Annotated in this window: 57 protein-coding genes (1 of these 57 only partly in view); 37 read left to right on the forward strand and 20 right to left on the reverse strand. The window is 74.7% G+C overall.

The window, feature by feature from the left end; genetic code table 11:
- Positions 1-182: 182 nt before the first annotated feature.
- The gene (locus tag ACFU0Y_RS01265; RefSeq protein ID WP_380212625.1) at positions 183-512 is read right to left on the reverse strand and encodes a biopolymer transporter Tol; all 330 of its coding nucleotides are present in this window, start codon (positions 510-512) and stop codon (positions 183-185) included.
- Positions 513-561: 49 nt separating this feature from the next.
- Here ACFU0Y_RS01265 and glp point away from each other — a divergent pair, with 49 nt between their 5' ends.
- On the forward strand, positions 562-1,794 hold the full coding sequence (gene glp, locus ACFU0Y_RS01270) for a gephyrin-like molybdotransferase Glp (protein ID WP_380212626.1): 1,233 nt from the start codon (positions 562-564) through the stop codon (positions 1,792-1,794).
- Positions 1,795-1,928: 134 nt separating this feature from the next.
- Positions 1,929-2,315 carry a hypothetical protein gene (locus ACFU0Y_RS01275; protein ID WP_380212627.1) on the forward strand — a complete coding sequence of 129 codons (387 nt, stop codon included), beginning with the start codon at positions 1,929-1,931 and terminating at the stop codon, positions 2,313-2,315.
- 4 nt (positions 2,316-2,319) lie between these two features.
- Here ACFU0Y_RS01275 and ACFU0Y_RS01280 read toward each other — a convergent pair whose 3' ends face one another.
- Together ACFU0Y_RS01280 and ACFU0Y_RS01285 are read right to left on the reverse strand one after the other, a co-directional pair.
- The gene (locus ACFU0Y_RS01280; RefSeq protein ID WP_380212628.1) at positions 2,320-3,153 is read right to left on the reverse strand and encodes an alpha/beta fold hydrolase; all 834 of its coding nucleotides are present in this window, start codon (positions 3,151-3,153) and stop codon (positions 2,320-2,322) included.
- Between the two features lie 65 nt (positions 3,154-3,218).
- A complete protein-coding gene (locus ACFU0Y_RS01285) occupies positions 3,219-3,686 on the reverse strand; it encodes a pyridoxamine 5'-phosphate oxidase family protein (RefSeq protein ID WP_380212629.1) in 468 nt (155 codons plus the stop codon).
- A gap of 170 nt (positions 3,687-3,856) precedes the next feature.
- Between ACFU0Y_RS01285 and moaC the strand changes: the two genes are divergently transcribed.
- From moaC to ACFU0Y_RS01325, 8 genes are all read left to right on the forward strand, one after another.
- Entirely contained in the window at positions 3,857-4,354 is a 498-nt protein-coding gene (moaC, locus tag ACFU0Y_RS01290) for a cyclic pyranopterin monophosphate synthase MoaC (protein WP_380212630.1), read from the forward strand.
- Positions 4,351-4,917 (forward strand): MogA/MoaB family molybdenum cofactor biosynthesis protein, encoded by a 567-nt coding sequence (locus ACFU0Y_RS01295; protein WP_380212631.1) that lies wholly within the window; start codon positions 4,351-4,353, stop codon positions 4,915-4,917. Before moaC ends, ACFU0Y_RS01295 begins: the two co-directional genes overlap by 4 nt.
- The gene (locus ACFU0Y_RS01300) at positions 4,914-5,366 is read left to right on the forward strand and encodes a molybdenum cofactor biosynthesis protein MoaE (RefSeq protein ID WP_380212632.1); all 453 of its coding nucleotides are present in this window, start codon (positions 4,914-4,916) and stop codon (positions 5,364-5,366) included. Before ACFU0Y_RS01295 ends, ACFU0Y_RS01300 begins: the two co-directional genes overlap by 4 nt.
- A 5-nt stretch (positions 5,367-5,371) precedes the next feature.
- Positions 5,372-6,559, forward strand: coding sequence for a molybdopterin-synthase adenylyltransferase MoeB (gene moeB, locus ACFU0Y_RS01305; protein ID WP_380212633.1), 1,188 nt, complete (start codon positions 5,372-5,374; stop codon positions 6,557-6,559).
- A 116-nt stretch (positions 6,560-6,675) separates the two neighbouring features.
- Complete coding sequence (locus ACFU0Y_RS01310; RefSeq protein WP_380212634.1) at positions 6,676-7,737, forward strand: acyl-CoA dehydrogenase; 1,062 nt, start codon at positions 6,676-6,678, stop codon at positions 7,735-7,737.
- Positions 7,734-9,092 (forward strand): PIG-L family deacetylase, encoded by a 1,359-nt coding sequence (locus tag ACFU0Y_RS01315; protein WP_380212635.1) that lies wholly within the window; start codon positions 7,734-7,736, stop codon positions 9,090-9,092. Before ACFU0Y_RS01310 ends, ACFU0Y_RS01315 begins: the two co-directional genes overlap by 4 nt.
- Positions 9,086-9,799: a glycosyltransferase gene (locus ACFU0Y_RS01320; RefSeq protein ID WP_380212636.1), complete on the forward strand. Its 714-nt coding sequence runs from the start codon at positions 9,086-9,088 to the stop codon at positions 9,797-9,799. The genes ACFU0Y_RS01315 and ACFU0Y_RS01320 overlap by 7 nt, the downstream gene beginning before the upstream one ends.
- Positions 9,800-9,907: 108 nt before the next feature.
- Positions 9,908-10,366 carry an SRPBCC family protein gene (locus tag ACFU0Y_RS01325; RefSeq protein WP_380212637.1) on the forward strand — a complete coding sequence of 153 codons (459 nt, stop codon included), beginning with the start codon at positions 9,908-9,910 and terminating at the stop codon, positions 10,364-10,366.
- Positions 10,367-10,501: 135 nt separating this feature from the next.
- Here the strand turns inward: ACFU0Y_RS01325 and ACFU0Y_RS01330 are convergent, their stop codons facing one another.
- Positions 10,502-10,924, reverse strand: coding sequence for a VOC family protein (locus ACFU0Y_RS01330; protein WP_380212638.1), 423 nt, complete (start codon positions 10,922-10,924; stop codon positions 10,502-10,504).
- A gap of 173 nt (positions 10,925-11,097) precedes the next feature.
- Here ACFU0Y_RS01330 and ACFU0Y_RS01335 point away from each other — a divergent pair, with 173 nt between their 5' ends.
- Positions 11,098-12,027: an NADP-dependent oxidoreductase gene (locus tag ACFU0Y_RS01335; protein WP_380212639.1), complete on the forward strand. Its 930-nt coding sequence runs from the start codon at positions 11,098-11,100 to the stop codon at positions 12,025-12,027.
- Between the two features lie 12 nt (positions 12,028-12,039).
- On the opposite strand, the gene ACFU0Y_RS01340 is transcribed toward ACFU0Y_RS01335, so the two are convergent.
- On the reverse strand, positions 12,040-12,711 hold the full coding sequence (locus ACFU0Y_RS01340; RefSeq protein WP_380212640.1) for a hypothetical protein: 672 nt from the start codon (positions 12,709-12,711) through the stop codon (positions 12,040-12,042).
- Positions 12,712-12,888: 177 nt separating this feature from the next.
- Here ACFU0Y_RS01340 and ACFU0Y_RS01345 point away from each other — a divergent pair, with 177 nt between their 5' ends.
- Positions 12,889-13,698 carry an SDR family oxidoreductase gene (locus ACFU0Y_RS01345; protein ID WP_380212641.1) on the forward strand — a complete coding sequence of 270 codons (810 nt, stop codon included), beginning with the start codon at positions 12,889-12,891 and terminating at the stop codon, positions 13,696-13,698.
- Positions 13,699-13,762: 64 nt separating this feature from the next.
- On the opposite strand, the gene ACFU0Y_RS01350 is transcribed toward ACFU0Y_RS01345, so the two are convergent.
- Positions 13,763-14,497, reverse strand: coding sequence for a GAF and ANTAR domain-containing protein (locus ACFU0Y_RS01350; RefSeq protein ID WP_380212642.1), 735 nt, complete (start codon positions 14,495-14,497; stop codon positions 13,763-13,765).
- Positions 14,498-14,715: 218 nt separating this feature from the next.
- Between ACFU0Y_RS01350 and ACFU0Y_RS01355 the strand changes: the two genes are divergently transcribed.
- Positions 14,716-15,999 (forward strand): glycosyltransferase 87 family protein, encoded by a 1,284-nt coding sequence (locus tag ACFU0Y_RS01355; RefSeq protein ID WP_380212643.1) that lies wholly within the window; start codon positions 14,716-14,718, stop codon positions 15,997-15,999.
- Entirely contained in the window at positions 15,992-17,206 is a 1,215-nt protein-coding gene (locus tag ACFU0Y_RS01360) for an MFS transporter (protein WP_380212644.1), read from the forward strand. The genes ACFU0Y_RS01355 and ACFU0Y_RS01360 overlap by 8 nt, the downstream gene beginning before the upstream one ends.
- A gap of 20 nt (positions 17,207-17,226) precedes the next feature.
- On the opposite strand, the gene ACFU0Y_RS01365 is transcribed toward ACFU0Y_RS01360, so the two are convergent.
- The 5 genes from ACFU0Y_RS01365 to ACFU0Y_RS01385 all read right to left on the reverse strand — a co-directional run bounded on the left by ACFU0Y_RS01365 (position 17,227) and on the right by ACFU0Y_RS01385 (position 21,044).
- Positions 17,227-17,979, reverse strand: coding sequence for a PIG-L deacetylase family protein (locus tag ACFU0Y_RS01365; RefSeq protein WP_380212645.1), 753 nt, complete (start codon positions 17,977-17,979; stop codon positions 17,227-17,229).
- 83 nt (positions 17,980-18,062) lie between these two features.
- A complete protein-coding gene (locus ACFU0Y_RS01370; protein WP_380212646.1) occupies positions 18,063-18,740 on the reverse strand; it encodes a signal peptidase I in 678 nt (225 codons plus the stop codon).
- Positions 18,737-19,729, reverse strand: coding sequence for a hypothetical protein (locus ACFU0Y_RS01375; RefSeq protein ID WP_380212647.1), 993 nt, complete (start codon positions 19,727-19,729; stop codon positions 18,737-18,739). The genes ACFU0Y_RS01370 and ACFU0Y_RS01375 overlap by 4 nt, the downstream gene beginning before the upstream one ends.
- 15 nt (positions 19,730-19,744) lie before the next feature.
- Positions 19,745-20,341, reverse strand: a complete 597-nt coding sequence (locus ACFU0Y_RS01380; RefSeq protein ID WP_380212648.1) for a hypothetical protein — start codon at positions 20,339-20,341, stop codon at positions 19,745-19,747.
- Between the two features lie 112 nt (positions 20,342-20,453).
- Positions 20,454-21,044 carry an alternate-type signal peptide domain-containing protein gene (locus tag ACFU0Y_RS01385; protein ID WP_380212649.1) on the reverse strand — a complete coding sequence of 197 codons (591 nt, stop codon included), beginning with the start codon at positions 21,042-21,044 and terminating at the stop codon, positions 20,454-20,456.
- Between the two features lie 420 nt (positions 21,045-21,464).
- Here ACFU0Y_RS01385 and fdhD point away from each other — a divergent pair, with 420 nt between their 5' ends.
- The 10 genes from fdhD to ACFU0Y_RS01435 all read left to right on the forward strand — a co-directional run bounded on the left by fdhD (position 21,465) and on the right by ACFU0Y_RS01435 (position 32,801).
- The gene (gene fdhD / locus ACFU0Y_RS01390) at positions 21,465-22,337 is read left to right on the forward strand and encodes a formate dehydrogenase accessory sulfurtransferase FdhD (protein WP_380212650.1); all 873 of its coding nucleotides are present in this window, start codon (positions 21,465-21,467) and stop codon (positions 22,335-22,337) included.
- Positions 22,338-22,377: 40 nt separating this feature from the next.
- A complete protein-coding gene (locus ACFU0Y_RS01395) occupies positions 22,378-23,112 on the forward strand; it encodes a glutamine amidotransferase (RefSeq protein ID WP_380212651.1) in 735 nt (244 codons plus the stop codon).
- Positions 23,113-23,311: 199 nt separating this feature from the next.
- A complete protein-coding gene (locus tag ACFU0Y_RS01400; RefSeq protein WP_380212684.1) occupies positions 23,312-24,604 on the forward strand; it encodes an extracellular solute-binding protein in 1,293 nt (430 codons plus the stop codon).
- Positions 24,605-24,668: 64 nt separating this feature from the next.
- Positions 24,669-25,781 carry a carbohydrate ABC transporter permease gene (locus ACFU0Y_RS01405; protein WP_380212652.1) on the forward strand — a complete coding sequence of 371 codons (1,113 nt, stop codon included), beginning with the start codon at positions 24,669-24,671 and terminating at the stop codon, positions 25,779-25,781.
- The gene (locus ACFU0Y_RS01410) at positions 25,778-26,674 is read left to right on the forward strand and encodes a carbohydrate ABC transporter permease (protein WP_380212653.1); all 897 of its coding nucleotides are present in this window, start codon (positions 25,778-25,780) and stop codon (positions 26,672-26,674) included. The genes ACFU0Y_RS01405 and ACFU0Y_RS01410 overlap by 4 nt, the downstream gene beginning before the upstream one ends.
- Positions 26,674-28,128 (forward strand): GH1 family beta-glucosidase, encoded by a 1,455-nt coding sequence (locus tag ACFU0Y_RS01415; RefSeq protein WP_380212654.1) that lies wholly within the window; start codon positions 26,674-26,676, stop codon positions 28,126-28,128. Before ACFU0Y_RS01410 ends, ACFU0Y_RS01415 begins: the two co-directional genes overlap by 1 nt.
- 41 nt (positions 28,129-28,169) lie before the next feature.
- On the forward strand, positions 28,170-29,189 hold the full coding sequence (locus ACFU0Y_RS01420) for a LacI family DNA-binding transcriptional regulator (protein WP_380212655.1): 1,020 nt from the start codon (positions 28,170-28,172) through the stop codon (positions 29,187-29,189).
- A gap of 40 nt (positions 29,190-29,229) precedes the next feature.
- Entirely contained in the window at positions 29,230-30,291 is a 1,062-nt protein-coding gene (locus ACFU0Y_RS01425) for a Gfo/Idh/MocA family protein (RefSeq protein WP_380212656.1), read from the forward strand.
- Between the two features lie 64 nt (positions 30,292-30,355).
- Positions 30,356-31,477: a CPBP family intramembrane glutamic endopeptidase gene (locus tag ACFU0Y_RS01430; protein WP_380212657.1), complete on the forward strand. Its 1,122-nt coding sequence runs from the start codon at positions 30,356-30,358 to the stop codon at positions 31,475-31,477.
- A gap of 4 nt (positions 31,478-31,481) precedes the next feature.
- Positions 31,482-32,801, forward strand: a complete 1,320-nt coding sequence (locus ACFU0Y_RS01435; RefSeq protein ID WP_380212658.1) for a M18 family aminopeptidase — start codon at positions 31,482-31,484, stop codon at positions 32,799-32,801.
- A 160-nt stretch (positions 32,802-32,961) separates the two neighbouring features.
- On the opposite strand, the gene ACFU0Y_RS01440 is transcribed toward ACFU0Y_RS01435, so the two are convergent.
- Positions 32,962-34,419: a glyceraldehyde-3-phosphate dehydrogenase gene (locus tag ACFU0Y_RS01440; protein WP_380212659.1), complete on the reverse strand. Its 1,458-nt coding sequence runs from the start codon at positions 34,417-34,419 to the stop codon at positions 32,962-32,964.
- A gap of 211 nt (positions 34,420-34,630) precedes the next feature.
- Here ACFU0Y_RS01440 and ACFU0Y_RS01445 point away from each other — a divergent pair, with 211 nt between their 5' ends.
- The 5 genes from ACFU0Y_RS01445 to ACFU0Y_RS01465 all read left to right on the forward strand — a co-directional run bounded on the left by ACFU0Y_RS01445 (position 34,631) and on the right by ACFU0Y_RS01465 (position 38,959).
- On the forward strand, positions 34,631-35,560 hold the full coding sequence (locus ACFU0Y_RS01445) for a carbohydrate kinase (RefSeq protein WP_380212660.1): 930 nt from the start codon (positions 34,631-34,633) through the stop codon (positions 35,558-35,560).
- Between the two features lie 62 nt (positions 35,561-35,622).
- A complete protein-coding gene (locus tag ACFU0Y_RS01450) occupies positions 35,623-36,141 on the forward strand; it encodes a YbhB/YbcL family Raf kinase inhibitor-like protein (protein WP_380212661.1) in 519 nt (172 codons plus the stop codon).
- Positions 36,142-36,158: 17 nt separating this feature from the next.
- A complete protein-coding gene (locus ACFU0Y_RS01455) occupies positions 36,159-37,037 on the forward strand; it encodes an HAD family hydrolase (protein WP_380212662.1) in 879 nt (292 codons plus the stop codon).
- A 10-nt stretch (positions 37,038-37,047) separates the two neighbouring features.
- Positions 37,048-37,872 (forward strand): glycerophosphodiester phosphodiesterase family protein, encoded by an 825-nt coding sequence (locus ACFU0Y_RS01460; protein WP_380212663.1) that lies wholly within the window; start codon positions 37,048-37,050, stop codon positions 37,870-37,872.
- Positions 37,873-37,912: 40 nt separating this feature from the next.
- Complete coding sequence (locus ACFU0Y_RS01465) at positions 37,913-38,959, forward strand: enoyl-CoA hydratase/isomerase family protein (protein ID WP_380212664.1); 1,047 nt, start codon at positions 37,913-37,915, stop codon at positions 38,957-38,959.
- A gap of 23 nt (positions 38,960-38,982) precedes the next feature.
- On the opposite strand, the gene ACFU0Y_RS01470 is transcribed toward ACFU0Y_RS01465, so the two are convergent.
- On the reverse strand, positions 38,983-39,561 hold the full coding sequence (locus ACFU0Y_RS01470; RefSeq protein WP_380212665.1) for a hypothetical protein: 579 nt from the start codon (positions 39,559-39,561) through the stop codon (positions 38,983-38,985).
- 273 nt (positions 39,562-39,834) lie between these two features.
- Here ACFU0Y_RS01470 and ACFU0Y_RS01475 point away from each other — a divergent pair, with 273 nt between their 5' ends.
- Positions 39,835-41,190: a phosphoribosyltransferase family protein gene (locus ACFU0Y_RS01475; protein WP_380212666.1), complete on the forward strand. Its 1,356-nt coding sequence runs from the start codon at positions 39,835-39,837 to the stop codon at positions 41,188-41,190.
- Positions 41,187-42,512 carry an erythromycin esterase family protein gene (locus ACFU0Y_RS01480; protein WP_380212667.1) on the forward strand — a complete coding sequence of 442 codons (1,326 nt, stop codon included), beginning with the start codon at positions 41,187-41,189 and terminating at the stop codon, positions 42,510-42,512. Before ACFU0Y_RS01475 ends, ACFU0Y_RS01480 begins: the two co-directional genes overlap by 4 nt.
- Positions 42,513-42,531: 19 nt before the next feature.
- Here ACFU0Y_RS01480 and ACFU0Y_RS01485 read toward each other — a convergent pair whose 3' ends face one another.
- Positions 42,532-43,050, reverse strand: a complete 519-nt coding sequence (locus ACFU0Y_RS01485) for a hypothetical protein (RefSeq protein ID WP_380212668.1) — start codon at positions 43,048-43,050, stop codon at positions 42,532-42,534.
- A 283-nt stretch (positions 43,051-43,333) separates the two neighbouring features.
- Here ACFU0Y_RS01485 and ACFU0Y_RS01490 point away from each other — a divergent pair, with 283 nt between their 5' ends.
- The 4 genes from ACFU0Y_RS01490 (at position 43,334) to ACFU0Y_RS01505 (ending at position 45,329) form a co-directional block, all read left to right on the forward strand.
- Positions 43,334-43,750, forward strand: coding sequence for an Hsp20/alpha crystallin family protein (locus ACFU0Y_RS01490; RefSeq protein WP_380212669.1), 417 nt, complete (start codon positions 43,334-43,336; stop codon positions 43,748-43,750).
- Between the two features lie 133 nt (positions 43,751-43,883).
- Positions 43,884-44,315 carry a universal stress protein gene (locus ACFU0Y_RS01495; RefSeq protein WP_380212670.1) on the forward strand — a complete coding sequence of 144 codons (432 nt, stop codon included), beginning with the start codon at positions 43,884-43,886 and terminating at the stop codon, positions 44,313-44,315.
- Between the two features lie 76 nt (positions 44,316-44,391).
- Positions 44,392-44,820, forward strand: coding sequence for a universal stress protein (locus ACFU0Y_RS01500; protein ID WP_380212671.1), 429 nt, complete (start codon positions 44,392-44,394; stop codon positions 44,818-44,820).
- A gap of 80 nt (positions 44,821-44,900) precedes the next feature.
- On the forward strand, positions 44,901-45,329 hold the full coding sequence (locus tag ACFU0Y_RS01505) for a universal stress protein (protein ID WP_380212672.1): 429 nt from the start codon (positions 44,901-44,903) through the stop codon (positions 45,327-45,329).
- 90 nt (positions 45,330-45,419) lie between these two features.
- Here ACFU0Y_RS01505 and ACFU0Y_RS01510 read toward each other — a convergent pair whose 3' ends face one another.
- From ACFU0Y_RS01510 to ACFU0Y_RS01530, 5 genes are all read right to left on the reverse strand, one after another.
- Positions 45,420-47,309 carry a heavy metal translocating P-type ATPase gene (locus ACFU0Y_RS01510; protein ID WP_380212673.1) on the reverse strand — a complete coding sequence of 630 codons (1,890 nt, stop codon included), beginning with the start codon at positions 47,307-47,309 and terminating at the stop codon, positions 45,420-45,422.
- Complete coding sequence (gene ppsA, locus ACFU0Y_RS01515; RefSeq protein ID WP_380212674.1) at positions 47,306-49,723, reverse strand: phosphoenolpyruvate synthase; 2,418 nt, start codon at positions 49,721-49,723, stop codon at positions 47,306-47,308. Before ppsA ends, ACFU0Y_RS01510 begins: the two co-directional genes overlap by 4 nt.
- A 1-nt stretch (position 49,724) precedes the next feature.
- Complete coding sequence (locus tag ACFU0Y_RS01520) at positions 49,725-50,150, reverse strand: four-helix bundle copper-binding protein (protein WP_380212675.1); 426 nt, start codon at positions 50,148-50,150, stop codon at positions 49,725-49,727.
- A 33-nt stretch (positions 50,151-50,183) separates the two neighbouring features.
- Positions 50,184-50,585, reverse strand: a complete 402-nt coding sequence (locus ACFU0Y_RS01525; RefSeq protein ID WP_380212676.1) for a hypothetical protein — start codon at positions 50,583-50,585, stop codon at positions 50,184-50,186.
- Positions 50,586-50,733: 148 nt separating this feature from the next.
- On the reverse strand, positions 50,734-52,092 hold the full coding sequence (locus ACFU0Y_RS01530) for a uracil-xanthine permease family protein (RefSeq protein ID WP_380212677.1): 1,359 nt from the start codon (positions 52,090-52,092) through the stop codon (positions 50,734-50,736).
- Between the two features lie 209 nt (positions 52,093-52,301).
- Here ACFU0Y_RS01530 and ACFU0Y_RS01535 point away from each other — a divergent pair, with 209 nt between their 5' ends.
- Both ACFU0Y_RS01535 and ACFU0Y_RS01540 read left to right on the forward strand, forming a co-directional pair.
- Positions 52,302-53,363: an iron-containing redox enzyme family protein gene (locus ACFU0Y_RS01535; RefSeq protein ID WP_380212678.1), complete on the forward strand. Its 1,062-nt coding sequence runs from the start codon at positions 52,302-52,304 to the stop codon at positions 53,361-53,363.
- A complete protein-coding gene (locus ACFU0Y_RS01540; RefSeq protein ID WP_380212679.1) occupies positions 53,360-53,665 on the forward strand; it encodes a CDGSH iron-sulfur domain-containing protein in 306 nt (101 codons plus the stop codon). The genes ACFU0Y_RS01535 and ACFU0Y_RS01540 overlap by 4 nt, the downstream gene beginning before the upstream one ends.
- A 3-nt stretch (positions 53,666-53,668) precedes the next feature.
- On the opposite strand, the gene ACFU0Y_RS01545 is transcribed toward ACFU0Y_RS01540, so the two are convergent.
- On the reverse strand, positions 53,669-53,886 hold the end of the coding sequence (locus ACFU0Y_RS01545; RefSeq protein ID WP_380212680.1) for an ABC transporter permease. Its footprint extends 679 nt past the window's final position; only the last 218 of its 897 coding nucleotides appear in the window; its start codon lies beyond the right edge, outside the window; its stop codon occupies positions 53,669-53,671.

Below are 53,886 nucleotides of genomic sequence, written 5' to 3' on the forward strand. Positions count from 1 at the left end.
GCGGATCTGCGGAAGTCCCAGGGAAACGCTCATGTCACCGCCTCGGTGGTCGCGCCCGGTCCGCACGCTGCTCGGCGCGCCGGGATGGTCCGCCCAGTGTAATCAGTCCCCCGCATGCCGAGAATGCCCGGCCCGGCCCGGTGCCGTGCTCCGTGCGTGTCCCTGCCGCGATCCGGCCGGGATCACGCCGGCTCCGGCGGGGCCTGCTCGTCCAGCTGCGCGAGCGCCTCCGTCCACCGGGCCTCCCGCTCGGCGGGCGACTGCTCCCACCACGGCGTGCCGCGCTCGCCCAGGCCCCGCTTCGCGAGCCCCACCCGGTCCCGCACGGCCCGCAGCTCCTCCGCGGTGCCGTCCCGCCGCACCGTGCGGACGGCCGCGCGGGCCCGGCCCAGGTGGGACGTCAGCCGGGCCGCGGCGTCCGCGGGCAGCCCGGGGTCCTGGCGGCGCCACCGCCGGCCGTCCACCACGATCCACCGGCCGTCCGGCGTGTGCTCCACGTCCTGTCGTGTCATGGCACCGATCCTGCCAGGACGGGCCCGTCCCGGCACCTACGCTGGAGGAATGAGCAGGCACGCGCAGCACCCGGTCCGCAGCGTCGACGAGCACCTCCGCGCGGTCACGGACGCCCTGCGGGGCCTCCGCGCCCGGACGGAGACCGTGCCGCTGGCGGCCGCGCCCGGCCGGGTCCTGGCCGGGGACCTCGTGGCGCCGCTGAGCCTGCAGCCCTTCGACAACTCGCAGATGGACGGCTTCGCGATCCGTGCCGCCGACAGCCGGGCGGCCCCGGGGGAGGACGGGCGCACGGCGTTCGTCGTCGTCGCCCCCGTGCCCGCGGGCCACGTCCCCGGCCCACTGGAGCCGGGGGAGGCCGCACCCGTCATGACCGGCGCGCCCCTGCCGCCGGGCGCGGACGCGGTGGTGCCCGTCGAGGAGTCGCTGCCGGGGGGCTTCCCCGCGCCGGGGACCCGCCTGCGGCTCCCGGCCGGCCAGCCGGCCGGGCGGTTCGTCCGCCGCGCGGGGGAGGACGTCCGCGCGGGGGACACGGTGCTGACCGCGGGGCAGCGGCTCACCCCCGCCCGGATCGGCCTCGCGGCCGCGCTGGGGTGCGCGGAGCTGACGGTGCGCGCCCGTCCCCGGGCCGTTCTGTACACGACGGGCGACGAGGTCGTGGCGCCCGGCGCCGCGCGCGGCCCCGCCCAGATCTTCGACGCGAACGCGGCGATCCTGCGCGCCCAGCTCGCCGAGGCGGGCGTGGAGGTGATCGGTGCCCACCTGCTCTCCGACGACGCCGACGCCTTCGCGGCACGCCTGGCCGAGGACACCGCGCGGCGGCCCGATGTCTTCGTCTCCTCGGGCGGGGTCAGCGAGGGCGCCTACGAGGTGGTCCGGCAGGTGCTGGCGCCCCACGGCGAGTTCGGGCACGTCGCGATGCAGCCCGGCGGGCCGCAGGGTCTCGCCGCCCACGGCGGCGTGCCGTTCGTCTGCCTTCCCGGCAACCCCGTGAGCACCCTCGTGTCCTTCGAGATGTTCCTGCGTCCCGCCCTGACCGAGATCGTGGGCGCCCCGGCACCGCGGGCCCGCCGCACCGGGCCCCTGGCGGAGGCCGTGCGGCCGCTGCCCGGCCGGACCCAGGTGCGCCGGGCGGTCTGGGACGGCGCCGCGGTGCGGATGGCGGGCGGTCCGGGCTCCCACCTGCTGGCCGCGGCCGCCCGGGCCAACGCCCTCGCGCTCGTGCCGGCGGGCGGGGACGAGCTGCCGGCGGGAACCCCGGTGGAGCTGCTGCTGCTCGACTGATCCGGTGCGAGACCGGCCCGAGGGGCCGCTCTGCCGCCGGGCGGCGCGGGCCGGTGACGGGCGGCGGTGGTGTCGCCGCCGCTGGCTAGACTGGTCCGCGCCCCCGACCGGACGATCGCACAGAACGGGTCCCCATGACGTCCCTGCTCACCCCGCTGCTCCTCGCCGCCACCGCCGTGATCCAGGCGCTCGGCCGCTACGAGTACCACCAGAACGGCATCACCGTGGTGGGCCAGATGCTGTTCCCGATCTTCTTCGCCGTCCTGGCACTCTTCCTCGCCCGCCGCGGCGAGCGGGGAGCCTTCGGCGCCGCGCACCTCGGGCTGCTCGTGGTCGGCGCCGTCCTGTTCGTGCTCACCCTGGTGGGCCGGAACGGTACCGTCCCCCAGCTCTACCCCTCGGTGTGGATCTACTACGCGGCGTTCGCGCTGCTGGCGGTCCAGGCCGCCCTGCGCATCGCGGGCACTCCCCGGCGCCGGCGCGGGAGCGCGCCCTCCGAGGACCCCTCCCCGCGGGGCTGAGTCGCTACGGGGCGGTCGAGGCGCTGCGGACGCGCTCGAGCACGATCTCCGCCAGCTCCTCCGCCCGGGTCTCCGGCAGCCAGTGGCCGGCGTCCAGCTCCACGAAGCGGTAGGGGCCCCGCACGTGCTCGGCGGTCAGCTCCGCGGCGCGCCGGCCCAGCGCGGGGTCCCGGTGGCCCCACGCGTACGTGGTCGGGACGTCGACCGCCCCGGTGCGCACCCGGGACAGCGGCAGCGCGCGGTACCAGTTCAGGGCCCCGGTGAGGGCGCCGGGCTCCTGCATCCGGACCGCGTACCGGGCGGCCTCCTCCGCGGGCAGGCCGGACCGGAGCAGGAGGTCCTCGAGGCGCGGTCCCAGCAGCGCCTCCGGGAGCCGGGGCAGCTGGAAGGCCGCGACGTAGGCCGAGCGCAGCGCCTGCGGCGAGCGCGTGAGGGAGCGCGCGAGCGCCCGGGGGTGCGGGACCGAGGCCACGGTCAGGGACGCCGTCCGATCCGGCCGGTGGGCCGCGAGCGCCCAGGCCACGATCCCGCCCCAGTCGTGGCCGACGACGTGCGCCCGCTCGACCCCGGCGGCGTCCAGCAGCGCCGCGGCGTCCTGGACGAGCAGCTCGAGCCGGTAGGCGCGGCGGCCCCGCGGCCGGGCCGCGGCGGCGTAGCCGCGCTGGTCGGGCACGAGCGTGCGCAGCCCGGCACGCCACAGCACGGGCGCGACGCCCGACCAGCTCGTGCCGTCCTGCGGGAAGCCGTGCAGCAGCAGCACGGGCTCCCCGTCCGGGGGGCCGTCGTCGCGCACGTCGAGGCGGAGGGCGCCGGACGGGGGTCGGGTCGGTCGGTCCATCCGGCCAGGGTGGTCCGGGCGCCGGCCGGTCGTGCGGCGTCGGGGAGCGACCGTCGAGCGGGCGCTCACTCGTCGGGGGAGCGCCGCACGCCGGAGAGCGGGGTGCGCCACACGTCCGGGTCCGCGACCGGGAACCGGCGGCCGGTCAGGAGCGACGGCACGACCCGGACGAAGATCCCCTTCCGCCCCTTCTGCCACGGGAACAGCGGCAGGTCCAGGGTGTCCGTCAGCTCCTGGACCTGCTGGATGCGCTCGGCGCGGCCCTTGACCACCACGCTCCAGGCGCTGCCGGACGGCCCGTCGTACCCGTCGATCTCCACCGCCACCGGGACGTCGGTGAGGGCCGCCGCGAGCTTCGTGCCCTCGGCCGAGCGGAAGACCAGTGTCCCGTGGTCCACCACGAAGTTGACCGGGAAGATGTCCGGGTGGTCCTCCGTCCACACGGCGAGGCGGCCGACGCCCGCGTCCCGCAACAGGTCCCAGCAGATGTTGACCGGCAGCTCCTCGACCCCGTCGGAGTGCTCGTCCGTCATGCTGTGCTCCTCGGGTTGGGCGGGTGGCTCCACGGCAGTGTGGTCACGTTCCGCCAAGCTAGCACCGCGTGACGGCGCAGGACCACCCATGACACGGCCGGGGCCGGGGCGCAGTGGGCCAGAATGGGAGGGACGCACCGACCGGCAGATCCGAAGGGGACCGAACCGACATGACCGAGCAGCAGCAGGGCCTCACGCACGTCCGGGCGGACGGGTCCGCGCACATGGTGGACGTCTCGGACAAGGCCGTGACCACCCGTGAGGCCACCGCGACGGCCACGCTGCGCACCCGCCCCGACGTCGTCGACCAGGTCTTCGCCGCGGACCTCCCCAAGGGGGACGCCCTGCCGGTGGCCCGGGTGGCGGGGATCATGGCGGCCAAGCGGACCCCGGAGCTCGTCCCGCTGTGCCACCCCCTGCCGATCAGCAAGGTGACCGTGGACTTCGAGCGGCTGGCGGACGGCGTGCGGATCACCGCGACGGTGCGCACGCGCGGGGTGACCGGCGTGGAGATGGAGGCGCTGACCGCGGCGTCGGTGGCCGCCCTGACCCTCTACGACATGGTCAAGGCCGTGGACAAGCTCGCCGAGATCGACCGGGTCAGGGTGCTCGCGAAGTCCGGCGGCAAGTCCGGGGACTGGGCGCGGGGCGACGGGGGCGCCGCATGAGGAGCGCCGCCGTCATCGTCGCCTCCACACGTGCCGCCGCCGGGGTGTACCAGGACCGGAGCGGACGGATCGCCGCCGACTGGTTCGGCTCCCACGGCTTCGAGGTCGAAGGACCGTTCGTGGTGGCCGACGGCGAGGACGTGCGCGCCGAGCTCGAGCGCCTCCTCGTGGTCCGCGACCCGGCGGACCGCCCCCGGGTGGTGGTCACCAGCGGGGGGACCGGCCTCGCCCCGGACGACCTCACGCCCGAGGTCACCCGCCCCTTCCTGGACCGCGAGCTGCCTGGCATCATGGAGGCGCTGTGGGCGGAGGGCCGCCGGACCACACCGCTGGCGGTGCTCAGCCGCGGGCACGCCGGGATCAGCGGCAGCACCTTCGTGGTCAACCTGCCCGGCTCCACCGGCGGCGTCTGGGACGGGCTGAAGGTGCTCGAGCCGCTCCTGGACCACATCTGCGACCAGCTCGAGGGCCACCGCGACCGCGGGCACGACGGCCCCCACCACGACCCCCGGCACGACGATCCCCACCACGACCCCCGACCGCACGAGGAGACCGACCGATGAGCGCACCCGGACCGATCCGGGCGGAGACCGCCGTGCTCGGCGCCTTCGTCACCGAGGAGCCCCTGGACCGTGCCCGGGCCGTCGCGGCCGTGCAGGACGAGCGCACGGGTGCCGTGGTCTCCTTCAGCGGTGTCATCCGCGACCACGACGGCGGCCGCTCCGTCACCGGTCTCGACTACACCTGCCACCCCGGTGCGGACCGCGCCATCCAGGACGTGGCCCGCCGGGTCGCGGAGGAGTTCCCCGGGGTGCGCATCTGGGCCGCGCACCGGATCGGCCGGCTCGGGATCGGGGACTCCGCCCTGGAGGCCGCGGTGGCCGCCGCCCACCGCAAGCTCGCGTTCGCGGCCTGCGACGCGCTCGTGGACCGGATCAAGACCGAGGTGCCCATCTGGAAGGAGCAGCGGTTCGCGGACGGCTCCACCGAGTGGGTCGGACTGGACGCCTGAGCGCCGTGGAACCGCGTGCCGTGGAGCTGCCCCCGCTCGTCGAGCCCGCCGCCGAGCTCACCGACGCCGAGCTGCGCCGCTACGCGCGTCACCTCACCGTCCCCGAGATCGGCGAGGAGGGCCAGCGGCGGCTCAAGAACGCCCGGGTGCTGTGCGTGGGCGCGGGCGGCCTCGGCTCCCCGGCCCTGCTCTACCTCGCCGCCGCGGGCGTCGGCACCCTCGGGGTGGTCGACGACGACGTGGTGGACGCCTCCAACCTGCAGCGCCAGGTGATCCACGGCGGGAGCACGCTGGACGCGCCCAAGACCGCCTCGGCCGCCGCGCGGATCGCCGACCTCAACCCGCTGGTGCGCGTCGTGGAGCACCGCGTGCGGCTCTCCGCGGGCAACGCGGAGGAGATCCTCGCGGACTACGACCTGGTGCTGGACGGCACGGACAACTTCGGGACCCGCTACCTCGTCTCCGACGCCTGCGAGCTGGCGGGCCTGCCGCACGTGTGGGGCTCCATCCTGCGCTTCGACGGCCAGTGCTCGGTGTTCTGGGGCGCGCACGGACCCACCTACCGCGACCTCTACCCGGTGCCGCCGGCGCCGGGCACGGTGCCCAGCTGCGCCGAGGCCGGGGTGCTCGGCGTGCTGCCGGGCCTGCTGGGCACCGCCATGGCGGTCGAGGCCGTCAAGCTGGTCACCGGGATCGGCACCACGATGCTCGGCCGGGTCGTCACCTACGACGCCCTCTCGGCGCGCTGGTGGCAGATCCCGCTCTCGCCCACACCCGGCCGCCCGCCCGTGACCACCCTGGCGGCGGCCGACGACGGTGCTCCCGCCTGCCCGGTACCCGGCCCGGCGCCGGAGGCCGTCCCGACCGTGACGGCCCCCGAGCTCGCGGACCTGCTCGCGGCGCGGCAGCGCGGGGCCGCGGACTTCGAGCTCGTCGACGTCCGGGAGCCCTACGAGGCCCGGCTCGCCGCGATCCCCGGGGCACTGCTGGTCCCGCTGGGGGAGTTCGAGTCCGGGGCGGCCTTCGCCCGGATCCCCCCGGGGCGCCGCGTGCTGCTGCACTGCAAGGCCGGAGCGCGCTCCGAGAGGGCTCTGCACCTCCTGCGCGCCGCGGGCCACGCCGACGTCGCGCACCTCGAGGGCGGGGTGCTGGCGTGGATCGAGCAGGTGGACCCGTCCCAGCAGGCCTACTGACCCGGTCCGGCCGGGCCGTGCGGGTGCTCGCCGGAGCGCTGCGCAGGGGTCGCGAGCGGGCCCGGCGGACAGGACGTAGGCTGATCGTCTCCCTGTCGCCGACCGATGGACACCGCATGCCCCCGCCGCACCCCCGCCCCGCCGCCGGCCCCGGACGCACCGAGGAGGCCGCGGCGGCCCTGCGCGCCGGCACCCCGGGCGCCCTGGACCAGGCCCTGGGCGTGGCCCGGGCGCTCGGCGAGGAGCTCCCCCTGCCCGGCGCCGGTCGCACCGACCGGCTGTGGCGGCGGCTCGCCGAGCTCGCCCGGCTCGACCTGTCCCTCGCCCGCGTCGTCGAGCCGCACCTGGACGCCCTCGCGATCCTGCGCGAGGCGGGGCTCGAGGAGCTCGCCGGTCCGCCCGCCGCCTGGGGCGTCTGGGCCGCCGAGGCCCCCGGTCACGAGCTCGTGGCCCGCCACGGGACCGGCGGGTGGGAGCTGACGGGCACCAAGGCGTGGTGCTCGCTCGCCGCGCACCTCGACCGGGCCGTGGTCACCGCGAGCACCGGCGGGGGCCGCCGCCGGGCCTTCGCCGTGGACCTCGCCCACCCCGGGGTCGTCCCCGGGAGCACCGAGGACTGGCGGCCGGCCGGGCTGCGGGACGTTCCGACCGGCGCCGTGCGGTGCACGGCGGTGCCGGCCGTGCCCGTCGGCGAGGACGGGTGGTACCTGGAGCGCCCCGGCTTCGCCTGGGGCGGGATCGGCGTGGCCGCGTGCTGGTACGGCGGCGCGGCCGGGGTGGCCGACGTCCTGTGGGAGGACTCCGTGCGGCGCCGGGCCCCGGACGTGCGGCCGCTGGACCAGGTGGGGCACGCGGCGCTCGGCGTCGTCGACAGCCTCCTGCACGGCGCCCGCACGGCCCTGCGCTCGGCGGCGGAGCAGGTCGACGCCGGCCGGGCCGGCGGGGAGCGCGGCGGGGTCCTGGCCCTGCGCACCCGCCGCGTCGTCGCGCGGGCGGCGGAGTCCGTGACCGCGGAGGTCTCGGCCGCCACCGGGCCCGGCCCGCTCACCGGCGCCCCCGAGCACGTCCGCCGGGTCAGCGCCCTGCAGGTGTACGTCCGGCAGGAGCACGCGCAGCGGGACGCCGCGGCACTGGGCCGGGCCCTGCTCGAGGGCGCGGCGGGGGACCGCCCGTGGTGACGTTCGACCACCGGGACCCCGGCACCCCCGAAGCGGTGTGGGCGGACGCGCCGCGCCTGCGCGCCGCGCGCCCGCTCGAGCTCGGCGGGATCGACCGTCTCGTGGTCCTCGCCGCCCACCCGGACGACGAGAGCCTCGGCGCGGGCGGCCTGATCTCCCTCGCGGCCCGGGCGGGCGCCCGGGTGCGGGTGGTCGTGGCGACCCTGGGCGAGCAGTCGCACCCGCGCTCGCCGACCCGGACCCCTGCCGATCTCGCCCGCGTGCGCCGGGCCGAGGCCGCCGCCGCCACGGACCGGCTCGCCCACGGCGTGGTCCCCGAGCTCCTGGGGCTGCCCGACGGAGCCCTGGCGGCGGCGGGGGAGGCGTTGCGCGCCCCCGTGGCCGAGGCCGCGGCGTGGGCCGCCGCGGGGCGGCGGGGCGTGCTCGCCGCCCCGTGGGGCGACGACGGGCACGTCGACCACGAGGTGCTGGGCCGGGCCGTCCGGGCGGCCGCCTCCGTCCACGGCGTGGAGTGCCTCGAGTACCCCGTCTGGCTGTGGCACTGGGGCGGACCCGACGACCTGCCCCCGCACGGGATCCGGGTCCTCGCCCTGGACGCCCCCGCGCGCGCGGCCAAGGAGCAGGCCCTGGCCGCGCACGCCTCGCAGGTCCTGCCGCTGTCCCCGGCCCCGGGCGACGAGGCGCTCCTCGGCCCGCACGTGCTGGCCCGGTTCCGCCGCCCGGCCGAGCACTTCTTCGTGCTCCCGCCCGTCGGGCAGGCCCCGGACGCCGCCGCCGTGTTCGACGACGTCCACCGCGGTGCCGAGGACCCCTGGGACGTCGACTCCTCCTGGTACGAGCGGCGCAAGCGCGCCGTGACCCTCGCCGCGCTGCCGCGCCCCCGGTACCGCCGGGTCCTGGAGGCCGGGTGCTCCCTCGGCGCCCTCACCGCCGAGCTCGCGGGCCGGGCGGAATCCGTGCTCGCCGTGGACGCGAGCGGGGTCGCGGCCGGGCGCGCCCGGCATCGGCTGGCGGATTCCCCCGGCGTGCAGGTGGAGCGGCGCCGGCTGCCCCGGCAGTGGCCCCCCGGCCGGTTCGACCTCGTGGTGGTCTCCGAGACCGGCTACTTCCTCGACGCCGCGCAGCTGAAGGGCGTCCTCGACCGCGTGGCCGGGTGCCTCGAGCCGGACGGCCACCTCCTGCTGTGCCACTGGCGCCACCCGGTCGAGGGCTGGCCGCTCGACGGCGCCGACGTGCACGCCGCCGTGCACGCGGACGCCCGCTTCAGGAGCGTGCTCGGCCACACGGAGCGCGACTTCGTGCTGGAGGTCTTCGAGCCCGCGGCGCCGCGGGACGCCGGCCCCGGACCGTGCTGAGCCCACTGGACCGGGTGGTCGTGGTGGTCCCCGTCCGGAACGAGGAGCGGCTGCTCGACCGGTGCCTGGCCACGGTGCAGCACGCCGCCGCCCGGGCGCGGGCGGTCCGGCCCCTGGTGCGGGCGGACGTCGTCGTGGCCCTGGACCGCTGCACCGACGGCAGCGCCCGGATCGCCACGGCGGCGGGGGTGGACGTCGTCGCCGGCTCCTGGGGCACCGCGGGGGCGGCCCGCGCCGCCGCCGTGGCCGCCGCGGGAGCCGCCGGGGCGCGCACCTGGATCGTGTCGACCGACGCCGACAGCGCGGTGCCCGCGCACTGGCTCACCGGCCACCTGGACGCGGCCGGGCTCGGGGCGGAGCTGCTGCTGGGCACCGTGGAGCCCGACCCCGGGGACCTGGCCGCGGACCTCCTGCAGCGGTGGCACGCCCGGCACCGGCTGGAGGAGGGGCACCCCCACGTGCACGCGGCGAACCTGGGGATCCGCGCGGACGTGTACGCCGCGTGCGGGGGCTTCCCGCCCGTGCCGCACGGCGAGGACCTCGGGCTGGTGGCGGCGGCGCGGGCGCGCGGGCACCGGGTGCTCGCCACGGACCGGGTGCGGGTGCTGACCTCGGGCCGGAGCACGGGCCGGGTCGACCGGGGTTTCGCCGGCTATCTGCGGGCACTGGCGGCGGAGCCGCAGAGCCTCGGCGCGGTGCCGGGCTGAGCGCCCGGACCGGGGTCCCGGCTACGCGGGGAGCGGACAGCCCTGGTCAGGGCCCGGTGCTGTCTGCCTACGGTGGGGCCGTACCGTTGCCGACGAGAGGATCCATCCGTGTCCGAGAACAGCCTGTCCGCCAGCCGCGTCATCGACGCCCCCGCCGACGCCATCTTCGACGTCCTCAGCCTGCCCTCGCGCCACCGGCAGATCGACGGCTCCGGCACCGTCGTCTCCGGCGACGACCAGCGCATCCAGGAGGTCGGCCAGGTGTTCGTGATGAACATGAACGGCGAGCACATGGGCGGCGACTACGTCATGGAGAACACCGTCACCGGCTACGACGAGAACAAGCTCCTCGCCTGGAAGCCCAAGCCGCAGGGCGCGGAGCTCGAGGGGTGGGAGTGGATCTGGGAGCTCGAGCCCCAGGGCCCCGGTGCCACGCTGGTCACCGAGACCTACTCCTGGGAGCACGCCACCCCGGAGGCCAGGAAGGCCGTGTCCTTCCCGCTCTTCGAGGAGGGCGCCCTGGAGCACTCCCTCGAGCGGCTCGCGGCGGCCGTCTCCGAGGAGTGAGCGACTGAGGCCGACAGGAGCGGGACGGAGCCCGGTCACCCACGGTGACCGGGCCCCGTCCCGTCCGCGGTCACCGCTGCTCCCGGTCCGCCCCTGGTCCTGCTCGCCCCTGCTCCTGGTCGACCCTGCTCCCGGTCACCCCTGCCGGCGGGCGGCCCGGATCGAGGCGGCCGCGGGATCGACCCACAGGATCTCCCACTGGTGGCCGTCGGGGTCCCGGAAGCAGCGCGAGCGCAGGAAGCCGTAGTCCTGGGCGTCGCCCTCGGTCCCGCCGGCGCGGACGGCGCGGTCCACGATGGCGTCGATCTCCTCGGGGGAGTCGACGCTGAGCGCGTTGACGACGGAGGCGTCGGCCGGGGTGCCGGGTGTCCCGGGGCCCACCAGGCGCAGGTGGCGGTCCTCGCTGAGGACCATGACGTGCTCGTCCTCGCGGATCTCGACGGTGCCGGTGCCGCTGCCCGCGAACGCGGGGTGCAGGCGCCAGCCGAGACAGGAGTAGAAGCGCTTCGCCCGCTCCAGGTCCGAGACGGGAAGGGTGATGAATTCTGTCGGTGCCATGGCGTTCCCCTTCGTGGTGCGGCGGGACCCGCCCCCAGCATGGCCCTCGGCCCGCGGCGCCGCAACGGTGTGACGGGATCCCCGCCCGCATGTCGGAACGGCATCGGAACGGCATCCGGGCACGCGCCGGCCGGGGCCGGAATGGGCTCGCCGGCCCGGAGGTTGGAACGGTCATGCATGTCATCGGAGTCGAGCAGTTCGGAGGGCCGGAGGCCCTCGCCGTCCACGAGGTGCCGGACCCGCACCCCGGTCCCGGGGAGGTGCGGATCCGGGTCCGGGCGGCCGCCGTCAGTCCCACGGACACCGTGCTGCGCGCCGGCGGCCAGCCGATGGAGCACGTGCTTCCGCCGTACGTGCCGGGGATGGACGCGGCCGGGACCGTCGACGAGGTCGGGGAGGGCAGCGCCTGGCGCGTGGGGGACGCGGTCATGGCGATCGCCCTGCCGCGCGGGGAGCACGGGGGCGCCTACGCCGAGCTCCTGATCGCCCCTGACGACTCGATCGCCCGCCTCCCGGCGGACACGGACTTCGCCTCGGCCGCCACGCTGCCCATGAACGGGCTCACGGCCCTGCAGATCCTCGAGGTGCTGGACCTGCAGCCGGAGCAGACCCTGGCCGTCACCGGGGCCGCCGGGACCCTGGGCAACTACGTGGTGGAGCTCGCCAAGCACCAGGGGCTCACCGTGATCGCCGACGCCGCGGAGCAGGACCTGGAGCTCGTCGACAGCCTCGGCGCCGACCACGTGGTGGCGCGCGGGGACGACGTCGCCGCGCGGATCCGGGAGTTCTTCCCCGACGGGGTCGACGCCCTCGTGGACGCCGCCGTGCTCGACGAGAGAGCGGCCGCGGCCGTCCGGGACGGCGGCGGCTTCGCGACCGTGCGGCGCTGGTCCGGGGACCCGGGCCGGGGGATCACCGTGCACCGGATCAGCGTGGCCGAGGAGTACCGCTCCGGCGCGAAGCTCGACCGGCTGCGCCGGTACGTGGAGGAGGGCGTCCTCTCCCTGCGCGTGGCCGGCGTCCTGCCCGCCGCGGACGCCGCGGAGGCGCACCGCCGGCTCGAGGCCGGAGGCGTGCGGGGGCGGCTCGTCCTCGAGTTCTGAGCCCCGTCGGTCCTAGAAGTGCGAACGGTACTGGTGGTCGACGCCGGCCTGGTCCACCCTCCGGTGGAAGCGCATCCCGGCGAGCCCGCCGAGGACCGCGGCGAGCAGCGGGATCAGGACGGCGACCACCAGGGCGATGATGCCGCCCGTGGTCAGGGCGCCCTCCCCGATGGGGATCCGGGGGAAGCTGTTGAGCTCGCGCAGCACGTTGAACTGCTCGCCCGCGAGCGCGCCCAGGACCGCCAGGACGATCGCGATGAGGACCGCCCAGACCCACACGGCCACGCCCTGCTTGGCGCCGTCGAACCGGGCCATCCGCCCGGCCACGTAGCCGCCCGCGAAGTAGGCGACGAAGAGGACGACGGCGAGGGCGATGCCGCTGACGAGGCCCACGGTGCCGGCGTCCTGCGCCACCTGCTCGGCGATCTCGCCCGGGTCGGTGCTCGTCGCCACCCCCACGCCCGCGCCGATCGCGCCGAGCAGGGCGGTGAGCAGCACCGCGATGCCCGTGGCGGTCATCCAGCCGAAGAACGCGGAGCCGAACTTCACGCCCCCGAACTCCCGCTTCTCCGCGGCGACCACCTCCTGCCGCCGCCCGCGCGGGGTGGAGGCGCCCGGCCGGTCCTTCCCCGGCTCCCGGGGGTCCTCCGGGACGGTGGAGCCTGACGGGTCCTGGTGTGACATGGCGCTCTCCTCGTCTCCGACCATCAGCTTGCTTAAGATCTTCCTCTCCTCGGTCGCGGTCCGCAACGGCTCCGGTCGTGGGGTGTGCGCCACACCACCGGCGGGAATAGGCTGACCCCCCCCGGGCCGCCCCGCACGGCGGTCCGCGTACGGCACGACGGAAGGAAGGGCACGACCATGGGAAGCACCCGCGACGTCATCCCGCGCACGGCCGTGGTGACCGGCTCCGACTCCGGCATCGGGCGTGCGAGCGCCGTGGCGCTCGCGGCGTCCGGCATGGACGTGGGCATCACCTGGCACCACGACGAGGAGGGCGCCGAGCAGACGGCCGAGGAGGTCCGGTCCTACGACCGCCGGGCCGTGGTGGCGCGGCTGGACACCACGGAGCTGGAGAGCTGCGGCGCCGTCGTCGACGGCCTCGTGGAGCGGCTGGGCGGCCTCGACGTGTTCGTGCACAACTCGGGCACGGGGGCGAACGTCCCGTTCCTGGAGACCTCCCTGGGCACCTGGCGCAAGGTGCTGGCCACCGATCTCGACGGCGCGTTCCTGTGCCTCCAGGCGGCGGCGCGCCACATGGTGGCCGCCGGGCGGGGCGGGCGGCTGATCGCCGTCACGAGCGTCCACGAGCACGTGCCGCGGGTCGGCTCGAGCGCCTACGACGCCGCCAAGCACGGCCTCGGCGGGCTCGTGAAGACCATCGCGCTCGAGCTCGGGGAGCACGGGATCACCGCGAACTCGGTGGCACCGGGGGAGATCGCCACCCCCATGACGGGCCAGGAGGACGAGGACCCGCGGACCGCCCACCGCCCCGGCGTGCCGCTGGGCCGGCCGGGCGACGCCCGCGAGGTCGCCTCGGTCATCGCGTTCCTGGCGTCCCCCGCCTCGGCCTACGTCACCGGGGCGTCCTGGGTCGTGGACGGCGGCATGGTGCAGATGGGGCCGCAGGCCGGTTCCCACCTGACCAGCGACGAGTGGCGGCAGGGCTGAACCGCCCCGCTCCGCAGGACGCCCCGGGTGGGACCGCCGGCCGGCGGCCGCCCGGGCAGAGGTCTCAGGAGTCGAAGTGGGTGGTGGCCGGGCCCTGCCCGACGGTGGCGACCAGGTCGGCGGCCAGGTCGCGCAGCTTGACGTTGCGGTGGCTCGACGCCGTCCGGAGGATGTCGAAGGCCTGCTCCTGGGTGCAGCGGTTCCGGCCCATGACGATGCCCACGGCCAGGTCGATGGTGGTGCGCGACGCCATGGCCGCCCTGAGGTCCGTCTCGGCGTCCCGGTGCTTCTCCAACCGCACGGCCAGGCGCAGCGCGCTGGAGGCGGAGGACACCTCTCGCTGGACGACCTGGATGGTCGCCGGGTCGAACTTGTGCGGCCGGTCGGCGTAGACGTCCACGGCCGCGGAGGCCTCGCCGCCGAGGTCCAGGGGCACCCCCAGGGCGGAGAGGACGCCGTTGGCGGCGGCCGCCCGGCCGTACTCGGGCCACCGGGGGTCGGTGCGGGTGTCCGCGACGTGGACGAGCCGGTGCTCGCGGGAGGCCGTCAGGCACGGCCCGTCGCCGTAGTGGTACTGGATCTCGTCCAGGGCCTCCGCGGCGGGGCCGGAGGAGGCGACGGTGGAGGACCTCCTCGGCCGCAGCAGGGTGACCGCGCACCACACCTCGTCCCCGTCGGTGGAGAGGGCCTGGGCGATGGTGGCCGTGAAGGCGTCGAGGAAGGACGAGATGTCCTCGCTCTCGAGCAGCAGCTCGTGCAGGGATGTCGCGGGCGAGTCGCCCGTCTCGTGCTCCGTCATGGAATTCCTCCGGTGGTCGCCCCGCGCACGCCGTGCGGGTGCCGTCGGTCCTGGCCGTCGCGGGGCCTCGGACTCCTCATGGTCCATCATGCCGTGCCGCCGGGCCCGGCACCCACACCGGTGGGCAGCCGGGCCCGGGGCCCGGCGGGCTTAGAGTGGGTGCCGCCCCCTCCGCCTGCGTCCGCTCCGGTGCGCACCGACCGAGAACCGAGGTCCTGGTGAGTGTTCCGTCCACCGCCGCCGCGTCCCGCACGGGTCGCTCGACGGCGCTGACCGGTCTGGTGTGGCTGCTGCTGGCGGGCGCGCTGGTGCGCTCCGTCTGGCTGGTCCTCGACAGCAGCATCGACCTGGACGTCTACCGGCTCGGCGGCATGGCCGTGGTGGACCGGCACGGGTTCGACGACGAGCTCTACGGCCCCGGCCTCAGCCTGGACGGCGACGGCGGGCTGCCCTTCACGTACCCGCCGTTCGCGGCGCTGCTGTTCGTGCCGCTGGCCTACCTCCCCGAACGGCTGACCGAGCTCGCCCTGGGGCTCGCCTCGATGGGCGTCGCCGTGGTGCTCTCGGCCGTGCTCCTGCGCTACGCCTCCGCCCGCGGCCGCCCGCTGCCGCTGCAGACCCTGCTCGGTCCGGTCACCGCCGTGGCCGCGGGCACCGCCGTGCTGCTGTGGTCGGGGCCCTGGATGCGCAACGTGGGGCTGGGGCAGATCAACGCGCTGCTCATGGCCCTGGTGCTCTACGACCTGCTGCGCACCCGCGACGACACCGTCCTGGGCAGGATCCCCCGGGGGTTCTGGATCGGGCTGGCCGCCGGGGTGAAGCTGACCCCGCTGGCGTTCGGGCTGGTGTTCCTGGTGCGCGGGCAGCTGCGGCCGCTCCTCACGGCGGGCCTCACCTTCGCCGCGACCGTGCTGATCGGCGTCCTGGCGCTGCCCCGGGACGCGGTCGTGTTCTGGTCCGAGGCGGTGCTGAGCGACGACCGTGTCGGCGACCCCGCCTACGTCGACAACACCTCCCTGCAGGGCGTGCTCCTCCACCTCGGGGTCCCGGGGGAGGCGGAGCCGCTGCTGCGCTGGGCCCTGGTCCTCGTCATGGTCGTGGGCGTCGCCCTGCTGATCCGGGTCCTCGCGGCCCGGGGGATGATCCTGTCCGTGGTGGCGGTCAATGCGCTCGTCATGCTCCACATGTCCCCGGTCACCTGGTCCCACCACCACGTGTGGTGGGGGCTCGTGTTCACGGCGCTGTGGGTCGAGGCGTGGCCGGCGTTCCTCCGGGACGGCCCCCGCCGGCTCGCCCTGCTGCTGGGCGGGACCGCCCTCGTGGGCCTGTACGTCGGGCCGATCCGCTGGGACGCGTGGTTGGGGCCCGCCGGGGCCTCCGGTCCGGCGATCGACGTCGTGGCCGGGACGGGCTACCTCGCCCTGTTCCTGCTCCTGGCCCTGTGGGTGGGCGCCGGGCTGCGGAACGGGACCGGGGAGGACGGCGGCAGGACCCGTGGCTGAGCCCGGATCCTGGCCCGGCTACGGCCGCGGCAGCCGCGGCTACCGCCGGGTGCTGCTGGCCCTGCTCTGCGCCGGGGTGGCGACGTTCGCCCAGCTGTACTCCGTGCAGGGCGTGCTGCCGCTCCTGGCCGCGGATCTCGGGATCGGCGCCGCGGAGGCCTCCCTGGGGGTCTCCGCGGCGACCTTCGGCCTCGCGGTGGGCGTCCTGCCGTGGTCCGTGGTCTCCGACCGGTGGGGCCGGCTGCGGACCATGGTGATGGCCGTGGTCTCCGCCACGGTCCTGGGCCTCGTCATGCCCCTGGCGCCGAGCTTCGAGTCCGTGGTGGCGCTGCGCTTCGCGGAGGGCGTCGCCCTGGGCGGGATCCCCGCCGTGGCCATGGCCTACCTCGCGGAGGAGCTCGACCGGCGGCACGCCGCCGTGGCGGCGGGCACCTACGTGGCGGGCACCAGCCTGGGCGGCCTCGCGGGGCGCATCGTCGCCGCGCCCGTGGGCGACGCCTTCGGCTGGCGCACGGGCACGATCACCGTGAGCGTGCTCGCCGCGCTCGCCGCCGTGGTCTTCGTGCTGATCGCCCCGCGCCAGCGCGGGTTCGTGCGCCAGACCGTCCGGCTCACCGGGCCGGCCGGTCTGCTGCGGCGGCTGCGCGCCAATCTCGCGGACCCCGGTCTGGTGGTGCTCTACCTGCAGGGCTTCCTGCTCATGGGCGGGTTCGTGGCGATCTACAACTACCTGGGCTTCCACCTCGGCGACGAGCCGTTCGGCGTGTCCCAGACCCTGGTCAGCCTCCTGTTCCTCGCCTACCTCTCGGGCACCTGGTCCTCCGGGACCGCCGGGCGGCTCGCGGCCGCCCACGGGCGCCGCGTGGTCCTGGCGAGCAGCGGGGCCGTCATGCTCTCCGGGCTGCTGGCCACGCTCGTGCCGTCGATCCCCGTGATCGTGGTGGGGCTGCTGCTGTTCACCGCCGGCTTCTTCGCCGCACACGCCGTGGCCTCCGGATGGGTGCCGGTGCGCTCCCGCACCGGCAAGGCGCAGGCCTCGTCCCTCTACACGCTCTTCTACTACGCCGGTTCGTCCGTGCTGGGCACGGCCGGCGGCGTGTTCTACACGGCCACCGGCTGGGCCGGGGCGGTCGGCTTCGTGGCGGCCCTCGTGCTCCTCGCCGTGCTCCTGGTGCTCACGGTCCTGCGGGACCCCGAACCGGCCTGAGCGCCTCCGCCGGCCGGGGCTCAGTCCTCGCTGCCGCCCCACTGCAGGGGGAGCACCTCGAAGGAGCTCGCGAGCGGCACGCCCAGCCGCCCGCCCACCGCCTCCGCGTTGCCCCGCAGGAAGGCGTCCGGGTCGAAGTCGGTCCAGCCGAGGCCCTCGAGGTAGGCGCGGTGGGCCCGGAGGGACTCCACGCCGGCGTCGAAGGTCTCCGTGACGTCCGCGGCGTGCCGGGAGGCGGGCGAGGCCGCCGCCCAGACCGCCAGCACGTCGGGCCACGGCTGCAGCCCGGCCTCGACCTGCTCCGGGAAGACCCACCGGTTGCCGGCGTCCCGCACGGCGTCCAGGGTGGCCCGGCCGGTGGCGATGTGGTCGGCCTGGTTCAGGTTGGTGGCGCCGTCCCAGGTGTCGCGGAAGTTGTTGGTGATCACCACGTCCGGGCGGTGCCGGCGCACCACCTCCGCGATCCGCCGCCGCAGCGCCACCCCGTACTCGAGCACCCCGTCCGGCAGGTGCAGGAACTCCACCTGCTCCACGCCCACCACCCGGCAGGACTCCCGCTGCTCCGCCTCCCGCAGCGGTCCGCACTGCTGCGGCTCGAGCCCGTCGATGCCGGCCTCCCCGCTGGTGACGAGGCAGTAGACCACGTCCTTGCCCTGTCCGGTCCAGCGGGCCACGGCCGCGGCGGCGCCGAACTCCATGTCGTCCGGGTGCGCCACCACCACCAGGGCGCGCTGCCAGTTCTCGTCGACGTGCGTGAGCGGGTTCTCGGTCATGCTCCCCATCATGGACCCGGCCCCGGGGCCGGGCAACGACCACCGCCCGGATGTCGGCGGGCCGTGCCGGCGCCCCCACCCGGTCAGCGGTCCGCGGCGGCGGGCGCGAGCGGCAGCGCCTCCGTGCGGGCCTCCGCCGGAGGCGCCGGGTCCTCGTCCCGGCCGGGGACGTGCGCCGCTCCGTCACCGGCGGAACCGGTGGCATCGGCGGCACCCTCGCCCTCGTCGGGGCGGCGGCCGCGGTCCCGGGCCGCGCCCACGAGCTGCCACAGCGCGTAGCCGAACAGCGCCGCGGCGACCAGCACCATCCCGCCGCGCTTCTGCTCCGCGTCCAGCAGCGTGGCGGCGTGGCCGACCCACGGCACGTGGTACCGCACCAGGCCGCGCAGCTGGGTGGCGGTGACCGGTTCCGCGTCCGGGGTGGCGTTGGCGTCGCCCCGGGTCGTGAAGCTGCGACGCCCCTCGCCGTCCACCGCGACGCCCACGATGCGGTGCGTGACGAGCGTCGGGTCGTCCGGACGGGGCATGAACGTGACGACGTCCCCGGTGCTCAGCCCCGCCGCGTCGTCCTCGCCCTCGAGGGGCTCGACGACGACCTGGCTGCCGGTCGGGACGGTCGGCTCCATCGAGCCGGAGAGAACCGTCAGGGGCACCCAGCCCAGTACGAGGGGCGCGACGACGACGGCGAGCAGCAGCCCGGCCACCGCGGTCAGCGCGAGCGCGAGGAGCGGGTGGACGGTCCTGCGGAGCACGGTGGTCATGAGGGGACTCCTTCACAGTGGATGTTGCCGCTTCCGCCGGGCGTCCTGAGCTTCCACGCGTAGGCGCTGTCCGCGTGGGCCGTGGGCCCGGTGGTGAACACGGCCCGCACGAGGGCCTCGTAGTCCCGGCTGGACGAGTGGTTCGTGCCCAGGAGCTCGGCGGCGGTGATCCGGGCCTCCCGTGCGGTGGTGGTCGGCACGGTCTTCACCAGCGTGGAGGCCCCGGTGCTGCCCACGGGTCGCACCCGGACCTCCCACCGCGCGACGGCGGGGGCGCCGGCGCCCCCGTCCCAGGACCACCGGAGCAGTGCGGCGTTCTGGTCCGCACCGCACCGTGGCGCCTCCGGCGGCGCCGCCGGGCGGGGAGGAGCGGGCGTCGTCGGCTGCTCCCCGGCCGGCAGCTCCAGGGCGAGCGGCACTGTCCACTGCCGGGTGGTGGACCAGGCGCCGTCCCCGAGCGAGGCGGCCTCCACCTGCGTGACGACCTGAGGTTCCCGCGCGTCCAGTGCACGCAGCGCGTCGGCCGGAACGGCCTCGGTCGAGACGGTCAGGCACAGCCCGGCGGGCCGGTCCCGCTCCAGGGGCGCCCGGAACTCCCCGTGGACGTCCATCGCGGCGGAGCCGCCGGGCGCGACGGCGGTCCACTGCGCCGGGGCCGTGCCGTCGGCACAGGCCGAACCGGCGCGGTAGGCGAAGCCCATGCCCCGTGGAGCCGCCACGGATTCCCCGCCGGCGTCGACGAGGGAGACCTGCAGCGGCCGGTACCGGACGCCGAAGCCGGACCTGTTGATCAGCGTCGCCGAGCTCTCGGCGCCCGCGACCCCGCCGACGTCGAAGCCGATCCGGCCCGTGGTCATGCTGGGCACCTCGGCACGCGCGGTGGAGGACCAGCGCGCGTGGGTCCCGCCGCTCGGGGTCGTGAGCACGACGACGGCGAGCAGGACGAGGACGCCGAGCACGTAGGCCGTGGGGGTGCGGTACTGGCTCAAGGGAACTCCTGGGGGTCAGTTCTGCGTGAGGGCGACCGTGAGCGGGCCCGGCTCGACGGTGGTGTCCTGGGCGGCGGGGTCGGGGGCGACCTCGTAGGAGACGGTGACGTCGTAGGCCGCTCCGTCGTGGGCCCCGGTCACGGTCCAGGACGACGGCCCCGGACCGGGGGAGGGCACCGGTGCGCCCGGGACGGTGGTCAGCTCCACCCGGGGAACGACCGCGCGGCCGGCCGGCGCGCCGGGGTCGACCGTGAGGGTCGCGGTGAGGTTCGTGCCCTCGACGTCGAGGGTCGCGCGGGCGGTGACGACGACGGTGTCGCCGGGTGCGAGCGCGGACAGCGGCTCGGCCGATCCGGTGAGCTCGGTGCTCTCGCGCCGGACGGTGCCGGTCGCGGGGTCGAGATCGGTGTGGTGGTGGACCACCCGGACGGGCTCCAGCGTCACGCCGAGGGAACCGGTGCTGACCGCCCGGGTCTCGAGCGGGGCCTCGTCGGACCAGCGGGCGGCCGTGCCCAGGCTGCTCCCGAGCAGCGTCAGGGCCAGCAGCGAGGCGGCCGCGGCGGCGAGCGTGCGGCCGATGGTCGAGGGGCGGGGTCGGGCGGTGCACGTCATGGAAGCCTCTGGGGGATGAGACGGAGCGAGACGGGGAGAACAACGGGGAGCGGAGCCCCCCGGTGCGGCGTCGTCGCACCGGGGCTCCGCGGGGCCGGCCGGCCCCGGCCGGTCACTTCTGGGCGAGGACGAGCTTGGTGCCGTTCAGCGACTTGGCCACCTTCTCGCCGGCGCTGCCGGTGGTCTTGTCCGCCTTCCAGGTGAATGTGGCGACGGCTGTCACGGTGTCCCCGTTGTCGTCCGAAGTGACCGGGAACGAGTCCCGGGCCGACTTCTCGTCGCTGGCCAGCGTCACGTCGTAGGACACGTAGCCGGCCTTCTCGAGGGCCTCGATCTCCTGCTGCAGCTGTGCCGGGAGCTGCAGCTCGAGGGACCCCTGCAGGTTGTTGCCCTCCGCGATCACCGTGGTGGAGGCGTGAAGCTGGACGGTGTCGCCGGGGACGATCTTGTAGGTGGCCGGGTCGATGCCTTTCCCGGCGCCGTCGGTCCAGGACACGGTGGTGCTCTTCATGGAGAGCTCACCGGCCGTGATGCTGTCGGCGGAAGCAATGGCCTGCTCCTCGGACCACTTGGCGAAGGTGCCGCCGCCGCCGGCGAGGAGCCCGACGGCCACGGCGCCGGCCAGGACGGCCTTGCCGGCACGCCGGTTCCGGGCGCTCCGCGCGGTGGTCTCGGACAGGGAGGTCTGCGATGCAGCGTTCATGGTTCCGCCTTCGAGCGAGAGAGGGGTGGGAGAGGAGCGCGCGCGGGATCGGTGCGCGTGCCGGGCGGGGCGTCCGGTCGAGTGTCCGCGGAGGCTGCGGGCTCCTCCGTCGCCCCGGATCACGGGGGACGGGTCGCCCCGGATCACGGGGGACGGAGGAGCTCGCTGCGCCGGCCGCGCCTCGGCGCGCCGGCCCGTGGAGCCGCAGTGGATCGCCCGGGGAACCCTGCGGCAGCCCGCCGCCGAATCCCCTTGACACGTCAACTCTAGACAAAAGTCTATGCATAAGAACAGAACTGGCCTGTCCCCACTTGACCCGACGTTACTGCTCGGTAATGTCCCCGGTTCGGCCCCGGCGGAGAGCGCCCCTAGGATGCCGGGAAAGGGCTCCCGCGCAGGGAGCCGGGACCGGAGGACCCCATGACCCGAGCTTCCCAGCGGCGCCGCGTGCACCGGTACACCGCGGACGGCGGCGCGGCCGGCCGGGCGGACACCCTGGCCGGGGAGGAGCCCCTGGAGATCCGGCTCGACGGCAGCCCCTTCACCGTCACCATGCGCACGCCGGGTCACGACTTCGACCTCGTGGCCGGGTTCCTCGTCTCCGAGGGCGTGGTGCGCGCGCCGGGCGAGATCGTGCAGATGGACTACCGCAGCGGCATCGACCCGGACGGGCAGCGGACCTACAACGTGGTGGAGGTGCGGCTCGCGCCCGGTGTCGCCCTGCCGGACACCTCCATGGAGCGGCACGTCTACACGTCGTCGTCGTGCGGGGTCTGCGGCACGGCGTCCATCGAGGCCGTCACGAAGGTCTCGTCCTTCGACCCGGCCGGGGACCGGACCCGCCTGTCCGTGCCGGCCCTGCTCGCCCTGCCGGACCGGCTGCGCACCGGGCAGAAGCTGTTCGCCACGACCGGAGGCGTCCACGCCGCGGGGCTCTTCCGCTTCCCGGCCGGGTCCGCGGGGACCCGCGACGAAGCAGGAGGTGCCGGCGAGCCGGAGCTGCTGTGCGTGCGCGAGGACGTGGGGCGGCACAACGCCGTGGACAAGGTCGTGGGCTGGGCGCTGCGGGAGGACCTCCTGCCGCTGGAGTCCACCGTCCTGCAGGTCTCCGGCCGCGCCTCGTTCGAACTGGTCCAGAAGGCGTCCATGGCCGGCGTCCCGGCGCTCGCGGCCGTCTCGGCGCCCTCCGCCCTCGCCGTGGACCTCGCGGAGCAGACGGGTGTCACCCTGCTCGGCTTCAGCCGCGGGACCTCGTTCAACGCCTACGCCCACCGGGAGCGACTGGCCCCCTGAGCGGACGGAGGGGCGCCCGCGCGCTGGCTACGATGGGGTCATGAAGCCCTTCCTGCTGCTCGCCACCCGCGCCGAGGACGACGTCGCGGACGAGGAGTACGAGACCGTCCGCCGCTTCAGCGGCCTGCAGGAGAGCAGCCTCCACCGCGTCCGGCTGGAGGCCGGGCCCATGCCGCCGATCGACCTCGAGCGCTACTCGGGCGTCATCATCGGCGGCTCCCCGTTCAACTCCTCCGACCCGCCGGAGCTGAAGTCCGAGGTGCAGCGGCGGGCCGAGTCCGAGATGCGGGGCCTGCTCGACGAGGTCGTCGCCCGGGACTTCCCGTTCCTCGGCGCCTGCTACGGCGTCGGCACCCTCGGCACGCACCAGGGCGCGGTGGTGGACCGCACCCGCGGCGAGGACATCGGCGTCGTCGAGATCACCCTCACCGAGGAGGGGCGGCGGGACCCGCTGCTCCGGCAGTTCCCGCCCTCGTTCCACGGCTACGTGGGGCACAAGGAGGGCACGCGGAGCCTGGCCCCCGCCGCCGTCCTGCTGGCGACGGGCACGGGGTGCCCCGTCCAGATGTTCCGGATCCGGCGGAACCTCTACGCGACCCAGTTCCACCCGGAGCTCGACGCGCCCGCGCTGCTCCGCCGGATCGAGGCGTACAAGGAGCACGGGTACTTCCCGCCGGCCGAGGCCGAGGACGTCAAGGACCGGATCCGCACCGGGCCGCCCGTGACCGAGCCCGAGAAGATCCTCGCCGCCTTCGTGGACCGCTACGCCCGCTGACGCGTCGCGGACGGGTCCGGCCCGGCCGCGCCGGCAGGACCCGGAGCGACTTCTCGACGATCTGAGAGAGCGCTCTCTTGACGGTGTGACGCAACGCACATACAGTCGAGGCACAGCAGAGAGAGCGCTCTCTCGACAGCAGCTCCTCTCCAGCCCTTCACACCAAGGAGTGACCGTGGGACACACGCGACTCAAGAGAATGACAGCCCTGGCGGGTGCGGCGGCACTGGCGACCGTCGCCACGGGGTGCGGCGGGGGAGGAGGCGAGCCGGCCAGCGCCGACAACCCCGTCGAGCTCACCGTCACCACCTTCGGGACCTTCGGCTACGACGACCTCTACGGCGAGTACGAGGAGCTGAACCCGGGCGTGACCATCAAGGCCACGAACATCGACCGCGGCTCGAACGCCCGCACGGACGCGTTCACCAAGATCGCCGCCGGGTCCGGGCTCAGCGACGTCACCGCCATCGAGGAGGGCTGGCTCGGCTCGATCATGGAGGTCTCCGACCAGTTCGTCGACCTCAACGAGCACGGCGCCGCCGACATCAAGGACAACTGGGTGCCGTGGAAGTTCGAGCAGGGGACCGACCCCGAGGGCCGCGTCATCGGCTACGGCACCGACATCGGCCCCCAGGGCCTCTGCTACAACGGCAAGCTCTTCGAGGAGGCCGGGCTGCCCAGCGACCGCGAGGAGGTCGCGGAGCTCTTCGGCGGCGACGACGCCACCTGGGAGACGTACTTCGAGCTCGGCCGCGAGTACCGGGAGACCACGGGCAAGGCCTGGTACGACCAGTCCGGCTTCGTGTGGAACTCCATGGTCAACCAGCTCGAGGAGGGCTACTACACCGCCGACGGCGAGCTGAACGTGGAGGGCAACGAGGAGCTGCGCGAGCGCTTCGACCTGCTCGCCGCGGGCACGCTCGACGGGCTCTCCGCGAACCAGACCCAGTTCGACTGGGGCAACGGCCAGGCCTTCGTGGACGGCTCCTTCGCGACCTTCGTCTGCCCCGGCTGGATGCTCGGCACCATCGAGGGCCAGCTCGAGTCCGCCGGCGGCGGCGAGGGCAGCGGGTGGGACTTCGCCGACGTCTTCCCGGGCGGCGCCTCCAACTGGGGCGGCGCGTTCCTCTCCGTCCCGGAGACCTCCGAGCACCCGGAGGAGGCGGCGAAGCTCGCGGCCTGGCTGACCGCGCCCGAGCAGCAGGTCAAGCAGTCGGCCAAGGCGAACAACTTCCCCAGCACGATCGAGGCCCAGGAGAAGCTGGTCGAGGACGCCGAGCCGAACCCCGTGTTCAACGACGCGCCCACCGGGGTGATCCTCGCGTCCCGCGCCGAGGGGGTCGTCGCCCAGTTCAAGGGCCCGCACGACTCCGTGATCCAGGAGAACGTCTTCCTGCCGCCGCTGAAGCGCCTCGACGCCGGGACCGCCACGGCCGACGAGGCCTGGGACGAGGCGCTCGCGCTTCTGGACGACCTGGTCGTCAACAACTAGCAGGACCCGGCCACGGGGCCTCCGGAATCCGCCGGAGGCCCCCTCACGGAAGCGCGAGACCCTCATGACCACGACAGCCCACCGTCCCGCCGCCGCGGCGCCCGCCGCGCCGGCGCCGAGTCCGCCCAGGCCGACCCGCAGACAGCGGCTCAGCGTCCTGGACCTGAAAGCCTCCCCCTACCTGTACATCGCGCCCTTCTTCGTCCTCTTCGGAGTGGTGGGGCTCTTCCCGCTCGGGTACACGTTCTTCGTCTCGCTCTTCGACTGGCACCTGCTGACCGGCCGGGGCGAGTTCGTGGGGCTGGGCAACTTCACCGAGGTGCTGCGGGACCGGTTCTTCTGGAACTCGCTGTTCAACACGGTGAGCATCTTCCTGCTCTCGAGCATCCCGCAGCTGGCGGCCGCGGTGCTGATCGCGGCGGTCCTGGACCAGAACCTGCGCGCCAGGACGCTGTGGCAGATGAGCGTGCTGCTGCCCTACGTGGTCACCCCGGTGGCCGTCGCCATGATCTTCACCAACATGTTCGGTGAGCAGTACGGCCTCATCAACAACATCCTCGGCAGCTTCGGGGTCGACCCGATCATGTGGAAGAACGAGACGCTGCCCAGCCACATCGCCATCGCCGCCATGGTCAACTGGCGCTGGACCGGCTACAACGCGCTGATCCTGCTCGCGGCGATGCAGGCGGTGCCCCGCGACCTGTACGACGCCGGCGCGATCGACGGCGCGGGCCCCGTCCGCCGGTTCTTCAGCATCACCCTGCCGAGCATCCGCCCCACCATGGTGTTCGTGATCATCACGACGACCATCGGCGGCCTCCAGATCTTCACGGAGCCGAGGCTCTTCGACCCCGTGGCCGCGGGCGGCACGCAGCGCCAGTTCCAGACCACGGTCCTCTACCTCTGGGAGATGGCCTTCCAGCGGCAGAACTTCGGCAAGGCCGCAACCATCGCCTGGCTGCTCTTCCTCCTGATCCTGCTCTTCGGCCTGGTCAACTACCTGGTCTCGCGCCGCATCGCGACGGCGGCCGACGGAGGGCGGACCGGCCCCCGGAGCGGCCGGTGGCGGCGGAGGCCGCGGGCGGAGGACTCCGTCGTCCCCGACGCGGCGGCGAACACGGGCACCGGGGCGCCACGGGCGGCCGCGGCACCGACGACCACGAGGAGGACACGATGACCGCCACCGGCGCACCGACGAGGACGAGGACGCGGCGGCCGCGGGCGGTGCCCGTGCGCCGGCGGATCCTCGGCGACGGCCACCGTCCCGGGTTCCTCACCTACGGCCTGCTCTCCGCCTTCTTCCTGGCCAGCGCCTATCCGCTGTGGTGGTCGGTGATCATCGGCAGCCGCTCCAACGAGGCGCTCGGCCTCACCTGGCCGCCGCTGCTGCCGGGGGGCAACTTCTGGACGAACGTGGGCGAGGTCTTCGACACCATCCCGTTCTGGCTGGCCCTCGGCAACAGCATGCTCATCTCGGGGATCATCACCGTCTCGGTGGTCACCTTCTCCACGCTCGCCGGGTACTCGTTCGCGAAGCTGCGGTTCAAGGGGCGCGACGGCCTGATGGTCACGGTCGTCGCGACCATGGCCATCCCCACGCAGCTCGGCATCATCCCGCTGTTCATGCTGATGCGCGAGCTCGGCTGGACCGGCGAGATCGGGGCGGTCGTCGTGCCCACCCTCGTGACGGCCTTCGGGGTGTTCTTCATGCGCCAGTACCTCGTGGACGTCATCCCCGACGAGCTCATCGAGTCCGCCCGGATGGACGGGGCCTCCATGATCTCGACCTTCTGGCACGTCGCGCTCCCCGCGGCCCGCCCGGCCATGGCCATCCTCGGGCTGTTCACCTTCATGACGGCGTGGACGGACTTCCTGTGGCCGCTGCTGGTCCTGGACGCGAGCAACCCCACGCTGCAGACGGCGCTGAGCCAGCTGCAGTCGGCCCGCTACGTGGACTACTCGATCGTCCTCGCCGGCGCCGTCATGGCCACGCTTCCCCTCCTGGCGCTCTTCGCCGTGGCGGGCAGACAACTCATTTCCGGAATCATGCAAGGAGCAGTGAAGGGCTAATGCCGAAGAACGCAGGACACGCAGCCGTGCAGCACCGCAGCTGGCCCGAGGGCTTCCTCTGGGGCTCGGCCACCGCCGCGGCCCAGGTGGAGGGCGCCGGGCACGAGGGCGGCAAGGAGGACTCCGTCTGGGACGCCTTCGCCCGTCTCCCGGGCGCCGTGGCCAACGGCGACACCCTGGAGGACGCCGTGCGGCACTACCACCGGATGCCCGAGGACGTGCGGATCATGAAGGAGCTCGGACTCGGCTCCTACCGCTTCTCCACGAGCTGGGCGCGGGTGCGCCCCGGTGACCGGGCCCCGAACGCCGAGGGCCTGGACTTCTACTCCCGCCTGGTCGACGAGCTGCTCGAGGCGGGGATCCTGCCCTGGCTGACCCTGTACCACTGGGACCTGCCGCAGGCGCTCGAGGAGAAGGGCGGCTGGGCCGACCGGGACACCGCGCACCGCTTCGTCGAGTACGCCGACGACGTGCACGCGGTGCTCGGCGACCGGGTGCGGCACTGGACCACGTTCAACGAGCCCTTCTGCTCGTCGCTGCTCGGCTACGCGGCCGGGGTCCACGCGCCCGGCCGGCAGGACCCCCGGGCCGCGGTCGCCGCCGTGCACCACCAGCACCTGGCCCACGGCCTCGCGGTCGAGCACCTGCGGTCCCTCGGTGCCGAGCACCTGGGCATCACCCTCAACCTCAGCAACTCGATCCCGCGAGACCCCTCGGACCCGGTGGACCGCGACGCGGCCCGGCGGTTCGACTCCCTGCAGAACCGCCTCTTCCTGGACCCGATCCTGCGCGGCGCGTACCCCGAGGACACCCTCGCGGACCTGGAGCAGTTCGGCATCCGCGAGGTGATCCGCGCCGGCGACCTCGAGACGATCGGGGCGCCCCTCGACTTCCTCGGCGTGAACCACTACCACGACGACCTCATCAGCGGGCACCCGCAGTCCTCCGGCGGCGACGGCCACTCCGGCGGCGCCACCCGTCCCACGTCCTCGTGCTGGATCGGTTCCGAGGACATCGCGTTCCCGAGCCGCGGCCTGCCGCGCACGGCGATGGACTGGGAGGTGAACCCGGACGGGCTGCGCACGCTCCTCGTGCGCCTCGGCGAGGAGTACCCCGCGCTCCCGCCGCTCTACGTCACGGAGAACGGCGCGGCCTACGACGACGTCGTGAGCAGCGACGGAGCCGTCCACGACACGGAGCGCACCGCGTTCGTCCTCGAGCACGTCGCGGCCGTGGGGGAGGCGATCGACCAGGGCGCCGACGTGCGCGGCTACTTCGTGTGGTCGCTGCTGGACAACTTCGAGTGGTCGTGGGGCTACGGCAAGCGCTTCGGCGTCGTCCGGGTGGACTACGAGACGTTCGAGCGCACGGTCAAGGACAGCGGCCGCGCCTACGCCGGGGTCATCGCCGCCGCGGCGGAGCGCACGCCGGTGGCCCCGGGCGCGGGCGCTTAGCATTGATGCCAGCCCACACGCCGAGAGCACCGGAGACGACCATGACGCAGGACGCACGCGGTTCCCGGCCCGTGCCGACCCTCGAGATGGTGGCCGCGCTGGCCGGGGTCTCCCGGGCGACCGTGTCCCGGGTGGTCAACGACTCGCCCAGTGTCGACCCCGAGCTGGCGCAGTCGGTGCGGAAGGCCATCGAGACCCTCGACTACACCCCGAACCGGGCGGCGCGGTCGCTGGCGAAGCGACGGGCCAACTCGGTCGCGCTGATCATCCCGGAGTCCACCTCGAAGGTGTTCGCGGACCCGTTCTTCACGACCGTGGTCCAGGGCATCGCGATGTACCTCACGGACACCGACTTCACCCTCAACATGGTCATCGCCTCCGAGGCGAAGCCCGAGAAGACCCGCAGCTTCCTGCTGGGCGGCAACGTGGACGGCGCCCTGGTGGTCTCGCACCACAGCGGCGACCACTCGTGGACCGACCTGTCGGGCTCGCTGCCAATGGTCTTCGCCGGCCGCCCCCTCGTGGGCGCCGAGAACGCCTACTACGTGGAGGTGGAGAACGAGACCGCGGCGCGCAGCGCCACCCGGCTGCTCACCGCACGGGGACGGCGGAGCATCGCGACCATCGCCGGTCCGCAGGACATGCCCCCGGGCATCGACCGGCTGGCCGGCTGGCGGGGCGCGGTGCGGGAGGCGGGGCTGGACGACGGGCTCGTGGAGGTGGGCGACTTCACGCTCGCGTCGGGGGCCCGGGCCATGCAGCGGCTGCTGGACCGCGGCCGGCCGATCGACGCCGTGTTCGCCGCGAACGACCAGATGGCGGCGGGGGCGTACACGGTGATCCAGGGGCGCGGCCTGCGCATCCCGGAGGACATCGCCGTGGTGGGCTTCGACGACGACTCCTTCGCCACGTCCGTGAGCCCCGCGCTGACCACGGTCAACAACCCGATCGTGGAGCTCGGCCGGAAGATGGCCGAGACCCTCGTCGACATGATCGAGGGCCGGCCCACGGACCGCGTGACCACCATGTCGACCTCGCTCGTGCTGCGGGACTCCGCCTGACCCGGGCGGCCGCCCCGCGACCTCTTCCCGAAAGGCGACCATGCCTCCTCCCGCTCCGCCCGCCCCGGTGACGGGCGACGACCCCTCGACCGCGACCGGCCGTCCCGTGCACTGGGGGGTCGTGGCCACCGGGTCGATCGCCGGCCGCGTGGTCGAGGACCTGATGCTCCTCGACGACGCCGTGCTCACCGCGGTCAGCTCCCGCTCCCGGTCCTCCGCCGAGGCGTTCGCGGCGCGCTTCGGCGCGGCGAGGAGCCACCACGACCACGACGGCGCCGCCGGCTGGCGGCGACTCGTCGCGGACCCCGCCGTGGAGGTCGTCTACGTCGCCACGCCCCACGCCCAGCACCACGCCGTGGCCCGGGCGGCCCTGGAGGCCGGCAAGCACGTGCTGTGCGAGAAGCCCCTGACCATGAACGCCCGGGAGGCGCAGGACCTGCGGGAGCTCGCCCGGGACCGCGGACTGTTCCTGATGGAGGCGGTGTGGACGCGCTTCCTGCCGAGCTTCGGGCGCGCCCTGGACATCGTCCGCTCGGGAGAGCTCGGCCGGGTCCGCTGGATCCAGGCGGACCTCGGCGCCCCGGTGCCCTACGACCCGGGGTCCCGGCTCTGGGATCCCGCGGCGGGCGGCGGCGCCCTGCTGGACCTCGCCGTGTATCCGCTGACCTGGGCGCTCGCAGCGCTCGGCGCCCCGGCCCGGCTCGCCGCCCACGGCGCCCTGCACGCGGACGGCGTGGACCTGCACAACGGCCTGGTCCTCTCCTGGGCGGACGGCGCGCACGCCCACCTCACCACGTCCATCGAGGCGGACTGCCCGGGCACGGTCACCATCAGCGGGACGGAGGGCTGGCTGCGCGCCGGGGCCCCCCTGTACCACCCCGGTGAGATCGTGGTCCGGTCCGGGCGGTCCGCGCCCCGCACCGAGAGCTTCCGGGCCGCCGGCCACGGCTTCGCCCACGAGCTGCGGGAGGTGACCCGGTGCGTCCAGGCCGGCCTGACCGAGAGCCCGCGCATGCCGCTCGCGGACACCGTGCTCGTGCTGGAGCTGCTCGACGAGGCCCGCCGGCAGATGGGGCTGCACTATCCCAGCGACACCCCGTGACCGGTCCGGATCCCCGGAGCCGTCGTGCCACCGGACGGGGCCGGCTGCGGATACCGTGGGAGGCATGACCACGCGCGCCGCCCCCTGGAGACGGGGATCCCTCGACGACGGTTCCCCGGCCCCGGGCCCGCGGTTCCTCCCGTACCACCGGCTGGCCCACGCCGACCCCGAGCACCGGTGGTGGAAGCCGCTCGTGGAGCTGCTGCTCTTCGGGGCGTTCTACCTGGTGCTGACCATCGTGTTCGCCGTGGTGTGGGCCGTGGGCCTCCTCGCCGTGCGCGGCGAGGAGGCCCTGGACGAGGTCTTCCTCGCGGGTGCGGAGCTGGACATGATGGACCCGGCCATCTTCTTCATGCTGTTCTTCTCCCTCGTCCTGATGATCCCGGCCCTTCTCGCGGCCCGGGCCATCACGGGCCCCCGGCCCCTCGGGCTGCTGCTGTCCGTGACGGGCCGGCTGCGCCGGGGCTTCCTCGGCCGCTGCCTCCTGGTGGCCCTGGCGGTCTACGCGGTGGGCCACGGGGCCGCCCTGCTCGTGGAGTACGCGCTGCTCGGCTCGCTGACCGCCCCGCAGCCGGTGGAGGGCTTCTGGTGGCTGATCGCGATGATCGTGCTGGTGGTCCCGCTGCAGTGCGCGGCGGAGGAGCTCGTCTTCCGGGGCTACCTGATGCAGACCGTGGGACGGTGGCTGCGCCGGCCCGTGTTCGCGATCCTGCTGCCCGTGCCCCTGTTCACGTTCGGGCACCTGTACGACACCTGGGGGCTGCTGGCGGTGGCGGTCATGGCGGTCGTCGCCGGATGGCTGACCTGGCGCACCGGCGGGCTCGAGGCGGCGATCGCCCTGCACGTGGTCAACAACGTGATCGCCACGCTCTTCGGGGCGCTGGGCCTGTCGGACCCCGACGCCGAGGAGTCCTCCTGGGTGGCCCTCGTCCTGTCCGCCGGCATGCAGGTGCTCTTCGCGTGGCTCGTGGTCCGCAGCGCCCGCCGCCGCGGCGTCGAGGTGACCCGGACCGTGCACCCGCCGCGGCCGCCCGTCCTCCTGGCCGCGGCGCCCACGGCCGGCGTTTTCGGGGCCGGCGGACCGGGCCACGGGCCCGGCGCCTGGGTGTGCCCCGGCCCGCCGGCCTGCCCCGGCCACTGGTCCGGGCCGGTGCCCGGAGCGGCCTCCCGGGCTTTCGTAGACTGACGGCATGGAATCCCGCACCGCAGTCGACCCCCGGTCCGCCGTCGAGGACCTCGGCCGCTACGTGATGGAGTCGCCGAGCTCCTTCCACGCCGCGCACGCCGCCGCCGCCCGGCTGGAGGAGGCAGGCTTCACCTGCCTCGACGAGACGGAGGACTGGGCGGGCACCGGCGTCCGCGGGCGGCGCTACGTCCTCCGGGACGGGGCGCTCATCGCCTGGGCCGCTCCCGCGCAGGTCCGGCCGGGGGCCGGGTTCCGGATCCTCGGCGCGCACACCGACTCGCCGGGCTTCAAGCTCAAGCCGCGGCCCACCAGCACGGCCCACACCTGGCACCAGGCCGGGGTCGAGACCTACGGCGGGGCGCTGCTGAACTCGTGGCTGGACCGCGAGCTGCGCCTGGCGGGCCGGCTCGTGGTCCGCGGGACGGACGGCGCCCCCGTCGAGCACCTGACCGCGACCGGCCCCGTGGCCCGCATCCCGCAGCTCGCCATCCACCTGGACCGCGACGCCAACAAGGGCCTGCAGCTCGACCGGCAGCAGCACGTGCAGCCGATCTGGGGCGTGGGCCGGGCGGAGGACGCGGACGTCCTCGCGCTGCTGGCCGAGCACGCGGCCGGCGGGCCCGTGGATCCGGCCCGGATCGTCGGCTACGACGTGGTGCTGGCGGACGCGCAGCCGCCCGCCGTGTTCGGACAGGGCGGGACGCTGTTCGCCTCCGGGCGGCTGGACAACCTGTCCTCCGTGCACGCCGGGCTGGGCGCCCTCGTCCGCGAGGCGGAGACGGTCGAGGGCGGCCGGCACATCGCGGTGCTCGCCGCGTTCGACCACGAGGAGATCGGCTCCCGCACCCGCTCCGGGGCGGCGGGGCCGTTCCTGGAGGACGTGCTGGTGCGCATCGGGGAGGGCCTGGGCCGCTCCACGGCCGAGCACCGGCGCTCCCTGGCCGCGTCCGTGTGCCTGTCCGCCGACGCCGGGCACCTGGTGCACCCCAACTACCAGGGCCACCACGACCCCGTGAACCGGCCCGTGCCCGGGGCGGGGCCGCTGCTGAAGATCAACGCGGACCAGCACTACGCCACGGACGCCGTGGGCGCCGGGATCTGGGCCGAGGCCTGCGCGCGCGCCGGCGTGGGCTACCAGGAGTTCGTCTCCAACAACCGGGTTCCGTGCGGGTCCACCATCGGACCCATCACCGCGGCCCGGCTGGGCGTGCGCACGATCGACGTCGGCATCGGCCTGCTGTCCATGCACTCGGCCCGGGAGCTGTGCCACGTGGACGACGTCGCGGCCCTCGGGGCCGCCGTCGGCGCCTTCTTCACCGCCTGACCCGCTGCGCCGCCGTGCGAGGGGCGTCCTCTGCTCGACCTGCTGCGCGAGGGGTCGCCACTGAACGGTGCGAGTCGGTCATCCCGTTCGGTGGCGACCCCTGGGCGCGGACGGCTCGCAGGTGGCGACCCCTCGGCGCCCCCGGTCTGTGAGGGGCGGCTCAGCCGGGGATCGACGCCGTGCCGACCGCGACCCGCTCGGCCGGGAACTGCGGCATGGCGATGTCGGCCATCCGGGCGAGCACCCGCACGACCTGGCAGGAGTAGCCGAACTCGTTGTCGTACCAGACGTAGAGCACCAGGGAGCTGCCGTTGACGATCGTGGCCAGGCCGTCGACGACGCCCGCGCGGCGGGAGCCCACGAAGTCGGTGGACACGACCTCGGGGGAGTCGGTGTAGTCGATCTGCTTGCGCAGGGACGAGTTCAGCGAGATGTCCTTCAGGTACCGGTTGACCGCCTCCTCCGACTCCGGGGCCTGCTCGAGCTGCAGGTTGAGGATGGCCATGGACACGTCCGGGGTGGGCACGCGGATCGCGTTGCCCGTGAGCTTCCCGGCCATCTCCGGCAGGGCCTTGGCCACGGCCTTCGCGGCGCCGGTCTCGGTGATCACCATGTTCAGCGCGGCGGAGCGGCCACGGCGGTCGCCCTTGTGCCAGTTGTCGATGAGGTTCTGGTCGTTGGTGTAGGAGTGGACGGTCTCCACGTGGCCCTGCGCGATGCCGTACTTGTCGTGGAGCACCTTCACCACCGGGGTGATCGCGTTGGTGGTGCAGGACGCGGCGGAGAGGATGGTGTCCTCCGCGGTGATGACGTCGTCGTTGACCCCGCACACGATGTTCTTCAGATCGCCCTTGCCCGGCGCCGTGAGCAGCACCTTGGCCACGCCCTTGGCCTGCAGGTGCTTCGAGAGGCCGGCCTCGTCGCGCCACACGCCCGTGTTGTCCACGACGATCGCGTTGTCGATCCCGTACGCGGTGTAGTCGATCTCGGTGGGGTCGTTCGCGTAGATGAACTTGATGGCGACCCCGTTGGCCGTGATGACGTCGTTCTCCTCGTCGACGTGGATGGTCCCGTCGAACTTGCCGTGCACCGAGTCGCGGCGCAGCAGGGAGGCGCGCTTGACCAGGTCGTTGCCCGGCTTCTTGCGCACCACCACGGCGCGCAGGTTCAGACCGGTGCCGTCGTTGCGGTTGATGAGGATGCGGGCGAGCAGGCGGCCGATGCGGCCGAACCCGTAGAGGACCACGTCCTGGGACTCCGGGGAGTTCTGGGACCGGCGGTCCACCACGGGGGCGAGCTCCTCGCGCAGGAAGGCGTCGAGGTCCTGGTCCGACTCGTGGGCGAGCCGGTTGAGCTTGCCGAGGTCCACCGCGCAGGTGCCGAGGTTCAGCCCGGACATGGCCTCGAGCAGACGGGTCGTGTCCTCGAGGGGAAGCTCCTCGCCGTCGATGCGGCGCGCGAAGCGGTGCGCCTTGATGATCTGCGTGACGGACTTGTGCACCAGGGAGCGGCCGTAGACGGTCGGCACGACCTTGTGCTCACGGTGCAGGCGTCCCACCAGGGGGACGAGGCCCTCGGCGAGTGCCTCGCGGTCGGCCCAGCTTTCAGGAGTGCTCAAGAATGACTCTCTTCCTCGGCCGGGGACGTCATCGTGTCCGGCCGTGACGTGCCGCGCCTCGTTGCGCGGTCGGGTGCGCGCCGCTGCGGTTCGCGCAGGGCGCCGCCCCTCATTCTAAGGGCACGGGCGCGCGCGGAGGCCTCCCGTTACGGGCCGGGCGGACCGGTCCGGCGCCCGGGGCGGCGGGACCGGCGGGTGCTACCGTGAGGACATGCTGACGGTCATCGGTGAAGCACTCGTGGACGTGGTCTCGAAGCGGGGCCAGGAGCCCCGCGCGCACGCCGGGGGAAGCCCCATGAACGTGGCCGTGGGCCTGGCCCGGCTCGGCCACGAGGTTCAGTTCCTCGGCCGCTACGGCGAGGACGAGTACGGCACGCAGGTCGAGGCGCACCTGCGGGACAACGGCGTCCTCCTGCCGTTCGAGGCCGACGCCCGGCCCACGTCCGTGGCGGAGGCGGTCATCGGGGACGACGGCGCCGCGACCTACGACTTCCAGCTGGACTGGTCCCTCGACCTCACGGACGAGCAGCTGCGCGATCTGCTGCGGGGCACCTCCCTCCTGCACGTCGGCTCGATCGGCGCGATGCTCGAGCCGGGGGCCTCGCGGGTCCTGCACGCCGTGGAGCTGGCCCGGCCCTCGGCCCTGGTCTCCTACGACCCCAACTGCCGGCCGTCCATCATCCCGGACTCCTCGGACGCCCGGGCCCGGGCCGAGCAGCTCGTGGCCCTCGCCGACGTCGTGAAGGCCTCGGACGAGGACCTCCTGTGGCTGTACCCCCACCGCAGCGTCGAGGAGAGCGCCGGTGCCTGGCTCAAGGCCGGCGCGAAGCTCGTCGTCGTCACCCGGGGACCCCTGGGGCCGTGGGCCCGCACCCGCGCCACCGGTCCCCGCGGGGTGGAGGTGCCGGCGGCCCGCACCACGGTGGTGGACACCGTGGGCGCCGGGGACTCCTTCATGGCCGCGCTGCTCGCCCGGCTCACCGACCACGGCTACACGGGCGCCCCGGCCCGGGAGCGCATCGACAACCTGGACGAGGAGCAGGTCGGCGAGCTGCTGCGCTACGCCGCCGCGGCGGCCGGGGTCACGGTCTCCCGCGCCGGCGCCGACCTGCCCCGCCGGCACGAGCTGCCCGCGCCCTGACCCGCCGTCCTCCCCGTCCCTGCCCGCCCCGTCCCCGTCCGACCCGATCCGAAGGAGAACCCGTGCTCGACCGCGAGCCGTACGCCGACCTGCCCGACCTGCCGAGCTTCACCCTCAGCTCCGAGGACATCTCCGACGGCGGGCCGCTCGCCCCGGCCCAGCTCTCGGGCATCATGGGCGCCGGCGGCCAGGACGTGTCCCCGCAGCTCAGCTGGTCCGGGGCCCCGGAGGGCACCAGGAGCTACGTGGTCACGATGTTCGACCCGGACGCCCCCACCCCCAGCGGGTTCTGGCACTGGTGCCTCTCCAACGTCCCTGCCGAGGTCACCTCGCTCGAGCGCGGCGCCGCCTCCGCCCCGCCGGCCGGGGCCGTCAAGCACCGCAACGACGCCGGCACCGACGAGTACGTGGGCGCCGCGCCGCCCCCCGGCCACGGGCCGCACCGCTACGTGGTGTGCGTGACCGCCGTGGGGGAGGAGCAGATCGAGGTCGACGAGAGCGCCGGCCCGGCCCTCGTGAACTTCCAGCTGTTCAGCGCCGGGATCGCCCGCGCCTGCCTCACCGGGATCCACGAGGCCTAGGGGAGGGCGGAGCGTTCGTGAGCCCTGATCCGGAGGTCCCCGGGGCGGCACCGATCCGGATGATCGCCAGCGACCTCGACGGCACCGTGCTGGGGCACGACTTCCGCTTCCGCCCGCGCACCGTCGACGCGATCCGGGCTGCCCAGGACAGCGGCATCCACGTGGTGTTCGTGACGGGACGGCCCATGCGCTGGCTCGACCCGCTGCGCGAGCAGCTCGGCCACGAGGGCGTGGTGATCTGCTCGAACGGGGCGGTGGTCTACGACCTGCGCGCCGACCTCGTCGTGGAGTCGAGCCTGTTCCCCGCCCGGGACGCCTTCGCTGTCATGGACGAGGTCGCCGCCCGGCACCCCGGCACGCTGTTCGCGGCGGAGACGCTCGAGGGCGTCTTCACCGACCACGGCTGGGCCCGCACCGACCGGATGGAGATCGGCGCGCCACTGGTCGGGGCGCTCCGGGACCGGCTGCCGGGAGACCAGGGGCTCGTGAAGTTCCTCGCCAAGCTGGACACCGCCGACCCGCAGGAGTACTACCGGGCGCTCACCGAGCTCGTGGGCGGCAGGCTGTCCGTGACGCACTCCGTGGCGGCGGCCCCGCTCGTGGAGATGGGGCAGCGGGGGCTGACCAAGGCGCGCACCCTCGAGCAGTACGCCGCCGAGCGCGGCATCCGCCCGCACGAGGTGATGGCCTTCGGTGACATGCCCAACGACCTCGAGATGCTCACCTGGGCGGCGCACGGGTACGCCATGGCGAGCGGGCACCCGGCCGTCGCGCGCGCCGTCGGCCGCGTCGCCCCGCCGTTCGAGGAGGACGGGGTGGCCCAGGTGATCGAGGCGCTGCTGCGCCGCGGCCGACCCGGTGCGTCACGGGCGGGACAATCCACTACCACGGGGTAACAATAGGGAGGTGACCCCTCCAGCACGCCGGCGCGACACGCCCACCGCCCTGGCCCACCGCGGCTTCTGCCGGGACGGGGCCGAGAACACCCTCGACGCCTTCCGCGCGGCCCGTGATCTCGGCTACGAGTGGATCGAGACGGACGTGAACACGACCGCCGACGGCGTGGTGCTGTCCTTCCACGACGAGACCCTCGACCGCGTCACCGGCGGCAGCGGACGGATCTCCTCGCTGACCTGGGAGCAGGTCCGGGCCGAGCGCGTCGCCGGCGCCGGCGGCATCCCCCGCCTCGCCGACCTGCTGACGGAGCTCCCCGGGCTGAAGTTCAACGTGGACGTCAAGGACGAGGCGTCCGTGGCCGCGCTGCCGGCGCTGCTCCACGAGCTCGGCGCCGTGGACCGGGTGCGCGTCACCTCCTTCTCCGAGAGCCGCCGCCGCCGCACGCTGCGGCGGATCCGCGAGCTCGACGGCCGGACCGTGCCCACGTCCTCCGGGAAGGAGGGGATGCGCCTGCTGCTCGTGTGCTCGTGGCTGGGCGGGCCCAGCTGGAGGCTGGCCCGGCGGGTGGCCGCCCCGTGGATCGAGCCGTTCGACACCGTGCAGATCCCGCGCCGCTACCGGGTGCGGGGCGGGACGGAGATCCAGCTCGTCACCCCCCGCTTCCTGCGCTTCGCCCACCGGCACGGCATCGACGTGCACGTGTGGACCGTCAACGAGGCGGCCGAGATGGCTGAGCTGCTCGAGCTCGGCGTCGACGGGATCGTCACCGACCGGGCCGACCTGCTCGCGGCGCTGCTGGCGCAGCGGGGGCAGTGGCCGCCCCCGGGCGTGTGAGCCATGACACGGCGGCCCGGCCCGTGGGAGGGTGGGAGGCATGACCGACACCGCCACGACCGGCACCGCGCAGCACGTCCTGACCGAGGTGCGCAACGGCACCGGGCACATCGTGCTCAACCGACCCCGCCAGCTCAACGCCCTGACCGCGCAGATGTACCGGGACCTCAAGGCCGCCCTCGACGCGTGGCGGGACGACGACGCCGTGCGCCACGTCCTCGTCACCTCGGCCTCACCGCGGGCGTGGTGCGCCGGCGGTGACATCCGCGAGGTCCGCGACGCCGTGCTCGGCGGGCTGACGGAGGAGGCCACCGGGGTGTTCGCCGTCGAGTACGCCCTCGACTGCCTGATCGCGGACTACCCGAAGCCCTACGTGGCGCTGATGAACGGCATCTGCATGGGCGGCGGCATGGGCATCTCCGTGCACGGCTCCCACCGGGTGGTGGGGCCCTCGACGGTGATGGCGATGCCCGAGACCAGGATCGGCTTCTTCACCGACATCGGCGCCTCGTGGTTCCTCCCGCGCGTCTCCCGGCCGGACCGCCGCGGCGAGCCCGGCCTCGCGGTGGGTCGCTGGCTCGCCCTGGGCGGGCAGCGGATCGGCGGCGCGGACGCCGTGGCCCTCGGGCTGGCCGACGTCCTCGTGGCGGACGAGGACTTCGAGGCCCTCGCCGCGGCCGTGGTGGAGGAGGGCCCGGAGGACGCGCTGGCCCGCTTCGCGCGCGAGCCCGAGCCGTCCTCCGTGGTGGCGGGTTGGGACCGGATCGAGGAGCGCTACGGCGCCCCCACCCTGGCGGAGATCGTCGCCGCCGCGCCGGAGGACCTCGAGGGGATGAGCCCCTCCTCGCTGGTGCGCACCTTCGAGCTGCTCGAGCGCGGCGCCGCCGACGACAGCGTGCGCTCCTGCCTCGAGCGGGAGCTGCGCCTCGCCGCGGACACGATCGCGCGCCCCGACTTCGCCGAGGGCGTGCGGGCGGTCCTCGTGGACAAGGACAACAGCCCGGCCTGGGAGCACGGCGCCGTCGGGGACGTCGACGTCGAGGCCGTCCGGTCCGTGCTCGACGAGAAGCTGCCGCTGCCCCTCTGACCCGGCGGGCCGGGCCGGGCCGCTCAGCGGCGGGACGGGTGCTTCCCGTTGTCGCTGACCACCGGTCGGGGCGGACCCCACCGGTCGCCGGCGGGCGTGGGCCGGTCCACGAACCGTCGGTAGCCGAGGTACAGCACCACGACCAGCGCCACGGTGACCACGGCGAACGAGGCCACGGTGTCCTGCGAGAGCAGGCTGCGGACCACGCTGTGGAGCAGCGTGAACAGCCCGCCGAGCAGGACGCCCTGCGCGAGCACCGGCCGGCGCCGCTCCACGACCAGGCCGACCGCCAGCAGCGCGACGGAGGCGACCAGGGCGACCACGCCGACGTCCCGGCTGTACCGCATGGACGACTCCTCCCACCCCTCCCGCTCGCGCTCGTACGCGGCCCACTGCTGCTGCTCCTCCGGGGCGAGCTCGCGGGACTCCCGCGCCGTCGTGACCGCCGCGGGCGGCACGGGCTCCGCAGGGCCCGGATGGACGGTGGCGACGCCGAGACCCACGAACAGCGCCAGCAGCAGCCCCAGGCAGAACGTGTAGACCGTCCGCAGCATCCTGCGGTCCGGGCGGTCTCCTGAGCGGTCCTCCGTGCTGTCCACCATGTGCGGCCTGCTCCGTTCTGCCCGCTCGTGCGGGACGTCCGTCGGGGCGCCCGGGTCCGCGGCCGGCCGGCCGGCGGGGCGCCCTCACATTGTGGGGCGGGCCCGTGCCGTTGTCCACGGCCGTCACGTGGCCCGCGGGCCTTCCACCGCGTTCCGCGCCTGCCTACGCTGGAGTCCTCCACCGCGGCTCGCGGGAGCCGGGGGCGCGGCCGGAGCCGGGGGAGCACCGGAGGGGCGGTGGGCCGCGCGCCCGCCGGGAAGGCGGTGAGGGCCATGGCGGTCTTCGAGAACAGGGTCGAGGCCGGGCGGCAGCTGGGGAAGCGGCTGAGGACCCTGCGCGGACAGGACGTGGTGGTGCTCGGGCTGCCCCGCGGCGGGGTGCCCGTGGCCCACGAGGTGGCCCGCATCCTCGACGCCCCGCTGGACGTCATCGTGGTGCGCAAGCTCGGGGTCCCCTCCCAGCCCGAGCTGGCGATGGGCGCCATCGGGGAGGAGGGCGCGCGGGTGCTCGACGAGCGGACCCTGCAGTACTTCGGGGTGACGGACGCCCAGCTCGAGCAGATCGAGGCGCGGGAGCGCGCGGTGCTCGAGGCCCGGACCGCACGGTTCCGGGAGGGCCGGGAACGGGTGGACCTCACCGGGCGGACCGCGCTGGTCGTCGACGACGGCATCGCCACCGGCTCCACCGCCCGCGTGGCCTGCCGGATCGCCCGCCAACTAGGTGCGGCGCGCGTGGTGCTGGCCGTCCCGGTGGCTCCGCAGGAGGCCCTGGGCCGCGTGGTCGAGGCGGACGAGGTGGTCTGCCTCTCGACCCCGCCGTACTTCACGGCCGTGGGCTACCACTACCGGGACTTCTCCGCCACGGAGGACGACGAGGTGGTGGCCCTGCTGGACGCCGCCCGGCGCCGTCACCAGCCGGAGCTGCCCCCGCCGTCCCGGGCGGGACGGGCCGCGCCCGGCCATCCCGTCGACGCCGACGTCCGCATCCCGGCCGGGGGCGAGCAGCTCGAGGCGCACCTGCACCTGCCGGGGCCCGGCGCCGGTGTGGTGGTCTTCGCCCACGGCAGCGGCAGCAGCCGGCACAGCCCTCGGAACCAGTACGTGGCGTCCGTGCTGCAGCAGGCGGGGCTCGGCACGCTGCTGCTCGACCTGCTCACCACCGGGGAGGAGGCGGACCGCGGCAACGTCTTCGACATCGGCCTGCTCGCGGAGCGGCTGCTCCTGGCCACGGCGTGGCTGCGCGCGCAGCCCGGCTCCGCGGCGTCCCCGGTGGGGTACTTCGGGGCGAGCACGGGCGCCGCCGCCGCCCTGTGGGCCGCGGCGGAGCCCGGGGCGTCGATCGCTGCGGTGGTCTCCCGCGGCGGCCGCCCCGACCTCGCGGACGAGCGGCTGCGCGCGGTGCGCGCGCCCACCCTGCTGATCGTCGGCGGTGAGGACACCGAGGTGCTCGGACTCAACCGGTGGGCGCAGGAGTCGATGCGCTGCCCCACCCGGCTGGCCCTCGTGGAGGGCGCCACGCACCTCTTCGAGGAGCCCGGCACGCTCGCCGAGGCCGCCGGGCTGGCCCGGGACTGGTTCCTGTACCACCTCCACCCGGCCGGGGAGCACGGCGAGGGAGGGTCCCGGTGAGCCCGCCCCGGCGCGGTCCCTCCCCGGTGGCCGGGGTCCTCGAGGAGATCCGCTCCCTCGCGCGGCCGCTGGCGGGGGCGCAGGACCTCGACCCGCTCGTCGAGCGCTGCGCCGACGCCCGGTTCGTGTGCGTGGGGGAGGCCTCCCACGGCACGCACGAGTACTACCGGTGGCGGGCCCTGCTCAGCCGGCGGCTCATCGAGGAGCACGGCTTCACCTGGATCGGGGTCGAGGGGGACTGGCCGGACTGCTGGCGGATCGACCGGTGGGTGCGCGGCGAGGCGGACCAGGAGCTCGACGCCCACGGCGTCCTGGCGGGCTTCGAGCGCTGGCCCACGTGGATGTGGGCCAACGAGGAGGTGGCGGAGTTCCTCGACTGGCTCCGGGAGGAGAACGCCCGCCGGGCCGGCCCCGAGCAGGTGGGCTTCTACGGCCTGGACGTCTACTCGCTGTGGGACTCGCTGCAGGAGATCATCGGCTGGCTCGGGGCCAGCGCCCCCGAGGCCCTGCCCGCCGCCCTGCAGGCGTGGCAGTGCTTCGTCCCCTTCCACGAGGACCCGCACCGGTACGCGTGGCGGACGCGGATCGTGCCCGAGAGCTGCGAGGCCGACGTCGTCGCCCTCCTGGCCGAGGTGCGCCGGCGCACCACGGACCGGACGGCCGGGGACCCGGCCGCGTTCGCCACCGCCCTCAACGCCATGGTCGCGGTCGACGCCGAGCGCTACTACCGGACCATGGTGCGGGGCGACCGGCAGTCCTGGAACGTGCGCGACGAGCACATGGCCGACACGGCGGAGCTGCTCTCCCGGCACCACGGGCCCGGCGCCAAGGGCCTGGTGTGGGAGCACAACTCCCACGTGGGCGACGCCCGGGCCACCGACATGTTCGACGCCGGGCTGGTCAACGTGGGCCAGCTGCTGCGCGAGCGCCACGCCGCGCCGGAGGTGGTGCTCGTGGGCCTGGCCTCCTGGGCCGGCACGGTGGTCGCGGCGGAGTCGTGGGGCGCGGCCGAGGAGGTCGTCGCGGTTCCCGAGGCCCGCCCCGGCAGCCACGAGGACCTCCTGCACCGCGCCCTGGAGGAGGACTCGGTGCTCGTCTTCGGCCGCGACCGCTCGGGGTCCTGGCTCTCCGGGAGGTTCGGCCACCGCGCCATCGGGGTGGTCTACCACCCGTGGCGCGAGGCCGGCAACTACGTCCCCACCCGCATGGGGGAGCGCTACGACGCGCTGCTGTGGTGCGGGACGACCTCCGCGCTGCGACCCCTGCACCACGAGCCCCCGCCCGAGGGGCCCGAGCTCGAGACGGAGCCCACGGGTCTCTGAGCCGTTCCGGCGGCGCGGCTCAGACGCCGGTCTGCTCCCGGTGCGCCTGCTCGGGCTCGCGCTCCGCGGGGCGGTCCTGGAAGAAGCGGCGGTGGCCGAGGAGCAGCACCACGGCCAGGCCCACGCTCACGGCCACGAAGGTCATGGTGGTCTCGCTGGAGGCGAAGCTGCGGCCGATGGCGTAGAGCAGGGTGAACAGCCCGCCCAGCATGATCCCGTTGGTCAGCACCCTGTTGCGCTTCTCCAGCACGAGGCTGAGGCCGAGCAGCACCACGGAGGCACCCAGGGCCACGACCGCCACGTTGCGACTGTAGCTCTGCTGCTCCACCTGCCACTGCCGCCACTGCCGGTCGTTCTCCTCCATCTCCTCGCGCTGCTCCGCCGTCGGGGCGCCCCCTTCGGGCGCGAACTCCATCCCCGCGGTCGGCTCCGGCATCTCCGGGGCGGGGTAGAAGGTCTGGATGCCCAGGCCCACGAACAGGGCCAGCAGGGCCCCCAGGAAGAACGTGTACACGATCTTCATCACGTTGTTGTCCACGGCGGACACCCCGATCTGTCCCGGTCCCAGGGGTGGAGCGCCGGCCGGCGGGACCCGTGGGGATGGACCGATCATCGCCCTGTCGCACCTGCGGATCCAGGGTCCCCGGCAGCCACCGGAGGAGCCGCCGTCATCATGCGCCCGGCACCCCGCGGCCCTTACGCGCCCGGGCGGCGGTGTCTACGCTGGAAGGGCCGGGACGGACCGCACCCGCCGCCCCGGCCGGCCGGGCCGCCGCGCACGGCCGCCGCGGCGGAGGGGTGCCACAGGAAGGAGTTCTGTCATGGCCGGTTTGATGCGCAGGGAGGGCCTGGAGATGCTCGAGCCGCTCCGGCGCCTCCTGGAGGGGGACGTCGAGGCGTCCTGGCCCCGCGTGGAGGAGTACCGGGACGGCGACACGATGGTGATCCGGGCGGACCTGCCCGGCATCGACCCCGAGCAGGACGTGGAGCTCACCGTGGCCGACGACGTCCTCCACCTGCGGGCCGAGCGCCGGGAGCGGACCGAGCACAAGGACAAGGGCGGCTACCGCTCCGAGTTCCGCTACGGGTCGTTCTCCCGCTCCCTGCCGCTGCCCGCCGGGTGCCGGGACGAGGACATCAGCGCCTCCTACCGCGACGGCGTGCTCGAGGTCCGCGTCCCCGTCGCCGGGCACGTCGAGCCGCCCCCGACCCGGAAGATCCAGGTGACCCGCGGCTGAGCACGCCGCCCACGCCCGGCGGACGGACGTCACAACGGGCCCCGGGGCCGGGAGCCCGTTGTGACGGGTCATACCGGGTCCTATCGTGGGAAGAGGCGGACCGGCCGGCCCGCCGGGAACGAGGGGGAACACCATGGGCGAGCCGTCGTCCGGAGGCCGGATCGTCGTCGGGGTCGACGGGTCCGGCTCGTCCAAGGCCGCGCTCCGGGAAGGGGTCCGGCTCGCCGAGGCCCTGGGCGCGCCGCTGGAGGCCGTCATGTGCTGGGACGACCCGCTGCTCTACGAGAGCTACCGCGTGGTGGACCCCGAGGAGTTCCGCCGCGGCAGCGAGCAGCTCTTCGAGAGCACGCTCGCCGAGGTGTTCGGGGACCGGCGCCCCGCGTACCTGACCACCCGGCTCCTGCGCGGCCAGAGCGCCGCCCGGCTCATCGAGGAGAGCGAGACGGCCCGGATGCTCGTGGTGGGCCGGCGGGGCACGGGCGGGGTCCTCGGCATGATCCTCGGCTCGGTCTCCTCGGCCCTCGTCTCCCACGCCAAGTGCCCCGTGCTCGTGGTGCGGCACTGAGCGCTCCGCCAGGTCCCTGGCGGACGGAGCGCGCCCCGGGCACGTCCTGCGGGCGCCGGAACGAAGGAGCTCGACCATGGACGCACCGTCGCAGCAGCCCATCCTCGTGGGGATCGACGGGTCCGACTCCTCGAGGGACGCCCTCCGCACCGCGGACAGGATCGCCCGCGCCCTGGACGTCCCGCTGGTCGCCCTGATGTTCTGGCAGGGACCGCCCGTCTACGAGGGCTGGGAGACCGTCGACCCGAACAGGCCGCCGGCCGGCAGCGAGGACCAGCTCCGGTCGACGCTCGCCGACGTGTTCGGCGCGGGCGTCCCGGCGCACGTGCGCGCCGAGCTGCTGCACGGCCGGCCGGCCGTCCGCCTCGTCGAGGAGAGCGAGCGCGCCCTGATGCTGGTGCTCGGCCGCCGCGGCCACGGCGGACTGCGGGGCTCGGCCCTGGGCTCCGTCTCCAACGCGTGCATCGCCCACGCCCACTGCCCGGTGCTGGTCGTCCGGCACTGACCCGCCCGCGCCCCCGGCGCGGGCGGCGCGGCACCCACAGGCCGGCTCCTCGCAGCGGGCCCGGACCAGGAGGTTCGCTCATGAGTGCACCGACGGACCAGCGGATCCTCGTGGGGATCGACGGCTCCGAGTCCTCGATGGAGGCCCTGCGGCTCGCCGCGCGACTCGCGGAGGCGCTCGACGCGCCCCTCGAGGCCGTCGCGTGCGCCGGGGACCCCACCGTGCTGGACGCCGAGCTGCTCGTCGACGAGGAGGCGCTGCGCGCCAACCACGAACGGATCCTCGCGCGCACGGTCGCGGCCGTCTTCGGGGAGGACGTCCCCGGCCGCCTGACCACCACGGTCACGCACGGCCGACCGGCCGGCCGGCTCATCGCCGAGAGCGAGACCGCGCAGCTGCTCGTGCTCGGCCGGCGCGGCCGCGGCGGGCTGCTCGGCTCGGCCCTGGGCTCGGTCTCCCACGCGTGCATCTCCTACGCCCACTGCCCGGTGCTCGTGGTCCGGCACTGAGGCGGTCCGGTACCGCGGCGGTCCGGCACCGAGACGGTGCGGCACCGAGACGGTGCGGCACCGAGACGGTCCGGGACCGGGGGCGGCCCGTCACCGCTCGCCGCGGGGCCCCCGCAGGGCGCGCAGGGCGTTGAGGATGGCCAGGAGGTCCACGACCTCCTGGCTGAGGGCCCCGAAGATCGCCGGGATCGCCCCGGTGGCGGCCACGAGCATGAGCACCACGGACAGGGCGATGCCCAGCCAGATGCTCTGCAGGGCCACCTGCACGGTGCGCCGGCCGATCCGCACCGCCGTCGCGGTCCGGGCGAGGTCCTCGGTGAGGACCACCACGTCGGCGGACTCGCTGGCGGCGGTCGCGCCCCGGGCGCCCATCGCGACGCCGACGTCGGCGGCGGCCAGGACGGGGGCGTCGTTGACGCCGTCGCCGACCATGAGCACCGGCCGGTGCGGGGCGTCCCGCACGGTCCGGACCTTGTCCTCGGGCAGGCACTCGGGCAGCACCCGGGTGATGCCCAGCGCCGCGGCGACGTGCTCCACGGTGGCGCGGGCGTCCCCGCTGAGCACGAGGATCTCCTGCACTCCCAGCGCGGTCAGCTCGGCCATGGTGGCCGCGGCGTCCTCGCGCACCTGGTCGCTCATCACCAGGGTGCCGGCGAAGCGCCCGTCCACGGCCACGTAGACGGCCAGCTCGCCCGGACCGAGCTCCTGCTCGACCACGTCCGGGGCGGTGCGCGCCACGTGGGCGCGCTTGCCGACCACCACACGGCGCCCGGCCACGGTGGCGGTGACCCCGTGCGTGGCCTCCTCGTGCGCGTCCTCGGCCGGGGCCGGCTCCAGCCCCCGGTCGAGCGCCGCGTCCCGCACGGAGGCGGAGAGCACGTGCGAGGAGTACTGCTCGGCGGACGCCGCCAGGCGCAGCAGCTCGTCCTCCCGGAACGGGGGGCGGGCGTGCACGGCCAGCAGCTCGGGGCGGCCGTAGGTGATCGTCCCGGTCTTGTCGAAGGCGGCGGTGCGCACGGCGGCCAGCCGCTCGAGGGTCCCGGCGTTCTTGATGATCACGCCGTTGCGCGCCGCCCGGCTCATCCCGCCCAGGAACGCCACGGGGGCGGCGATCAGCAGCGGGCACGGGGTGGCCACCACGAGCACCTCGGCGAACACCACCGGATCCCCGTGGTACCACCACGCCAGCCCGGCCACGAGGAACGCGAACGCGGTGAAGGGCACGGCGTAGCGGTCGGCCAGGCGCACCACCGGCGCGCGGGACTCGGCGGCCTCGCGCACCATCGCCACGATCTGGGAGTACTGGCTGTCCGCCGCGGTCGCGGTGGCCCGCAGCACCACGGCCTGCTGCTCGTTGAGGACGCCGGAGAGCACCGGCTCCCCGGCGCGGCGGGTCACGGGCAGGCTCTCCCCGGTGACGGAGGACTCGTCGAACTCGGCCTCCCCGCCGACCAGCAGGCCGTCCACGGGGACGACCTCGGCGGGGCGGACCAGCAGCTCGTCCCCCGGCCGGACCTCCTCGACCGGGACGTCCTGGACGGACCCGTCCGGGTGCCGCCGGTGGGCCAGCACGGGGGCCCGCTCGAGCAGCGCGTTGAGCTCCTTGCGGGCCCGGTTCGCGGCGTAGTCCTCGAGGGCCTGGCCGCCGGTGAGCATGAGGACCACCACGAGGGACGCCAGGTACTCGCCGACCGCCACGGTGGAGCTGATCGCAGTGACGGCCAGCAGATCGACGCCCCAGTGCCCGGCGATGATGTCCTGGACCATGCCCCACGCCACCCGGACGGCCACGGCGAGCGCCCACCCGGAGCCCAGCCACCGCGCCGGAACCTCCTGCCCGGCGACCAGCAGCCCCACGACCACGGCGCCCACGGCCAGGGTCACGGCCACGAGCGGATAGCGACGCGGGAACTCGAGCAGCCGTCCCGCGCGGCCGGGGTCGACGTCCAGGTCCGGGCGCGCGCCCACGGAGAGGCTCATGCGTCCGTCGTGCTCCCGGGGCCGGCCGCGAGGCGCTGCTCGGTCTCGGCGATCCGCCGTGCGGTGCGCAGGAAGCTGTCCGGGTTCAGGGAGATCGAGTCGATCCCCTCCCGCACCAGGAACTCGGCGAAGTCGGGGTGGTTGCTCGGACCCTGGCCGCAGATGCCGATCGGGATGCCCGCGGCGTGCGCCTTGCGGATCGCCTCGCTGATCATCCGGGTCACGGCCTCGTCCCGCTCGTCGAACAGCGCGCGCAGGGCCTCCGCGTCCCGGTCCACGCCCAGGACGAGCTGCGTGAGGTCGTTGGAGCCGATGGAGAAGCCGTCGAACCGCGTGGCGAACTGCTCGGCGAGGACCACGTTCGAGGGGATCTCGCACATCATGTACACCTTCAGGCCGTGCCGTCCGCGCTCGAGCCCGTGCTCGGCCATCGTGGCCAGGACCCGGTCCGCCTCCGCCACGGTGCGGCAGAACGGGACCATGACCACCACGTTGTCGAAGCCGATGCGCTCGCGGACCCGCCGCAGCGCCCGGCACTCGAGGGCGAAGCCCTCGCGGTACCGGGGGTCGTAGTAGCGGGAGGCACCCCGGAACCCGAGCATCGGGTTCTCCTCGGGCTCCTCGAAGGCCGCCCCGCCCACGAGGTGCGCGTACTCGTTGGTCTTGAAGTCGCTGAGCCGCACGACCACCGGCCGGGGGTGGTACGGGGCGGCGAGCTTGGCGATGCCCAGCGCCAGCGTCTGCACGAAGTACTCCGGCCCGTCCGCGAAACCCGCCGTCAGCTGCGCGATCCGCCGGCGGTCCGCCTCGTCCCGGACCCGCTCCGGGTGCACGAGGGCCATGGGGTGGACCTCGACGATGGTGTTGACGACGAACTCCATCCGGGCCAGCCCCACCCCGTCGGCGGGCAGCCGCCACCAGCGGAAGGCCGCGGCGGGGCTCGCCACGTTGACCATGATCGCGGTGCGCGCCTCCGGCAGCTCCCCGAGGTCGACCTCCTCCACGTCGAACGCGAGGGCGCCCTCGTAGACCGTGCCCCGGTCGCCCTCCGCGCAGGAGACCGTCAGCTCCTGTCCCTCGGGGATGGTCCGGGACGCGTCCCCGGTCCCGACGACGGCGGGCAGGCCCAGCTCCCGGCTGACGATCGCCGCGTGGCTGGTGGCTCCGCCGTGGTCGGTGACGATCGCGGCGGCACGCTTCATGACGGGGACCCAGTCGGGGTCCGTCATCTCGGTGACGAGCACCGAGCCGTCCCGGAAGGACTCGATGTCCGCCGCGGTGCGCACCACGCAGGCCGGTCCGGCCGCCACGGCGTCCCCGACCGCGGCGCCCACGGCGAGCAGGCGTCCCTTCTCCCGGAGGTGGTGCACGGTGAAGCGGGTCCCGCTGCGGCCGGCCTGGACGGTCTCCGGCCGGGCCTGCAGCAGGAACAGCTCACCCGTCAGCCCGTCCTTCGCCCACTCCAGGTCCATGGGACGGCCGTAGTGGTCCTCGACGAGCACGGCCCAGCGGCCGAGCTGCAGGACGTCGGCGTCGTCGAGCACCCACGCTCCCCGCTCCGCGGGGGAGGTCTGCACGAGCCGGGTGGCGGCGGCGCCGGCAGGGGCGTCGTCGTCGTGGACGAGCTTGTGCAGCTTGGCCCCCCGGGTCCGCTCCACGATCGGGGCCTCCGCCACGTCGAGGAGCGGCTTGAAGACGAGGTACTTGTCCGGGTCCACGGTGCCCTGTACGACCGTCTCGCCCAGGCCCCACGTCGCGCTGATCACGGCCACGCGCGGGAAGCCGCTCTCGGTGTCGATCGAGAACATCACCCCGGAGCAGCCGAGGTCCGCCCGGACCATCTCCTGCACGCCGACGGACAGGGCGACCGCGAGGTGCTCGAACCGCTTGAGCTCCCGGTAGGTGATGGCCCGGTCCGTGAACAGGGACGCGTAGCACCTCCGGCACGCCTCCAGCAGCTCGTCCTCGCCGACCACGTTGAGGAAGGTCTCCTGCTGGCCCGCGAAGCTCGCGTCCGGGAGGTCCTCCGCGGTCGCGCTGCTGCGCACGGCCACGGACAGCTCGGCGCGGCCGGTCCGCTCGGCGAGCTCCCGGTAGAACTGCCGGATCTGCCGCGCCGTCTCCTCGGGGAACTCACCGCGCAGGAACAGCTCGCGCACGGCGGCTCCCGTCTCCCGCAGCGTCGCGCGGCCCCTGCGGTGGTCCTCGAGCCGGTCCCGCAGGGCGGGCCCGATCCCGTTGGCCTCCACGAAGGACCGGTAGGCGTCCGCGCTGGTCGCGAAGCCGCCCGGCACGCGCACGCCCCGGGACGCCAGCTCCCGGACCATCTCCCCGAGGGAGGCGTTCTTGCCGCCCACGCGGGGGACGTCCGCGATCCCGAGGTCCTCGAACCAGTGGACCTCGGGGGCGGCCACGTCAGCTCCTCCGGGCCAGCAGAGCCTCGCAGGCCTCGACGCACCGTTCGCACGCCTCGGCCACGAGGGCACAGTGCTCGTAGACCTCGGCGTGCCTGCGGCAGGCGTCCCGGCACACCCGGGCCGCGGCCCGGCACGCCTGGAGCAGCGGCACCAGCACGGCCCGGCCGTCCCCGGGCTCCGGGAAGCCGAGCCGGGCCAGCACCTGGGCGGTGGCCGCGCAGACCACCCCGCAGTCCTGCTCGGCGCGCAGGCACTCGCGCAGCTCCGCGACGGCCTCCTCCTCCACACAGGCGTCGGCGCCGATCCGGCAGACCTGGGCGGTCTCGAGGCAGGCCTCGATGCACCGGGCCTCGGCCGCCCGCTCCTCGCGCGCGAGCTCCGGGGCGGCGGGGTGCGCCATCAGGGCGCGGCTGATCGTGCTCACGGGGTGTCCTCCATCGGATCGGACCGGGCCGGGTCAGCCCGCGAGGCGGGGCCTCGGGGCGGCCCCGGGACGTGCCGCCCGGCGGACCGGCTCGGGCGTCCCCGGCCGGTGCCGGGCGTCCGCCCACCGGGCGAGCGTGGTGACGGTGCCGTGGCCGGGGAGCTCGTCGGGGAGCACGAAGTCGACGGCGGCGGTGCCGCGCACGGCGTCCTCGTGGTCCGCGGCCCAGCGCAGCAGGTCCACGGCCGCCGGTTCGACGTGGTGGGCGGTGGTGAGGTCCACGACCACCGCGATGCCCGGCACCAGGGTGCGCGCCCGGCGGACCAGCGGGCACAGGGCCCGGTGGTTGAGCTCGGTGACGCATCCGCTGACCACGAGCCGGACGTGCCGGCCGTCGAGGTCGACCTGGACGAGGACGGACGGTTTGTGGTGCATGGTTTCTCCCCTGCAGCTCGTGGTGCGCGGCCGGCTGCTCGGCCCTCCTGCACTCCACGCTAGGGGAAAGGAGACGCAGGTCACGAAGAATGGTGGCGCCTGATCCGCACATTTCGTCTACCGACGAGTAGCGGGCCTGCCGCGGCGCTCAGCCCAGGGGGGAGGGGAGCCTCGTGGTGTCGGGGGCCAGCGGGTCACCGGAGACGGTCCCCCGCGCCCGGGCCAGAGCGGCCATCAGGTGGTAGACCACGAGCGTGGCCGCCGTGCCGAGGGCGATGCCTGCGAACTGCAGCCCGGAGGCCTCCCACGTGTAGTCGGCGACCCCGATGATCATGGCCACCGCGGCGGTGGTGAGGTTGACCGGGTTCGAGAAGTCCACGCGGTTCTGCACCCAGATCCGCACGCCGAGCATGCCGATCATCCCGTACAGCACCGTGGCCGCCCCGCCCAGGACCCCCGCGGGGACGGTGGCCACGGCGGCGCCGAAGACCGGGAAGACGCTCAGCAGGACAGCCACGCCCGCCGCGACCCAGTAGGCCGCCGTCGAGTAGACGCGCGTGGCCGCCATGACGCCGATGTTCTCCGCGTAGGTCGTGGTGCCCGAGCCGCCGCCGGAGCCCGCGATCACGGTGGCGAGGCCGTCGGACATGATGGCGCGTCCGATGTACGGGTCGAGGTCGTCGCCGGTCATGAGGGCCACGGACTTCACGTGCCCGATGTTCTCGGCGACCAGCACGAGGATGACGGGGACGAACAGGCCCATCAGCGGCAGGTGGAACTCGGGGGTCTGGAACGGCGGCAGCCCGAAGAGGCCCTGCTGCTGCCACGCGGCGGCGACCGTGGAGAAGTCCACCTCGCCCCGGACCACCGCCGTCAGGTAGCCGATCAGCACGCCCAGCAGGATCGACAGCCGCCCGGGCAGGCCGCGGAGGAGCACCGAGATGAGGATGATGGAGGACAGCGTCACCAGGGCGGTGACAGGGGCCTCCATGAAGTTGTCCTTCGCGGACGGCGCCAGGTTGAAGCCGATGAGCGCCACGATGGTGCCCGTGACCAGCGGCGGCATGAGCTTCTGCAGCCACGCCGTGCCCGCGTACTGCACCACCAGGCCGATGAGGAACAGCGCCGCGCCCGCCATGAGGACCCCGCCCAGCGCGCCGCCGGGGCCGTACTGGTTCATCGAGGCGGTGATGGGGGCGATGAAGGCGAAGGACGAGCCGAGGTAGGACGGCACCCGGCCGGCGGTGACCACCAGGAAGAGGATGGTGCCCACGCCGGAGAAGAACAGCGTGGTGGAGGGCGGGAAGCCCGTGATCAGCGGCACCAGGAACGTGGCGCCGAACATGGCGACCACGTGCTGGGCCCCGATGGTGGCCGTGCGGGGCCAGGTGAGCCGCTCCCGCGGCCTGACCACCTCGCCGGCGGTGACGGTGCGACCGTCGCCGTGGAGGCGCCAGCCCAGGCCGAGGCGGGTGGCGATGGTGCGTCCGGGCACGGGGGAACTCATGCGGGTCTCCTCGACGGCGGGGTGGGAGCCCGGATCCGGGCCTCCACCACTGTACTCGGTGCTCCTGCCGGGAGAGGTGCCCGGAGAGACGCCGGACAGGGGCCCGGGGCGGCGCCCGGACGGTGTCGGACAGCGTCCATATGATCAGCACGGTGATGGAAACTATGATGGTGGGCGATCAGCCGCGCCACCGGGACAGGAGTCGAGACATGCGTCAGCCACAGCCACGAGGGCCCCTCGGCGAGGACCTCCTCGCGGTGCTCCGGGAGGAGCCCGGCACCCCCGGGGCCGAGGTCCGGGCTCGGGCGCTGCCCGCGGCCGCCCGCGCCGCGGTGTCCCGCGCGGAGGACGTGCTCGCCGACGACGACGTCCAGCTCGGCCTCTTCGTCCTGCACGCCCTGCACTACCAGGGCGTCGAGGGCGTGGACGACCGGTGGGAGAGCGATCCCGAGCTGCTGCGCACGCGAGAGGTCCTCTCCGGCGCCCTCGAGGCGCAGCTGCGCGCGGAGCTGCCCGCCGACACCGTGCCCGGCACGCCGCAGTCGGTCGCCGACGCCCTGTTCGCCATGGCCGCCGACGACGACGGGCCCAGCCTCGCGCGCCACCTCTCCGGCCGGGCGGACGCCGGGCAGGCGCGGGAGTTCCTGCAGCTGAAGTCCGTCTACCAGCTCATGGAGGGCGATCCGCACACCTGGGGCATCCCGCGGCTGAGCGGCCGGGCGAAGGCCGGCCTGATCGAGATCCAGGTCGACGAGTACGGCGGCGGCAACGCCGCGCGCATGCACTCGGCCCTCTTCGCGGCCGGGATGCGGGAGGCCGGCCTCGACGACTCCTACGGCAGCGCCGTGGACCGGGTGCCCGCCGAGTGGCTGGCCGGCGTCAACACCGTCACGATGTTCGGTCTGCACCGCCGGCTGCGCGGCGCGGTGGTGGGGCATCTGGCGATGTACGAGATGACGTCCTCCGTGCCCTCCAAGTTCCTGGCGCGCGGCTTCCACCGCCTGGGGCTGCCCGCCGCGGCCGCGTTCTACGAGGAGCACGTCGAGGCCGACGCCGCCCACGAGCAGATCGCCGCCCGGGACATGGCGGGGGGCCTCGTGGTCGAGGATCCCGCCGTCGCGGCGGACGTCTTCTTCGGCGCGCGCTGCGTCCTGCACCTGGACGCGCTCGCCGCCCGCCAGGCGCTCGGCCGGTGGGAGGCGGGGGAGTCCGCGCTGCGCCCGGCCACGGCGGAGCGCTCCCGGCACGGCGCCGCGGAGCTCGTCCGGTGAGCGCGCAGCACCGCTCCGAGGACCCCGCGCCGGGCACGGCCTCCGAGTCCGCGCCGGACCCCGGTCCGGCCGCGGCACCCGGGCCGGGGCCGTCCGCGGGGGCCGGCACCGGTGCGCCCGTGACGATCACCGTGTGCCCCGACGGCCCGCTGCTGGTCCGCGGGGGCTACGAGCTGGTGGACGGCGAGGACCGGCCCATCGACCCCGGCCGCGCCACCGTGGCGCTGTGCCGCTGCGGGGCGTCGTCGATCAAGCCGTTCTGCGACGGCTCGCACAAGCGGGCCCGGTTCCGCGCCCGCTGAGGCTCAGCGGCGCGGGCCCGGCTCGCGCAGCAGCCACTGCGCGAGCTGGTCCAGCGCCATGCCCAGCAGGCCGATGACCAGGATCACCACGAGCATCTCGTCGTAGGCCAGCCGGTCGCGGGCGTTGAGGATCTCGTAGCCCAGGCCGCTGCTGACCCCGAGCATCTCGGCCGGGACGAGGACCACCCACGAGATCCCCAGCGCCAGCCGCACCCCGGTCA

It is taken from the genome of Kocuria sp. NPDC057446, from assembly GCF_042802875.1.
Lineage (GTDB): Bacteria > Actinomycetota > Actinomycetes > Actinomycetales > Micrococcaceae > Kocuria.

Excerpts from the sequence above, each read along its gene's own strand:
- ACFU0Y_RS01345 (WP_380212641.1), top strand. The coding sequence starts at position 12,889 with ATGGGAAGCACCCGCGACGTCATCCCGCGCACGGCCGTGGTGACCGGC.
- moaC (WP_380212630.1), top strand. The coding sequence starts at position 3,857 with ATGACCGAGCAGCAGCAGGGCCTCACGCACGTCCGGGCGGACGGGTCC.
- ACFU0Y_RS01425 (WP_380212656.1), top strand. The coding sequence starts at position 29,230 with ATGCCTCCTCCCGCTCCGCCCGCCCCGGTGACGGGCGACGACCCCTCG.
- ACFU0Y_RS01330 (WP_380212638.1), bottom strand. The coding sequence starts at position 10,924 with ATGGCACCGACAGAATTCATCACCCTTCCCGTCTCGGACCTGGAGCGG.
- ACFU0Y_RS01420 (WP_380212655.1), top strand. The coding sequence starts at position 28,170 with ATGACGCAGGACGCACGCGGTTCCCGGCCCGTGCCGACCCTCGAGATG.
- ACFU0Y_RS01310 (WP_380212634.1), top strand. The coding sequence starts at position 6,676 with ATGCCCCCGCCGCACCCCCGCCCCGCCGCCGGCCCCGGACGCACCGAG.
- ACFU0Y_RS01335 (WP_380212639.1), top strand. The coding sequence starts at position 11,098 with ATGCATGTCATCGGAGTCGAGCAGTTCGGAGGGCCGGAGGCCCTCGCC.
- ACFU0Y_RS01280 (WP_380212628.1), bottom strand. The coding sequence starts at position 3,153 with ATGGACCGACCGACCCGACCCCCGTCCGGCGCCCTCCGCCTCGACGTG.
- ACFU0Y_RS01415 (WP_380212654.1), top strand. The coding sequence starts at position 26,674 with ATGCCGAAGAACGCAGGACACGCAGCCGTGCAGCACCGCAGCTGGCCC.
- ACFU0Y_RS01445 (WP_380212660.1), top strand. The coding sequence starts at position 34,631 with ATGCTGACGGTCATCGGTGAAGCACTCGTGGACGTGGTCTCGAAGCGG.
- ACFU0Y_RS01470 (WP_380212665.1), bottom strand. The coding sequence starts at position 39,561 with ATGGTGGACAGCACGGAGGACCGCTCAGGAGACCGCCCGGACCGCAGG.
- ACFU0Y_RS01505 (WP_380212672.1), top strand. The coding sequence starts at position 44,901 with ATGAGTGCACCGACGGACCAGCGGATCCTCGTGGGGATCGACGGCTCC.
- ACFU0Y_RS01475 (WP_380212666.1), top strand. The coding sequence starts at position 39,835 with ATGGCGGTCTTCGAGAACAGGGTCGAGGCCGGGCGGCAGCTGGGGAAG.
- ACFU0Y_RS01465 (WP_380212664.1), top strand. The coding sequence starts at position 37,913 with ATGACCGACACCGCCACGACCGGCACCGCGCAGCACGTCCTGACCGAG.
- ACFU0Y_RS01430 (WP_380212657.1), top strand. The coding sequence starts at position 30,356 with ATGACCACGCGCGCCGCCCCCTGGAGACGGGGATCCCTCGACGACGGT.
- ACFU0Y_RS01295 (WP_380212631.1), top strand. The coding sequence starts at position 4,351 with ATGAGGAGCGCCGCCGTCATCGTCGCCTCCACACGTGCCGCCGCCGGG.
- ACFU0Y_RS01395 (WP_380212651.1), top strand. The coding sequence starts at position 22,378 with ATGAAGCCCTTCCTGCTGCTCGCCACCCGCGCCGAGGACGACGTCGCG.
- glp (WP_380212626.1), top strand. The coding sequence starts at position 562 with ATGAGCAGGCACGCGCAGCACCCGGTCCGCAGCGTCGACGAGCACCTC.
- ACFU0Y_RS01370 (WP_380212646.1), bottom strand. The coding sequence starts at position 18,740 with ATGACCACCGTGCTCCGCAGGACCGTCCACCCGCTCCTCGCGCTCGCG.
- ACFU0Y_RS01265 (WP_380212625.1), bottom strand. The coding sequence starts at position 512 with ATGACACGACAGGACGTGGAGCACACGCCGGACGGCCGGTGGATCGTG.
- ACFU0Y_RS01365 (WP_380212645.1), bottom strand. The coding sequence starts at position 17,979 with ATGACCGAGAACCCGCTCACGCACGTCGACGAGAACTGGCAGCGCGCC.
- ACFU0Y_RS01275 (WP_380212627.1), top strand. The coding sequence starts at position 1,929 with ATGACGTCCCTGCTCACCCCGCTGCTCCTCGCCGCCACCGCCGTGATC.
- ACFU0Y_RS01530 (WP_380212677.1), bottom strand. The coding sequence starts at position 52,092 with ATGAGTTCCCCCGTGCCCGGACGCACCATCGCCACCCGCCTCGGCCTG.
- ACFU0Y_RS01495 (WP_380212670.1), top strand. The coding sequence starts at position 43,884 with ATGGGCGAGCCGTCGTCCGGAGGCCGGATCGTCGTCGGGGTCGACGGG.
- ACFU0Y_RS01380 (WP_380212648.1), bottom strand. The coding sequence starts at position 20,341 with ATGACGTGCACCGCCCGACCCCGCCCCTCGACCATCGGCCGCACGCTC.
- ACFU0Y_RS01340 (WP_380212640.1), bottom strand. The coding sequence starts at position 12,711 with ATGTCACACCAGGACCCGTCAGGCTCCACCGTCCCGGAGGACCCCCGG.
- ACFU0Y_RS01435 (WP_380212658.1), top strand. The coding sequence starts at position 31,482 with ATGGAATCCCGCACCGCAGTCGACCCCCGGTCCGCCGTCGAGGACCTC.
- ACFU0Y_RS01385 (WP_380212649.1), bottom strand. The coding sequence starts at position 21,044 with ATGAACGCTGCATCGCAGACCTCCCTGTCCGAGACCACCGCGCGGAGC.
- ACFU0Y_RS01490 (WP_380212669.1), top strand. The coding sequence starts at position 43,334 with ATGGCCGGTTTGATGCGCAGGGAGGGCCTGGAGATGCTCGAGCCGCTC.
- ACFU0Y_RS01405 (WP_380212652.1), top strand. The coding sequence starts at position 24,669 with ATGACCACGACAGCCCACCGTCCCGCCGCCGCGGCGCCCGCCGCGCCG.
- ACFU0Y_RS01410 (WP_380212653.1), top strand. The coding sequence starts at position 25,778 with ATGACCGCCACCGGCGCACCGACGAGGACGAGGACGCGGCGGCCGCGG.
- ACFU0Y_RS01400 (WP_380212684.1), top strand. The coding sequence starts at position 23,312 with ATGACAGCCCTGGCGGGTGCGGCGGCACTGGCGACCGTCGCCACGGGG.
- ACFU0Y_RS01285 (WP_380212629.1), bottom strand. The coding sequence starts at position 3,686 with ATGACGGACGAGCACTCCGACGGGGTCGAGGAGCTGCCGGTCAACATC.
- fdhD (WP_380212650.1), top strand. The coding sequence starts at position 21,465 with ATGACCCGAGCTTCCCAGCGGCGCCGCGTGCACCGGTACACCGCGGAC.
- ACFU0Y_RS01525 (WP_380212676.1), bottom strand. The coding sequence starts at position 50,585 with ATGCACCACAAACCGTCCGTCCTCGTCCAGGTCGACCTCGACGGCCGG.
- ACFU0Y_RS01300 (WP_380212632.1), top strand. The coding sequence starts at position 4,914 with ATGAGCGCACCCGGACCGATCCGGGCGGAGACCGCCGTGCTCGGCGCC.
- ACFU0Y_RS01535 (WP_380212678.1), top strand. The coding sequence starts at position 52,302 with ATGCGTCAGCCACAGCCACGAGGGCCCCTCGGCGAGGACCTCCTCGCG.
- ACFU0Y_RS01350 (WP_380212642.1), bottom strand. The coding sequence starts at position 14,497 with ATGACGGAGCACGAGACGGGCGACTCGCCCGCGACATCCCTGCACGAG.
- ACFU0Y_RS01510 (WP_380212673.1), bottom strand. The coding sequence starts at position 47,309 with ATGAGCCTCTCCGTGGGCGCGCGCCCGGACCTGGACGTCGACCCCGGC.
- ACFU0Y_RS01500 (WP_380212671.1), top strand. The coding sequence starts at position 44,392 with ATGGACGCACCGTCGCAGCAGCCCATCCTCGTGGGGATCGACGGGTCC.